The following is a 57671-nucleotide window of genomic DNA, read 5'->3' as shown; positions in this document are numbered from 1 at the left end:
CGCGAGTGCAGGCCGGCAACGGAATTTCAAAGCTGAAACAAAAAACCCGCCTCGGCAGGCGGGTCGTTGGAGCCAATTGACACCATACTCAAATTAGTAACATAGCTGCCGGCACAAAGCAAGAACAAAATGTGGTGCTGCGAGCAAAAAATGCGAATTCCCTTACCGCCGCGCCCGAGGTCGGCCCTCACGAGGGGGAGAATGCTGCCTTGACGTCGTCCTGACTGTCGCCATAGCGTAGTCCGACAGGAGACCCACCCATGGCAGTGGTCGAAGGCGAGAACATCGACATCGGCTTTTCGGGAAAACGTTGCATCCATTCGCGCAACTGCGTGCTGGGCGATCCTCGTGTCTTCGTGCCCAATGCGCCCGGCCAGTGGATCCACCCCGAGGCGGCCAGCGTCGAGAAGATCGTGGCGCTCGCCGAAGCCTGCCCGTCCGGCGCCATCACCTATGTCCGCAAGGATGGCGGGCCGCAGGAACAGCCGCCGGTGGTCAACATTGTGCGCATAAGGGAAAACGGTCCGCTTGCCATCCATGCCGAGATCGTGTTGGGCGGCGAAACGTTTTACCGCGCCACGCTCTGCCGCTGCGGCGCCTCGGAAAACAAGCCGTTCTGCGATGGCAGCCACACCAAATCGGGCTTCACCGCCACCGGCGAACCGCCGCTGAAGGATACGCCGGCGCTGGAAGTGCGGAATGGCTCGCTGACGGTGACGCCGACGACCAACGGCCCGCTCAAGCTCGAAGGCAATGTCGAAATCGTCACCGGCACAGGCCACACGGTCGACCGTACGCAACGCACCTTCCTCTGCCGCTGCGGCCACTCCGCCAACAAGCCGTTTTGTGACGGGTCGCATAAGCGCGTGGGGTTTGTCGGGTAGGCGCCGCCGCTATCTCCCTCCTTGAGGGGGAGATGTCGCCGAAGGCGACAGAGGGGGTCGGTGCGTCCTGACGCCAACGCCATCGCGGCCAGAGAATGCCGGCGCTCCACGCGAGACGACCCCCTCTGGCCTGCCGGCCATCTCCCCCTCGAGGGGGGAGATTACGCTGCCTTGGCCCAGCGCTCGTGCCTTTATCGCCCGGCCCGTATCGGCTAAGGGGCGGGGCAGCAATTCTCCGGACCCAAATATGACCGCCAAGCCCAAACCCTCACCCCTGTTCCTCGGCATCGACACTGGCGGCACCTATACCGACGCGGTGCTGTGGTCGGAAGCCGGCGGCCCCGGCGGAAAAGTGCTGGCCAAGGCCAAGGCGCTGACCACCCGCCACGACCTGGCGGTCGGCATATCGGGCGCAGTCGATGCGGTGCTGCAAAAGGCCGGCACCGACCCGACTGCGATAAAACTGGTGTCGATGTCGACGACGCTTGCCACCAATGCGCTGGTCGAGGGCCAGGGCGGCCGCGTGGCGCTGGTGATGATCGGCTTTGCCGAGGGCGACCTTGCCCGCGACGGGCTGAAGGCGGCGCTCGGCACCGACCCGGTGGTGTTCTGCCCCGGCGGCCACGATGTCCATGGCAATGCGGCAAAGCTCGATCTTTCCGGGCTGGAGGCAGCTTTGCCGGAACTGGAAAAGTCGGTGTCCGGCTTTGCCGTCTGCGCCTATTTCGCCACCCGCAACCCGGCGCATGAGCTAAGCGCGCGGAACCTGATCCGCGACAGGACCGGCCTGCCGGTCACCGCCAGCCACGAACTGTCGGCCAAGCTCGGCGGCCCGCGCCGGGCGCTGACGACATTGCTCAACGCCAGGCTGATCTCGATGATCGACCGGCTGGTCGCGGCAACCGAAGGTTTTTTGGCCGCGCGCAACATCGCCGCCCCGCTGATGGTGGTGCGCGGCGACGGCGCTTTGGTCTCGGCCGCCTTTGCCCGCCAGCGGCCGATCGAGACCATCCTGTCCGGCCCGGCTGCCAGCCTCGTCGGTGCCCGCCACATGACCGGCCTCGACGATGCTGTGGTCTCCGATATCGGCGGCACCACCACCGACGTCGCCGTGCTCGACAAGGGCCGGCCGCGGCTCGATCCGGAAGGCGCCACCGTCGGCGGTTTCCGCACCATGGTCGAGGCCGTCGCCATGCGCACTTTTGGGCTCGGCGGCGATTCCGAAGTGGCGCTGGAGGATGGCGCGCTCAGCCCGAAGATCCTGCTCGGCCCGCGCCGCCTGGTGCCGCTGGCGCTGGCCGGCTTGATGCATGGCGAGGCCGTCACATCAGAACTGGAACGCCAGCTGCGCGCGCCTAATCCCGGCCGCATGGATGGCCGCCTCGCGGTGCGCACCGGCGTGCCGGAGCGGCTTGCGGCCGGACTGACCGGCGCCGAAGCCAAGCTTTACGAGCTGATTGGTGCCGTGCCGCAGGCTCTCGACAGATTGCTGACCTCGAACGCCCAGAACGCCACCTTGAACCGGCTGGTGTCGCGCGGGCTGGTGCATGTCGCCGGCTTCACGCCGTCGGACGCCGCGCATGTGCTGGGCAGGCAGGCCAATTGGGATGCGGCCGCGGCGCGTCTGGGTGCCGAGCTGTTCGCGCGCAGGCGCGACGGCCGCGGCCAGTTCATCGCCGCCTCGCCGGAGGCGATCTCGGAACGGGTGCTGACCGCGCTGACCCGCCTGTCGGCCGAAGTCATCCTCGAGACCGCCTTCGCCGAGGACGGGCTGGATGGCGCGGCGACCGTCGCCCATGCCCTGGTCCAGCGCGCCGTCGACGCGCATCCCGGCATCGCCCGCTTGAGCGTCGCCCTCGACCGTCCGGTCATCGGCCTCGGCGCCTCGGCGCCGCTGCATTATGCCGGCCTGGCCGAGCTGGTCGGCAATGAATGCGTGGTGCCGCAGGATACCGACGTCGCCAACGCGCTTGGCGCCGTCGTCGGCCAGGTCCGGGTGTCGGCGGAGGCGCGGGTCAGCCAGCCCAAGGAAGGGCTGTTCCGCGTTGCCTCAGGTGAAAGCGTGCGCGATTTCAACGACGAAGCAGCGGCGATCGCCGCGGCGGAGAAAGATGTGCGCGCGATTGCCGCCGGGCGGGCTAAGGACGCCGGCACCGACAGCGCCGAGATCGAAATCGCCAGCGAGTTCCGCGTCTCCACCGTAGAGGGCCAGCGCATGTTCATCGAGGCGCATGTCGTGGCGGTGGCGTCGGGACGGCCAAGGATTGCGGTGTGAGCGCGTAATCTCCCCCCCGAGGGGGAGATGTCGCCGAAGGCGACAGAGGGGGTCGCCTCGCATGAAGCGCGACGCGATTTGGTGCAAAGAAGAGGTTGCACTCCACGCGAGGCGACCCCCTCTGGCCTGCCGGCCATCTCCCCCTCAAGGGGGGAGATCGGCAGCGAAAACGCCCTACCTTCACCTTAGGCCGAGTTGACCCTACAACCTTGCCATGTCAAAGGCCCGAGGCCGGCAAGCCGGCCAAGCCTTGGAGAAGCCCTGATGACCGATCGCGTCGAGATCGCCGGATTGCGGATTGCCCGCGCGCTTCATGAATTTGTCGTGAACGAGGCGCTGCCGGGCACCGGCATTGAAGCGGAGGCATTCTGGAGCGGTTTTTCGGCGATCGTCCATGATCTCTCGCCAAAAAACCGGGCGCTGCTCGAAAAGCGCGATGCCATGCAGGACAAGCTCGACCGCTGGTATCGCGACAATGGCGCGCCCGTCGACATGGAGGCCTACAAGACGTTCCTCCGCGAGATCGGCTATCTCCTGCCCGAGGGGCCGGCGTTCAGCGTGACCACCGAAAATGTCGACCCGGAAATCGCTTTGGTTGCCGGGCCGCAGCTGGTGGTGCCGGTGATGAACGCGCGTTATGCGCTGAATGCCGCCAATGCGCGCTGGGGCTCGCTGTACGATGCGCTCTACGGAACCGACGCCATCCCGGAGACGGACGGCGCCGAGCGAGGCAACAAATTCAATCCGGCGCGCGGCGCCAAGGTCGTCGCCTGGGTGAAAAGCTTCTTCGACGAGGCGGTGCCGCTCACGACAGGCAAATGGGCCGGCGTCAACGGGCTTTCGGTCGCCAATGGCATGTTGCGGCTGGGCGAGGGTGCCGGCGCCACCACGCTTGCCGACCTCAGACAGTTTGCCGGCTATCGCGGCGATGCCGCCGACCCCGAAGCCGTCCTGCTGGTCAAGAACGGCCTGCACATTGAAATCGTCATCGACCGCAACAACCAGATCGGCCGCACCGATCCGGCCGGCATTGCCGATGTCCTGCTGGAATCGGCGCTGACCACCATCCAGGACTGCGAGGATTCGGTGGCGGCCGTCGATGCCGAGGATAAGGTGCTGGTCTACCGCAACTGGCTCGGCCTGATGAAGGGCGACTTGGCGGAGGAGATCACCAAGGCCGGCAAGAGCTTTGTCCGGAGGCTCAACCCCGACCGCACCTATACCGCGCCGGATGGCGGCACGCTGACCTTGCCCGGCCGCTCGCTGATGCTGGTCAGGAATGTCGGCCACCTTATGACCAATCCGGCGATATCGGATCGCGACGGCAACGAGGTGCCGGAAGGCATTATGGATGCGGCGCTGACGGCGCTGATCGCGCTGCATGACATCGGCGTGAACGGGCGCCGCGCCAATTCTCGCGCCGGCTCGATGTACATCGTAAAGCCCAAGATGCACGGGCCCGACGAAGTTGCCTTCGCCGTCGAGATTTTCGACCGTGTCGAGGCGCTGCTCGGCGTGCCCAAAAACACCCTCAAGATGGGCATCATGGACGAGGAGCGGCGCACCACCGTCAACCTCAAGGAGGCGATCCGCGCCGCGAAAGAACGCGTCGTCTTCATCAACACCGGCTTCCTCGATCGCACCGGCGACGAGATCCACACCTCGATGGAGGCCGGCCCGATGATCCGCAAGGGCGACATGAAGCAGGCCGCCTGGATTGCCGCCTACGAAGCCTGGAACGTCGACATCGGGCTGGAATGTGGGTTGGCCGGCCACGCCCAGATCGGCAAGGGCATGTGGGCGATGCCCGACCTGATGGCGGCGATGCTGGCCGAGAAGATCGCCCATCCCAAGGCTGGCGCCAACACCGCCTGGGTGCCGTCGCCGACGGCGGCGACGCTGCACGCCACCCACTATCACAAGGTCGACGTCCATGCCGTGCAGGCGGCACTGAAGAGCCGGCCCAAGGCAAAACTCGACGACATCCTGTCGGTGCCGGTCGCGGTGCGGCCGAACTGGTCTCAGGCGGACATCCAGAAGGAACTCGACAACAACGCGCAAGGCATTCTGGGCTATGTCGTGCGCTGGATCGACCAGGGCGTCGGCTGTTCGAAAGTGCCGGACATAAACGACGTCGGCCTGATGGAGGACCGCGCCACGCTGCGCATCTCCTCGCAGCACATCGCCAACTGGCTGCATCACGGCGTCTGCACGCCCGAGCAGGTCATGGAGACGATGAAACGCATGGCGGCGATCGTCGACCGCCAGAACCAAGGCGATCCGCTCTACCGGCCGATGGCGCCGGATTTCGACAAGTCCATCGCCTTCCTCGCCGCCTGCGACCTGGTCTTCAAAGGCCGCGTGCAACCCAACGGCTACACCGAGCCAGTGCTGCACGCGCGGCGGCTGGAGCTGAAGGCGCGGGATAACGGCTGAACCGAAAGCACGATGCACGCAGGCCAAGGGTAAGCGCCGGCGTCCCCCTCCCCCTTGAGGGGAGGGTGGCCCGAAGGGCCGGGTGGGGTCGCCAATGCAGTGCGCCAACCCAATTCTGACGGTGCGCCCTAGGAGGAGCATCGCAACGCTCCGCACCTCGGCCGGTTTCGAAATGCGACAGGCCGAGCGTCTCACCGGCGACCCCAACCGGCCGCTTCGCGGCCACCCTCCCCTCGAGGGGGAGGGAAAAACGCTACGCCGCTTGTGCCATCCGTTCCGAGCTCATGCGGTAGGAAATCGCTTCGGCCAGATGGATGCGGCCGACCGTCTCGCTGGCCTCGAGATCGGCCAGGGTCCGCGCCACCTTCAGGACGCGGTGATAGGCCCGCGCGGAAAAGCCAAGCTTTTCGCTGGCGTCCCTGAGCAGAGACAGGCCGGCGGCATCGGGCATGGCGATCTCCTCGATGACTGACGGCGAGCAATGGGCGTTGGTGGTGGCGGTCGCGCCGAGCCGCTCGAAGCGCTCGCGCTGGATCGTACGGGCGCGGGCAACACGTAGTGCGACGGCGGCACTTTTCTCCGCCCGGTCCGGCCGGATCAGATCGCTGGCCGAGACCGCCGGCACCTCGATCCTGAGATCGATGCGATCGAGCAGCGGGCCGGAAATGCGCGCCTGGTAGTCGGTGCGGCAGCGATCGCCGCGTAGACAGCGATAGCCCGGCTCGCCGGCCATGCCGCAACGGCACGGGTTCATCGCCGCGACCAGTTGGATACGCGCCGGATAGGTGACGCGATGATTGGCGCGCGCGATCATGCAGTCGCCGGTCTCGAGCGGCTGGCGCAGTGCATCGAGCGCCTGCGGCGAGAATTCGGGGAACTCGTCGAGGAACAGCACGCCGTGATGGGCAAGCGAGGCCTCGCCCGGCCGCACGCGCAGACCGCCGCCGACCATCGCCGCCATCGAGGCCGAATGATGTGGCGCGCGGAACGGCCGCCGGTCGGTGAGTTTTCCTTCGCCGAGTTCGCCGGCCACCGAGGCGATCATCGAGACTTCGAGCAATTCCCTGGGCGCCAGCGGCGGCAGGATCGACGGCAGCCGCTGCGCCAGCATCGACTTTCCCGACCCCGGCGGTCCGACCATCAGAAGATTGTGGCCGCCGGCCGCCGCCACCTCCAGCGCCCGCTTGGCGGTCTCCTGGCCCTTGATGTCGGCAAGGTCGGGCAGGTCGCGCGCCGAGGCATGGATGCCGGCTTCCGGCCGCGACAGAACCTGCGTGCCGCGAAAATGATTGGCGATGGCGATCAGGCTGCGCGGCGCCAATATGTCGAAATCCTTGCCGGCCCAGGCCGCTTCCGGCCCGAAGGCGAACGGGCAGATCAAGCCCTTGCCTTCGGCATTGGCACCGATTGCCGCCGGCAGCGCGCCAGCCACCGCGGCGATGGTGCCGTCGAGCGACAATTCGCCAAGCACGACATAGCCGGCCAGCATGTCGCCCGGAATGGCGCCGAGCGCCGCCATCAGCCCGAGCGCGATCGGCAAATCGTAGTGGCTGCCTTCCTTGGGCAGGTCGGCGGGCGCCAGATTGACGGTGACCTTCTTCGACGGCATCGACAGGCCGGATGCATGAAGTGCTGCCTGCACCCGCTCGCGGCTTTCGGCTACGGCCTTGTCGGCCAGCCCGACGATGTGCATGTTGACCTTGCCCGGCGCGATCATCACCTGCACGTCGACCGGCACGGCCTCGATGCCCTGGAAAGCAACCGTGCGAACCCGCGCCACCATGTCTTCACCCCGGATGCAGGCTTTTGCCCCAAGCCTTTGCGATCATGCCGCGAACGGCGTCACCCGAGACAACCACAGATTTCCGGCGAAGGCAAGAACATTTGGGGAACAGCTGAGCGCAACGGCGGCAATGGTTTGCAACGCGGCCGCTCGCGAAGCGAGGCTAGTTGCGCTTCTCCTCCACGGCATCCCAGAACAGGCTGGCGATGTCGGCGCCGCCGAAGCGCTGCACTTCGCGTATGCCGGTCGGTGAGGTCACGTTGATCTCGGTCATGTAGTCGCCGATCACGTCGATGCCGACAAGGATGAAGCCGCGCTCCTTCAGCGCGGGGCCGATGCGGGCACAGATCTCGCGTTCGCGCACCGTCAGCTCGGTTTTTTCAGCGCGGCCGCCGACATGCATGTTGGAGCGCGAATCATGCTCGGCCGGTACCCGGTTGATGGCGCCGACCGGCTCGCCGTCGATCAGGATGATGCGCTTGTCCCCGGCCCGCACCTCTTTCAGATAGCGTTGCACGATGTAGGGTTCGCGGAACATCTGGCCGAACATTTCGAGCAGCGAGGCGAGATTGCGGTCGGCCTCGTGCAGGTGGAAGATGCCGGCGCCGCCATTGCCATAGAGCGGCTTGACGATGATGTCGCCGAACTCCTTGCGGAAGGCGGCGACCTCGAGCGGATCCTTGGTGATCAGCGTCGCCGGCATCAGGTCGGAAAATTCGGTGACGAAGATCTTTTCCGGGCTGTTGCGCACCCAGGCCGGGTCGTTGACCACCAGGGTCTTCGGATGGATGCGCTCGAGAATATGCGTGGTGGTGATGTAGTTCATGTCGAAGGGCGGATCCTGCCGCAAAAGGATGACGTCCATCTCCGAAAGATCGGTGCGGACTTCTTCGCCCAGCGAATAATGATTGCCCTTCTCGTCGCGAACCTGCATCGCCTCGATACGGGCAAACACCTTGCCGTCGCGCAGCGACAGCCGGTCGGGCGTGTAGTGGAACAGCCGGTGGCCGCGCCGCTGCGCTTCCAGCGACAGCGCAAACGACGTGTCGCCGGCTACCGACACGCTGGAGATGTGGTCCATCTGGACGGCGACTTTCAGGGGCATGGCAGCTCTCCGGCGCACTTGGAGCGATCCACTTGGACGCACAAAGTACGCTCCAACATTTTTTGAATCCATGCATCGTGCTTTCCGAAAATCGATTCCGATTTTTCGGGCCGATGCATCGACGACAGCGATATAAGGAAATCGGCGGCCTCTGCCAATCGGCCAAGGTCATGATGAGGCTGCGCTTCGCTTGGCGCAGATCCCAACGCGATGTGCCTTCAGCGGTCGAAGACCAGCTTGGAATAGCCGAGGAAGGACAGCGCCATGGCGACCAGCGAGGCGACCGCAAGGGCTATGAGCGGCGACACCATCGGCAGCGCGAACAGCATGGCGCAATAGACGAGATAATTGACGAGGCTGGTGGCAATGCCGACGCCGCCATAGCGTGCGCCCTCTTGCGCGACGCCGCGGCTGGAAGGCGAGAAGGTCAGATGGCGGTTGATCAGCCAGGTGACGGACAGGGCAAAACCGATCGAGATGATGCGGGCCGCCAAGGGCCCAAGCGGCGTTGTCGCCAGCACCAGCCAAAGCGCACCCGCGTCGGCGACGAAGCCGATGCCGCCGGCGACAATGAAGCGGGCGAGGCGTCCCATTTAGGCTCTAGGCCGCCCGCGGCGTCTTGCGCGGTCCGGCCTTCAAAGTCGCGAGCGCGCTTGCACGTTCGCGCTCGACGCGACCGGAAGGCATCGACAGATAGAAGATGCGCTTCTGCTCGGCGCGGCCGCGCGACACCGAATCGAGGATCACCCCGGTCACCGCCGCCAGCATCGACAGCAGCAGCAGCCCGACCGACAGAACCCAGGTCGGCATGCGCGGCACAAGCCCGGTTTCGGCGAACTCGATCAGCACCGGCGCCATCAGAAACAGGCTTGATGCCAGGAAGAACACCGAAAAAGCGCCGAAGAAACGCAGCGGCTGCGTCTCCTTCATCAGCATGGCGAACATCCACAGGATCTTCGCGCCGTCGCGAAAGGTCGATAGCTTCGACGAGGAGCCTTCCGGCCGGCGGCCATAGTCGAGTCCGATCTCGCTGACCGGCAATTTGAGCTGCGAGGCGTGCACCGACATTTCGGTCTCGATCTCGAAACCGCCGGAAACGGCGGGAAAACTCTTGACGAAGCGCCTGGTGAAGGCGCGGTAACCCGAGAAGATATCGGTAAAGTCCGAGCCGAACAAACGTTTGTAGAGGCTGTTGAAGATGCGGTTGCCGAAGGCGTGGCCTGTCCTGCCGGCGTCGTTGGCGACGCCGCGCCTGGTGCCCACCACCATGTCGGAGCGCTCGGTCAGCAGCGTGTTGATCAGTTGCGGCGCGTCCTCCGGCGCATAGGTGCCGTCGCCGTCGGCCATCAGGTAGATGTCAGCCTCGATGTCGGCGAACATGCGGCGTACGACATTGCCTTTGCCCTGGCGCGGCTCGCGCACCACGATGGCGCCGGCGGCGCGGGCTCGGAGCGCCGTCAGATCGCGCGAATTGTTGTCGTAGACATAGATCGCGGCGGCAGGCAGCGTTTCGCGAAAGCGCCGCACCACTTCGCCGATCGTCAGCTCCTCATTGTAGCAAGGCAGGAGCACGGCGATGCTCGGCTCATGGCGCACTTCTTGTGGCATTTTCGTCTCCAGATGCCCTGTGAGGCCCCTGACCGCTCAAGCGCCGGCCTCGCTCGGGCGGCTTTACTATTTATTGAAGCTGTTAAGGCTAGGTTTAAACCGCACCCTATTCCTTCCAAAGGTCCTGATATGAGCACAGCCGACGATGGCGCCTCCATTTGGAGGTCCGATATCGCGCTGGCGCTGCTTGCCACGTTGCTGGCACTTGCCGTCAATGCCCTTGCCGGCTTCCCGGAATTGACCAATGCCGGCGGCGACAACGACAATCTGCTGCGCCTTGTCGAAGTTCGCGACATGCTGGCCAGCCAGGGCTGGTTCGATCTGCACCAGTACAGGATGGGCCTGGAAGGCGGTTTCGTCATGCATTGGTCGCGGCTGGTCGATGCGCCGATCGCCGCCATCATCATCGCCGTATCGGCCCTGACGGGCAGCGCGGCCTTTGCCGAGAATGTTGCGCAAGTGCTGTGGCCGGCGCTGCTCTTCTGCCTGACCGCATTTTTCACGGCTCGCGCCGCGCGCAGCTTTGCCGGTGACGGCGCCGTGCTGCCGGCTGTCATCGTCGGCGCCGCCGCACTGCATTTCCTCGGCATTTTTTCGCCTGGCGCGCTCGATCACCACAATGTCCAGCTGATGCTGAGCATGGCCAGCCTGAGCCTGTTGCTTGAAGCGCCAATGCGCAGGCCGGCGGCATTGCTCTCCGGCCTGTGCGCCGGATTGATGCTGGCCGTCGGCATGGAGACCGCGCCTTATCTTGCCACCATCGGCGCCTCTGTTGCCATGCTGTTCGCCGTCGGCGCCAATGGCGAGAGGTCGATTGCCAGGGATTTCGGCCTCGGCTTTGCCGGCGTATCCGCTCTCGTCTTTGTCGCCACCATTGCGCCGTCCGCCTGGGGTCAGGCGCAATGCGACGCCTTCTCGACCGTGCAGTTCGTCGTCGCGGCGATCGCCGGAACCGGCTTTGCGGCGATAGCGTCGATCGAGCCCGCCGGCCGCACGCGCCAATGGCGTATCGCCTCGCTTGGCCTGCTTGCCCTTCTATTGGCCGCTGCAATCGTCTTTTTGTTCCCACAATGCCTGGCAGCGCCCTATGCCAACCTCGATCCGCGCCTCAAGGAGCTATGGCTTGATCACATCGACGAGGCGCAATCGCTGTTCAAGCTGCTCGCTGAAGATCCGGCCGGGGTGGTGGCGCGCTATGCCACGCCGCTCATCGCGCTCGTGCTGATGGCGCTTCGCCTTGGCCGTGGCGGCTGGCGGCGGCAGGACAGCCTTGTCGGCGCGCTGCTTGCCGTGGCCTTCATCGTCAGCGCTTGGCAGGTGCGCGGTTCGACATTCTCGATCGCCTTCGCTGTCATCCCGCTTGCCGCCTGGATTGCCAAATGGCGTCAACGGGCCGAGGCCAGCGCGTCGCGCGGTGTGGCGCTGCGCATGGCTGCCGTCTGGCTGGTTTCGGTGAATGCGGTCTGGACTGGGGCTGCCGCGGCAACCTCGGTCGCCTTCGAGGACAGCAACACCACGGCGGATAATGGCGACGGCACCGATGTCGCTTGCCAGCGCATGGCCTCCTTTGCGGCACTCGGCCGCCTGCCCGGCACCACCGTGCTGGCAATTTCCAATCTCGGATCGCCTATCCTGGCCTATTCCGGACATCACGTCTTCGCCGGGCCCTACCATCGCAACGTCGCCGGCAACCTGCTGGCGCTCGATGCCTTCCTTGGGTCCAATGCCGATGCCAGGACGGTCGTGGCGGATCATCACGTCGGCCTCGTCGCGCTGTGCCCCGGCAGCGCCGAAAGCAAGCTCCTCGCCGCCAAGGCGCCGGCAGGTTTTCTTGCCGGGTTGATGCGCGGCAGCGTGCCGGAATGGCTTGAGCCGGTTGCCGGGACCAGTGGAGCCGCCGTTGAATTGTACCGCGTCCGGCTGGGCAGCTGATCGATCGGCGGCCCGTGCGGCCTTTTGTCGGACATAAGTCCTGACAATCCACTCTTTCGCCCTTGCCCGCCCGACACGGCTGGATAGGATGCGCGCCGGCCGACCGAGATCATTGGACCGGGAGAGAATTTCATGATGCCATCGGCACGCTTTGCCGACCTCGAAGGCGCTTCGGTGCTGATCACCGGCGGCGGCTCCGGCATTGGTGCTGCCTTGACCGAAGGTTTTGTCCGCCAGGGGGCAAAGGTCGCCTTCATCGATATCGCCGACCGTCCGAGCCTGGCGCTGGCCGATCGGTTAGACAAGGAGCTCGGCCGGCGGCCGTTCTATCTCAAGACCGACATACGCGACATCGAGGCATTGCGGGTATCAATCGCCAAAGCCGCCGAGGCGCATGGCAACGTGACCGTGCTGGTCAACAATGCCGCGCAGGATGACCGTCATGCCGTCGAAGACGTCACGGTGGAGTTCTGGGACAACAACCATGCCATCAACCTGCGCCCGCATTTCTTCAGCGCACAGGCGGTGGCGCCGGGCATGAAGCGGGCCGGCGGCGGCTCGATCATCAACTTCACCTCGACGTCGTTTCTCATCAACCATCCCGATATGCCGGCCTACACCGCCGCCAAGGCCGGCATCGTCGGTCTCACCAAGGGTCTTGCCGGCAAGCTCGGCGTCGACGGCATCCGTGTCAACGCGATCGCGCCCGGCTGGGTGATCACCGAGCGGCAGAGAAAGCTCTGGGTCACCGAAGAAGCGCTCGCCGCTCATGTCGCCAAACAGTGCATCAAAGAGGTGATGCAGCCGGAAGACATTGTCGGCACCGTGCTGTTCCTGGCGTCGGATGCCTCACGCATGCTGACCGCGCAGATGCTGATCGTCGATGGGGGGTTCCTGTGATCTCATCGAGCAAGGCAGCTTCCGTCGCGGCCGTCGACTGGGGCACCACCCGTATGAGGGTCTGGCTGCTCGACGGCGCCGGCAAGGTTCTCGCCGAGCGGCGCGGCGATGACGGGCTGATCACCGCCCAGGCTAAAGGATTTTCGTCCATTCTTGAAGGGCATCTGGGTGCCCTGGGCGCAGCCGAGGCGCTGCCGGTCATCATTTGCGGCATGGCCGGTTCGCGCCAGGGCTGGCTGGAGGCGCCCTATGTCAGCGTGCCGGCGCCGATCGGCGCTATTCTCGCCGGCGCTGCCCGCATCCCCGGCCAGCGCCGCGACATCCGCATCGTGCCCGGCCTTGCCCAGCGTCTGGCCGACGCCCCGGACGTCATGCGCGGCGAGGAAACCCAGCTTGCCGGCGCCGGTTTGCCGGCAAAGGGACGCCACCTCGTCTGCATGCCCGGCACGCATTCGAAATGGGTGCTGGTCGAGGACGGCTCTGTTGCCGGTTTCGGCACCTGGCCGACCGGCGAGCTGTTTTCGGTGCTGGCCGCGCACTCGATCCTGCGCCATTCGCTGGGCGAGCCGCCGAAGCCGGTTGCCGCCGAAAATCCATTTTTCCGGGAGTGGTGCCTGAAGGCGTTGGCCGAAGGTGGTGACATCGGTTCAAGACTGTTCTCGATCCGCGCCGCCAGCCTGCTGCAGGATCTGAAGCCCGAGGATGCCGCCGCGTGCCTGTCCGGCCTGCTGATCGGCGGCGAGATCGCTTCGGCAAATCGCCGTTATGGGGCGAGTGCCGTGCCCGTCGTGCTGATCGCGTCGGGCGCACTCGGCAAGCTCTATGCCGACGCGCTCGGCCTTGCCGGGCTCGCGGTCAGGGTGGTCGACGCCGACGAGGCGGTGCGTGCCGGTCTTGCCGAAGCCGCGCGCGAAAATGGCATGATCGCCGGAAATGGAGTTGCCGCATGACCGAAACCGCACCTTTTCCAAAGCTCGAGCGGGGTCTGGTCGCCATCCTGCGTGGCCTCAAGCCAAGCGAGGCGGTGGCGATCGGCCAGGCGATCTTCGGCGCCGGTATCGAAGCGATCGAGGTGCCGCTCAACTCGCCCGATCCTTACGCCTCCATCGCCAGCATTGTCGGAGCGCTTCCTCCAACAGCCTTGGTCGGTGCCGGCACGGTGCTCAGCGCCGCCGATGTCGACGGCCTGCACAAGGCCGGCGGGCGGCTGCTGGTCAGCCCCAATATCGACGCCGACGTCATGGGCCGTGCCATGCATTACGGCATGGTGACGATGCCCGGCGTGTTCACGCCGACCGAGGCATTCCGGGCAATCCGGCTCGGCGCCTCGGCATTGAAATTCTTCCCGGCGAGCGTGCTTGGCGCGGCAGGCATTTCGGCGATGCGCGCGGTGCTGCCGGCCAGTGTGCTGGTCGGCGCGGTCGGCGGCGTTTCGGATAAGGATTTTGCCGGCTACAAGGCAGCCGGCGTCAGCGTCTTCGGTCTTGGCTCCAGCCTGTTCAAGCCGGGCATGAGCGTCGACGAAGTGGCGGCACGGGCGAAGGCTGCGGTCGTGGCCTGGGACGCGGCGTTTGGAGCGGCATGATGAGCGAGACCATCGTTTCGGTTTTTTCCGACCATGTCTGCCAACTCGGCGAGGGACCAAGCTATGACCCTGCCACCGACACGCTCTACTGGTTCGACATCGTCAACGGCCAGCTCCTCGAACAGCGCCTGTCGGGCGGTGCCGTCAAAATCCACGAGCTCGGTCAGATGGCCAGCGCCATCTGCATCATCGACGACCAACGCCAGCTGATCGCCACCGAGACCGGTCTGCATGTCCGCGACGTCGCGACCGGCAAGCTGACGCTGCACACGCCGATCGAGGCCGACAATACGGTCACCCGCTCGAACGATTCACGCGTTCACCCTTGCGGCGCCCTCTGGGTCGGCACCATGGGCAAGGGCGAGGAGAAGGCCGCCGGTTCGATCTACTGGTTCTTCAAAGGCGAGCTGCGCCGGCTCTATGCCGACGTCACGGTGCCCAACTCGATCTGCTTTTCCGAGGATGGGACGATCGCCTATTACACCGACACCAGCACCGGGCTGTTGATGCGCGTCGGCTGCGATCCGGCGACCGGCCTGCCGGTTGGCGAACCGAAGGTCTTCGTCGACCACCGTTCGGCCAAGGGCTATATCGATGGTTCGGTGCTCGACCGTGACGGCATATTGTGGAACGCCTGCTGGGGCGGCAGCGTCGTCGAAGCCTATGGACCCGACGGCAAGCTCGTCCGTTCGGTGGCGATGCCGGCGACGCAGCCTTCCTGTCCGGCTTTCGTCGGCAGGAATGCCGACCGGCTGGCGGTCACCTCCGCCTGGTCGGGCAAGAGCGAGAAGCAGCGCCTGCTCGACCCGCAAGCCGGCATGACATTTATGCTCGACATTCCAGTCAATGGTCGCTTCGAGCCGCGTGTGCTGATTGGCTGACCATGATCCCGAAAAGTGGGAACCGGTTTTCGGAAAAGATCATGGTCAAACAGGAAGATGGCGCCGTTGCTGTCGTGCAGGCGTCCGGCTGACGTCGATTCCGCGAAAGCCGAATGCGCTCGCCGTGCGATGCTAGAATGGTTCATCGTTTCGCGGAACGCTGAACCGCTCTATCTCTTTGTTTTGACGCAATTCCGGACGGAAAACCGTTTCACACTTTTCCTGGAATTGCTCTAGCAATCGTGCTGCCGGGAAATCGTTTCGATCATGTCAAGCCGCGAGCCGAAGCTGATCCTTGTCTACGAGCCAGAAAAGGCTTGCTTCGATCGGCTGGTTGCCGATAACCACGTGCCGGAGCGTGCCGCCGAAATTGCCTCCTATCTGGCGCAATCGACCGATATCGCTGCTGAATTCGACGCACTTGCCGCCGCTTGCCAGAAGCGCGGCTTGTCATTTGCGCCGGTGACGCTCGACGACGCCTCAAGCGTTCTCGCCGGCGAGGACCCGAAGACCACGCTAGTCTGGACGCTGACCGACGGCATCGCCTATTTCCGCGGCGGCGCGGCACCAGCTCTGGCACGGCTGAACGGCCTGGAGGCGATCGGCGCCGACGATGCGCTTTTCGCGCTCTGCCAGGACAAGTTCTGTTCAGGCGCCGTGCTCGGCGCGTTCGGCTTGCCGGTGCCGCAGGCGGGCCTTGCCCGTGACGGCGCCTGGCTGGTCGCGCCGCCGGCCTCGCCCGCCGGCTGGTTCGTCAAGCCGAACCGGCTCGGCGCCAAGATCGGTATCTGGCCGGATTCGCGCTGCCGCGATCTCGGCCATGCGCTGGAGCTTAGCCGGCGCGTCTTCGCCGCCTATCGCGACGATGTCGTCGTCCAGCCCTATGTCGCCGGCCGCAACGCGCGCGCCAGTTTTCTCGGATTGAGGCCGGATACCGGCGTCGAGGCGCTGGGCATCGCCTTTGTCGGTTCGGGCGGCGATTTCCAGACCATGCAGGACAGCCTGGCGCTTTACGGCGATACCGGCGCAGCGGCGAAAGCTGCGGGAAAATATACCGAGCCGGTGCTGCTGCCGGTCGCCGGCAGCCAGCCTGAAGCCGATGCAAGAATCCGTCGCATCGCCGAACGCCTGATGGTCGGGCTTGGCCTGCGGGATGTGTTTTCCATCGATTTCCGGGTCGAAGCCGACGACAGCGTCCACCTCATCGAGTTCGAGGTCTGCCCCGGCTTGCCCTGCTTCGATTTCCGCGATTACTGTCGCCAGCAATGGGGCTTGAGCCTCGCCGATGCGATGGCGCAGGCAGCGGCGAACCGGCTTCTCGCCTAAATCCCCTCGACCAGCACGATTTCGCCCTCGGCCACCTTCTGGCGGATCGCGACGGCGCGCTGGTATTCGGGCGAGTGGTAGCAGTCATGCGCCGCCGCAAGCGACGGAAACTCGATGATCACGTTGCGGTCGCGGCCCGGCCCCTCGGCCTTCTCATGCGCGCCGCCGCGCGCCAGGAACTTGGCGCCGAAGCGGTCGAAGGCCGGTTTGGCAGCTGCGACATAGTCCTTGTAGCCTTCCGCATCGCGCACGTCGACGCGAGCGATCCAGTATCCTTTGGGCATGGCTTTTCTCCGGGTTAATTCCTGGCGTCAGGCCGAGCGCATTTCATCGAGGATCGCTTCCGCCGCCGCCCGCCTGTCGGCCGCGCCGACGATCGGCCGGCCGACGACGAGATGGCTGGAGCCGTTGCGGATCGCCTGCGCCGGCGTCACCACCCGCTTCTGGTCGCCATGGTCGCTGCCCTTCGGCCGGATTCCCGGCGTCACGACCGCCAGGTCGGGGCCGACGATGCGGCGCACCGCCTCGGCTTCCTCGGCCGAGCAGACGATGCCGCCCATGCCGGCATGCAGCGCCTGCTCGGAGCGCCTCAGCACCAGTGTATGCGGATCATACTCATAGCCGGCGTCGATCACGTCCTGCTCGTCCATCGAGGTCAGCACGGTGACCCCGAGCAGGCAAAGGTCGCTGCCCCTCGCGGCCTCGACCGCCGCCTTCATCGTCTTCGGATAGGCGTGGATGGTCAGCATGCTCATGCCCATCCTGGCGATGTTTTCGACGCCCCTGGCCACCGTGTTGTCGATGTCGAGCAGCTTCATGTCAAGAAAGATCCTGGTGCCGCCGCTGGCCAGCTCGCGGGCGAAGTCGAGCCCGCCGGCAAAGGCGAGCTGGTAACCGATCTTGTAGAAGGAGACGATCCCGTCGAGCTCGCGCACCGCTTTCTCGGCTTCCTTCAGCGTCGGCAGGTCGAGGCCGACGATCAGCCTTTCCTGCATCGTGTCGGCATGCGCGGCGTCCGGGATCATGCCTCGATCCGCGTCGACAGCATGCGCGAGGTTTCGATCAGCGTTCGGCATAGGTGCTCCATCGATTGGCGTAGTCTCTCGTCCCGGAAGTTGCCCTCGTCGTCGAAGGCGTAGCCGCCCTCCGGCACCGAACACTCCGGTGTCACCACCTCCATCCGGCAGCGCACCAGCACGGCGCGCAGATGGTTGATGCAGCGTATCCCGCCGAAGGGTCCGTTGGAAGACGAGCAGAGGGCGGCGACCTTGCCGGCAAGCGGCCTGAACGTCCGGCCGCCATCCTTGCGCAGCTGGCTCACCCAGTCGATGCTGTTCTTGAGCAGCGGCGGAATGGAGCCGTTATATTCGGGCGTCGCGATCAGCAGCCCGTCATGGGCGGCGATCATCCGGCCGAGCTTGACGGCGTTTTCGGGAATGCCTTCGTCCTTTTCCAAATCCTGGTCGAGGATCGGCAGCGGATAGTCGGCGAGCGAGATGCGGGTCACCTCGGCGCCCTGCATGGCAAGTTCCTTCTGTGCCACGTCGGCGGTCCTGCCGCTATAGGCGCCGCTGCGCACCGAACCGGCGACGACGAGAATTTTCGGGATCACAGCCATGGGTCTGCCTTGTCACCCGATGGGTATAAGACAAGTGCTATTCAAACCCAACGCTTCAATTCATGCGGCCCCGCGCCGGTAGATCCAAAGCTGCGTCGGCGGAATGTTGCGGATGACGAAATGGAAATGCTCGACCGTATAGTCGCCGCGGCCCGGCGGTATCGGCGACAGCGGCCCGTAAGTTAGCTGCACGATCGGCCGGCCCGCCGGGATACGGTCGAGCAGGCTCTCGACATAGGCGATGCGCTGGGCGACAGGGAAATTGAGCAGCGGCACGCCCGATATCACAGAATCGAAGATCAGGTCGCGCTTGTCGCCAAGCGTCGCGTCGAGATTGAAGGCGTCGCCCTCGATGACGTTGACGCCTGGATAAAGCTGGCGCAGATGGCGCACGAAATCAGTGGAATATTCGACCGCGTAGAGATTCTCAGGCTTTATGCCCTGGGCGAGGATGGCGCGTGTGATGACGCCTGTACCGGGCCCGACCTCGAGCACCGGCAGGCCGGATGTCGGATCGACGATCGAGGCCATCTTGCCTGCGGTGATGGAACTGGTCGGGACGATCGAACCGACCGCCTTCGGCTTGTCGATCCAGCCCTTGAAGAACTTCAGCTCGTCGTCGAACTTTTCCGCCAGCGTCTTTCGCAGTCCGGGACTACGCGTCATCGAAAGTCCTCCTCAACGCTCCCTCGCATGCTACTTAGCAGTTACGAGGTGCAAGACAAGGCGAATCCCCGGATAAGGTGTTGATGACGCTCGGGAAGCGTTTTCCAGGGATCAGATTCAGTGCTCGCCGAACGTTTCGAAAAAGTCTTTCATGCGGGCGAAAAATCCGCTCGACTGAGGCGAATTGTCCTTTGAGGAAAGCTGCTCGAATTCCTCCAGCAATTCGCGCTGATGGCGCGAAAGGTTCTGCGGCGTCTCAACCACGGTCTGGATGTAGAGGTCGCCGATATTGGGCTGGCGCAGCACAGGCATGCCCTTGCCCTTGAGGCGGAACTGGCGACCGTTCTGGGTGCCTTCCGGCACCTTCACCTTCGTCTGGGTACCGTCCAGTGTCGTCACCTCGAACGAGCCGCCAAGCGCTGCCGTCGTCATCGAGATCGGCACCTTGCAATAAAGATCGGCCCCGTCGCGCTGGAAGAATTCGTGCGGCTTGACCGCGAGGAAGATGTAGAGATCGCCCGACGGGCCGCCGCGCAGGCCGGCCTCGCCCTCATTGGCCAGCCGGATGCGGGTGCCATCCTCGATGCCGGCAGGGATGTTTACCGACAGCGAGCGCTCCTCGGTGACACGGCCCTGGCCGGCGCATTTCGGGCACGGATCCTTGATGGTCTGGCCGCGCCCCTGGCATTGCGGGCAGGTGCGCTCGATCGAGAAGAAGCCTTGCGTGGCGCGCACCTTGCCGTGGCCGTTGCACATCGAGCAGGTGACGGGCTGGGTGCCAGGCCTGGCGCCGCTGCCCGAGCATTCCGAGCAGGAAATCGAGGCTGGCACCCGAATCTGCGCGGTCTTGCCGGAAAATGCCTCTTCCAGCGTAATTTCCATATTGTAGCGCAGGTCGGCGCCGCGCTCGCGGCCGCCGGACGAGCGGCGCTGGCGCCCGCCCATCATGTCGCCGAAAATGTCTTCGAAAATGTCGGCGAAGCCGCCGGCGCCAAAGCCTTGCGCCCCGCCATTCATACCGCCGTGCTCGAAGGCGGCGTGGCCGAAGCGATCATAGGCGGCGCGCTTCTGCGGGTCCTTCAGTGTCTCGTAGGCTTCGTTGATTTCCTTGAACTTGTGCTCGCAGGCATGGTCGCCTGGGTTGCGGTCGGGATGGAACTGCATGGCGAGCTTGCGAAAAGCGCTCTTGAGCTCCTTCTCGTCGGCGCCCTTTTGCACGCCTAGCGTTTCGTAAAAATCAGCTTTCATGTTTTCCCGCAGTCCGGATAGTCAACGTCTTGAAGCATCGTTGCGTCGTTTGCCGGCACGCTGTTCCGATTTAGGTGTGATGGAGCCGCGATGCCAGTGTCTACGAGGCTTTGTCCGCATTTTTTCGGGCAGCTCAGCGTTTTTCCGGCAAAGGGTTGCAAAAAAGCCCGGCTGTGCGCCGGGCTTTTTCCCTTACCTGTACCGTCAGGCGGTTCAGGCCGACTTCTTCTTCTCGTCGTCTTCGTCGATTTCCTCGAAGTCGGCATCGACGACGTCACTGTCCTTGGCGGCATCAGCCTTGGCGTCGGCCTCGGCGGCTTCCTTCTGCGAAGCCTCGTACATGGCCTGGCCGAGCTTCATCGAGACTTCGGCGAGCGTCTGCGTCTTGGCCTCGATCTCGGTCACATCGTCGCCTTCGGCAGCGGTCTTCAGCGCCGCGATCGCATCGGCAATCGCCGTGCGGTCGGCCTCGGAAACCTTCTCGCCGTATTCCTTCAGAGATTTCTCCGAGGAATGCACCAGCGCCTCGGCCTGGTTGCGGGCCTCGACCAGCGCGCGCCGCTTCTTGTCGGCTTCGGCATTGGCCTCGGCGTCCTTGACCATCTTCTCGATGTCGGCGTCCGAAAGGCCGCCGGACGCCTGGATGCGGATCTGGTGCTCCTTGCCGGTGCCCTTGTCCTTGGCCGAGACGTTGACGATGCCGTTGGCGTCGATGTCGAAGGTGACCTCGATCTGCGGCACGCCGCGCGGCGCAGGCGGGATGCCGACCAGATCGAACTGGCCGAGCGCCTTGTTGTCGGCGGCCATTTCACGCTCGCCCTGGAAGACGCGGATGGTCACCGCCGACTGCGAATCCTCGGCCGTGGAGAACACCTGGCTCTTCTTTGTCGGAATCGTCGTGTTGCGTTCGATCAGCCGCGTGAACACGCCGCCCAGCGTCTCGATGCCGAGCGACAACGGCGTCACGTCGAGCAGCAGCACGTCCTTGACGTCGCCCTGCAGCACGCCGGCCTGGATAGCGGCGCCTAACGCGACGACCTCATCCGGGTTGACGCCCTTGTGCGGCTCCTTGCCGAAGAACTGCTTCACGATCTCCTGGATCTTGGGCATACGGGTCATGCCGCCGACCAGGACGACTTCGTCGATTTCGCCGGCCTTCAGGCCGGCATCCTTGAGCGCCGCCTTGCAAGGATCGATCGTGCGCTGGACGAGATCCTCGACCAGGCTCTCGAACTTCGCCCGCGTCAGCTTCAGCGTCAGGTGCTTGGGGCCGGTGGCATCGGCGGTGATGAAGGGCAGGTTGATCTCGGTCTGCGTGGTGGACGACAGCTCGATCTTGGCCTTTTCAGCCGCTTCCTTGAGGCGCTGAAGGGCGAGCTTGTCGTTCCGCAGGTCGATGCCCTGTTCCTTCTTGAACTCAGCCGCCAGATATTCGACCAGACGCATGTCGAAATCCTCGCCGCCGAGGAAGGTGTCGCCATTGGTCGACTTCACCTCGAACACGCCGTCGCCGATTTCGAGCACCGAAATATCGAACGTGCCGCCGCCAAGGTCATAGACGGCAATCGTCTTGCCTTCCTTCTTGTCCAGTCCATAGGCAAGCGCGGCCGCCGTCGGCTCGTTGATGATGCGCAGCACTTCGAGGCCGGCGATCTTGCCGGCATCCTTGGTCGCCTGGCGCTGGGCGTCGTTGAAATAGGCCGGAACGGTGATGACCGCCTTCTCGACCTTCTCGCCGAGATAAGCCTCCGCCGTTTCCTTCATCTTCTGCAGGATCATCGCCGAGATCTGGCTAGGCGACTGCTTCTTGCCGCCGGCCTCGACCCAGGCGTCGCCATTGTCGCCCTTGACGATCTTATAGGGGACAAGCTTCTTGTCCTTCTCCGTCACCGGATCGTCATAGCGGCGGCCGATCAGGCGCTTGACCGCGAAAATGGTGTTCTCAGGATTGGTAACCGCCTGGCGCTTGGCCGGCTGGCCGACGAGGCGCTCGCCGTCGCTGTTGATTGCTACAATGGAAGGAGTCGTGCGCGCGCCTTCCGCATTCTCGATGACCTTGGATTCCTTGCCGTCCATGATGGCGACACAGGAATTGGTTGTTCCCAGATCGATACCGATTACTTTTGCCATTTCTTTAATCTCTCCGCTAAGCAGGCTCTCAGGACCCGTACAGGCGTTCCGACGAAAGCCCCTGTTCACAAGAAATTCCGCTCCGGCAACCGGCATTCGGCGCTGGACGGCTTGGCGCGTATATAAGAACAGGCTGCGTGGCGCGCAAGCATTCTGCGCAAGGCGTTCACCATTCATCGCGGTTGATCGGATTCGGAACCGGCAGGCCCGTATTTTCCGGCCGTGATCCAGCCCGGCCCGGCCCGGCCCATGAACCTTTCCGCCTCACCTCGCGACTGACGCTCAGGTGCCGCGTGGTGCGGCCCCGGAAAGGAAAGCCCCATGACCACAGATCCAGAGACTCCACGGTCTCCGGGAACAGCAGGAGCTCAGCGCGACCATCGCCTTCGGGACTGGGTCGATGCGCTGGGCTCTTCGCTGGTTCCGTTGACCCTGCGCGGACGCAGGCGTATCGTGACGTTGAGGAAAGCAGACAATTCGATCAGGGATGAACGTGCCGGAACGCCGCGCCTTGCCCTGATTTGCGCGCCGGGACCGGATGTTTCTCCCATGACCTGTGGGGGGAGATCCATGTCTTGCGACCACGGCGCGTTCGTGCGCTCTCGTGCCGGCCGTTTGCGCCGCGCCATCCAGGCTGCCAGCGGATTGTCGATCTTGGCGCTCGCCGCTGGGCTCTGGCTCGGTGGCTCGGCCCAGGCTCAGGAAACCCAGATCATCTATCCCGGCTCGATGGCAGTGACCGGATTCTCCGGCACCGTCATTCCCAATTTCGAGGAAGGCCTGCCGCCGGGCGTCGATCCCGTCGACGAAACCTTCATCGACACGGCGCGCGCGACCTTGCGCGTCTTCGACGTCTCAAGGCTGGGCGGGCCGGCGTCTGGCCAATTGGTCTTCACCCCGCCACCGTTCGAGGTCACGGCCGGGCAAATCGGCCAGGTGTTCGGCATCACCTACGACGACGGCGTGCGCGACGGCGTTCCATCGGCCATTCCAAACCTCTATGCCGGCGCCACGTCGCTGCACGGCATCCGCATAGTCACGCCAGACGGCGACGCCGACGGCCGGCCGGAGCGGCAGCGCCGCGGCACGGCTGACGCGGTCTTCATGGACGGCCAGTTCGGCACCGAAAACGGCGGCGGCCCCGGAACGATCTGGAAGATCGACGGCATCACCGGCGCCGTCTCGAAATTCGCCGATATCGACGCCAATAGCGGTCCCGGCATCGGCGACGTCACTTTCGACAATATCCACCGCCAGTTCTTCGCCAGCGATCTCGACACCGGCCTCATCCACCGCATCGACGCCAATGGCGCGCTGCTCGACACGTTCGACCACGGCATAGCCGGCCGCCCGGCGCACGGGCTTGCCGCCCTTGCCGACGACGGCTCGGTGATTGACATCCAGGGTGCTGCCTTCGACAGCGAGGACCCCGACAGCTGGGGCTACACGCAGGACGAGCGCCGCGTCTGGTCGGTCGTCTATCGTGGCGGCCGGCTCTATTATTCGGTCGGTGATAAGGCGGAGATCTGGTCGGTGGGCGTTGCCGGCGACGGCAGTTTCGCCGGCGACCCGCGCTGGGAACTGACGGTCAAGGCCGACAAGGATTACGCGGTCACCGACATCGCCTTCGACAACGAGGGCTTCATGTACCTGGCCCAGCGCGGCCCGGTGGAGAACCGCTACGACTACAGCCAGTTCGCCGATTCCGGCAAGGGTGAGGTCATCCGCTACTGGCGCGAAAATCCGGACGATCCGGCGACGGAATCGGCCTGGGTGGAAGTGCCGCAGGAATATGCGGTCGGCTTCCCGCAAGACAACCGACAGCCGGCCGGCGGCCTCGACCTGCAATATGGCTACGATGCCGAAGGCAATCTCGATACCGGCGTCTGCACCGACACGCTGGTCGATACCGGCGACAAGTTGCGCGACAACCCGGAGCTTGCCGAACAACTCGCAGCCGGCGGGCCGCTCGCCGTGCACGGCGTGCAAATCACGCCGACGGCACTGGTCAAGCCGGCCAACATGCCGCCTTTCGGCTCGTGGTTCGTCGACTTCGACAATTATTTCGAAGACCCCGAAGTCGAAGGCCATGTCGGCGACGTCGAGGTCTGGCGCCCCTGCGAAGGCCGTGCCGGCTATTACGAGCAGGTGCCGGGCGGCTATCTGCCACCGTTCTATCCGCCGGACTTTCCGCCCCCCGGCAATCTGCCTCCTTGCCTCGATGTCGAGGATGTCAGGTATCTCTGCACGCCCTCCGGCCTCGAGGCCGATCTCTATCTCCATGACCATGCCGGCTTTGGCGGCGATTCGATCAAGGCTCTGTCCAGGACGCCTGGCGTTGGGGTGACTTCACCTCTGTCGCATGCGCCCGGTGCGCCATACACGATCGGCATCACCGGCCATTACCCTGGCGATACGGTCGATGTCGGGCTCTGCTTCTACAGGCAGTCCGATAGCGACAAGGGTGGCTACTACCCTTGCTGCAAGATGACCTTGCGGCTCAGAACCCCAGCCGTCAGCTGCGAACCGTGAGGAGGGGAAGATGAGCAATCTCGCATTTTTCCCGCCTGCGACAAGCAGCCAAACAACCGGCAAACAATCATTCGTCATGGAGACCATCATGAAACCCCTGTCACTCGCCAGGCGCGGCGCGCGCTGGCTGATGGCGGCCGGTATCGCGGTCGCCATGCTGAGCCCGCTGCAAGGCTTCGCTGAAGACCTTGCTCCGGCCAAGACCAAGCCTGCCGATGCGGTCACTGTCATTCCCGATACCAAGCTCGATTTCGACAATCCTCGTATCGTCAATCCGGAGCCGGGCCGGATCGTGCCCTTCTTCACCAAGAAAGGCACCCAGAGAGGCTGCGACTATGTCGTATATTCGCTGAGCTTTGGCTTGCGCGGCAATCCGCAGGGTTTTGCCAGCCCGGGCCTCGCCGCCATGCTGAAAAAGGTCAGGCTCGATTTCAGGGACCAGCTCCCGCACGGCCTGCGCGTCGTCGGCGTGCATGTGACCGGCGACGGCACCGATGCGTCCGGCGGACCGCTGCCCGGTGCTGCGATCAGCAGTTCGGCTGGCCCGGACGATACCGCGACGGTGTCCGATTTCCGGATTTCCGCCAGCGATCTCGACGGCATCGGCGCTGCGAACGAGCGCGTCATCACGTTCCAGATCACCGCCAAGATCGACCATGCGGCGTTTCCGTCGCCGACGATCGTTCACAACCAGGGCGTGGTCAACGTGAGCCGCGAACGCGGCGCCGGCATCGAAATCCCGTCGCAGGATCCGGGCAAGCCGGACGACGGCAATTATCTCACGGGTGCAAAGACCTCGATCAAGATCGACGTCACCAGGTGCAACCCGCCGCCTCCACCTCCCGGCAAGGAATGCTTCAAGGTGGAGCGCGGCACGGTCGATTGCTTGCCCGGCGGCGGCGCCTTCATCTACCACATGCCGGTCGGCCCAGAGATGGCCGGCAAATGGGTGCAGCTTTCGACGACGACACCCGGCATCACCATCATTCCCGACACGCAATTGGTGCCGGCCGGCGGCGGTGTGCTCAATTGGAAGATCGTCGGCGCTTCACCCGGCGACGTCATCCACATCATCGTCACCGGTATCGAAACCTATGCCGGCCCGAGGGAGGGCTGGGGCCTGTGCTGTACGCACACCATCGATATCGTCATCCCGCGTGATCAGCGCTGCCCACCGAAGGACCAGGAACCGGATCTGAAAGTCGAAAAGCGCGCCGACGTGCAACGTTGCACGATGGGCGGCGGCTGCGACTTCACCATCAGGGTCACCAATGTCGGCGATGCACCCTACCACGGCAAGATCGTGCTCGACGAAGTCACCCTGCCGGCCGGCTCCACCCTCGATTCAGGGCCGAACCCGCCTTGGGTCTGCGCGCCTGGAACCACCCCGATGATTTGCACTCATCCGGTGACCACGCTCAATCCGGGTGCCTCTGTCGACCTCAAGCTCGGCTTCAAGCCGGCCGCAGGCTGGCGAGGCAGCGTCTTGCGCAACTGCGCCACTTACAATTACGGCGCCAGCGGCAAGCCGCTTTTCGGCAGCCAGCAAAACGATCGCCGCTGTGCTTCGATCCCGGTCTGCCGGCGTGGCGATCGTGACCGCGACTGCCGGCCGCCGGTGGAGAAGAAGGTCGACCTGATCCTGAAGAAGCGCGCCCGCACCGAATTCTGTTCGGCCGATGGCGTCTGCACCTTCGTGGTCGACATAATCAACAATGGCAGCGTCCCCTATAATGGGCCGCTGACGGTCGTCGATACCTATCCGGGCGGCGCGCCGGCATCCTCGACCTTCGGCCCGACGCCGCCATGGACATGCGGACCGAACGGCCCCGGCCAGTTCCGCTGCGACAACGCCGGAATCGTGCTGTTGCCTGGCGCCTCGACGCCGATCTTCGTCAGGGCGGTGATGCCGGCCAACTACCGGCCCGACAGTGTCGAGAACTGCGCCGAGGTGAAGGCTATTCCCGGTGAGAACGACATCACCAACAACAGGGCCTGCGCCAAGGAACGCATCCGTCATCCGAATGGCGGCCAGCCGGCCCTGCGCATCACCAAGGTATGCAATGCCTCGCTGGCCGGTGCTGCGGTCGTTTCCTGCCGCATTACCGTCATCAGCCTCGGCACCATTGCCCCGACCGGTCCGGTACGGGTCAACGATGCCGCGACGCTGATAGCCGGCGGAGCGCCGGTCCAGATCCAGACCGTCACCCCAGACGGCGCGGAATGGGCTTGCGGACCGCTTCCGGCCAACACACTGTCCTGCCAGATTCCCGGCGCTGTTATGACGCCTGGAACCAGCCGCCATTTCGACCTGACGGTTGCCGCGAACGGCGAATTCGAGAACTGCGCACGCGGCTCCTACGGCCCGGCTCCGGGAGATGACATCGTCTATCCCATCGGCCAGGCCTGCGCCAAGGGCGGCGGCGCCTCGACCATTCGCGTCGAGAAGACCGGCGACGCCGAGTGCAAGCCCGGCCAGCCCTGCTCGTTCGAGATCACCATCACGAACGATGGGGCGAGCGCCTTCTCCGGCCCGGTTCGCATCGGCGATGCCATCGGCGTCGAAGGCCTCGGCCGGCTGGAGGGCGTTGCGATCACCTCGATCGATCCGCCCTTCGGCTGCTCGCCGGCGCCGGCAATCTTGCCTGCCTCCTGCATTGCCAATTTGACGATCGGCGCCGGGGAAAGCCACGTTCACAACGTGACCGTGGTGCTTCCCGACGACGGTCGCCTGGCAAATCTGCAGGGCACGGTCAATGGTCAGAACTGCGTCGGCGTGCTCTCTCCCGACACGCCGGTGCAAGGCGGTGGCGACGTGTTGTCCCGCGGTGCGGCCAACGTGCAGGGCGATCGCGGCAAGGCCTATGCCTGTCATCCCTTCACCATCAGGAATGAGGTGAAGAAGGAATGCTCGGCAGGCTTCGTCATGAATGACGCCGGCAACTGCGTCTGCCCGCCCGGCACGACCTTCCGCAACGGCCAATGCTCGTCCGGCGGCGGCACGGTCATCGTGCCGAAGCCAAAACCTTGCGTTCTGCTCAAAGGCCAGATCCGTACCGAAGACGGACGCTGCGTCTGCCCGCACGGAACCGAACTGGAGAACGGCGCTTGCGTGGGGAAAGAGCCGAAGCCCGAGCAGTGCACCATCCGTGGCCAGATCCACGACGCTGCTGGCGATTGCGTCTGCCCGCGGGGCACCGAAGTCAGAGGCAATGCCTGCCGGCCAATCCAGCCGAAACCCGAGCAGTGCACCATTCGTGGCCAGATCCACGACGGCGGTGGTGATTGTGTCTGCCCGAAAGGTACGGAAGTCAGAGGCAATGCCTGCCGGCCAATCCAGCCAAAACCCGAGCAGTGCACCATTCGGGGCCAGATCCATAACGCCGCTGGCGATTGCGTCTGCCCGCGGGGTACGGAAGTCAGGGGCAATGTCTGCCGGCCGATCCAGCCGAAGCCGGAGCAGTGCACCATCCGCGGCCAGATCCACGACGCCGAGGGCGATTGTGTCTGCCCGCGGGGTACGGAAGTGCAAGGCAATGCCTGCAGGCGCAAGAAGCCTGTTGTGGTGGAGTGCTCGATACCTGGTCAGATCCACAACAAGCGTGGCGTCTGCGTCTGCCCGCGTGGGACAGAGCTGCGCGACGGCGCCTGCCGCAAACGGCGGCTGGAGTGCGCACCGGGCGCGCGGCCGATTAATGGCCAGTGCCAGCCGATCCGCAAACCGAGCCTGCTGCTGAATCCAGATGTTCTTCAGCAGCTGCCAAGGCGCAAGCCGCAGCTCGAGCAATAGGATCGCGCGCGAACTTCAAACGGTGATCATTCGATCAAGAAAACCCCGCCGGAGCGATCCGGCGGGTTTTTCTTTGGCTGGCAGATGAAAGAGCAGCGAAAACCTGAAGCCGTGGCATCAGCGGAAGGACAAACCGGCTTCCACTTTCCGGACTCGACTCATGGTCTAGGCAGGCGATACAGAGGGGCCGTAAACCGAGGTGTTCGGGAAGACCGCGTCATGAGCAAAAAAACCCTGATCGCGCCATCGGTGCTGGCTTCCGATTTCTCGAAGCTCGGCGACGAGGTCGAGGCGGTGGCGGCCGCCGGCGCCGACTGGATCCATCTCGACGTCATGGACGGGCATTTCGTCCCCAACATCACCTTCGGGCCACCGGTGATCAAGGCGATCCGCAACCGCACCAAGGCTTTCTTCGACTGCCATCTGATGATCGCCCCGGCCGACCCCTATCTGGCCGCCTTCGCCGAGGCCGGCTGCGACGGCATCACGGTGCACGCCGAAGCCGGGCCGCATCTCGACCGGTCGCTGCAGACGATCAAAAACCTTGGCAAGAAGGCCGGTGTGTCGCTCAACCCGGCGACACCGGAGACGATGATCGAATACGTGCTCGACCGGCTCGATCTTATCCTGATCATGACGGTCAATCCGGGCTTCGGCGGTCAGGCCTTCATTCCGGCGATCGTAGACAAGGTGAAGCGGGTGAAGGCGCTGATCGGTGACAGGCCGATCCGGATCGAGATCGACGGCGGCATTTCGCCGGAAACTGCGCCCCTGGTCACCGCCGCCGGCGCCAGCGTGCTGGTCGCCGGTGCGGCCATTTTCAAGGGCGGCAGCGTCGCAGCCTATCGGGCAAACATCGAGGCAATCAGGGCAGCGGCGGACAAGGCGGCCGGCTGACCGCCGCCGTTCGGCCGGAGACAGCCGCTCGGGGGGACTTTTGAGCAACCATCTGTTCGATGCTTTCCGTGCCCGGATGCCCACGCCCGGACGCCTTTTGATGGAGGCAGAGGACGGGCGCTCGATCAGCTATGGCGAAATGCTGGCGCGCTCCGCTCAACTGGCACATGTGCTGTCGCAGCTGGGCATCGAAGCCGGCGCCCGCGTCGCCGTTCAGGTCGAGAAGAGCCCGGAGGCCATTTTCCTCTATCTCGCCTGCCTGCGTGCCGGCGCGATCTTCCTGCCGCTCAACACCGCCTATACGCTGACCGAGCTCGACTATTTCTTCAGGGATGCCGAGCCGCGACTGATCGTCTGCGACCCGGCGCGAGTGACCGAGATCGGCGCTTTGGCGCAGGCCTCGGGCGCTGCGGTCGCGACACTCGGCAGCAAGGGCGAGGGTTCGTTGACCGATCGTGCCTCTGAGGCGGCCGTGGACTTCCACGACGTGGCGCGCGGACCGGACGACCTTGCTGCGATCCTCTACACCTCCGGCACCACCGGCCGTTCGAAAGGCGCCATGCTCAGCCACGAAAACCTCGCCTCCAATGCGCGGGTGCTGGTCGACCTCTGGCGCTTCACTGCCGCAGACGTGCTGATTCACGCGCTGCCGGTTTTCCACACGCATGGCCTTTTCGTCGCCACCAATGTCGTCCTGATGGCCGGCGCCTCGATGCTGTTCGAAACCAAATTCGACCCGGCCCGCATCGTCTCGCTGCTGCCGCGCGCCACCGTGCTGATGGGCGTGCCGACATTCTACGTCCGCCTGCTGCAGCAGGACGGTTTGAACCGGCAAGCGGCGAAAAACATCCGCCTGTTCATTTCCGGCTCGGCGCCGCTGTTGGCCGAGACGCACAGAGCCTGGCGAGAGCGCACCGGCCACGCCATCCTCGAGCGCTACGGCATGACCGAGACCAACATGAACACGTCGAATCCATACGAGGAAGAGCGGCGAGCCGGCACGGTTGGCTTCCCCTTGCCCGGCGTCTCCCTGCGCATCGCCGATCCCGATGGCGGCGAAACACTTGCCCGGGGCGAGGTCGGCATGATCGAGGTCAAGGGCCCGAACGTCTTTTGCGGCTACTGGCGCATGCCGGAAAAGACAAGGGCCGAATTCCGTGACGATGGTTTCTTCATCACCGGCGATCTCGGGCTGATCGATGCCGACGGCTATGTCCACATCGTTGGCCGCGGCAAGGACCTGATCATTTCCGGCGGCTACAATATCTATCCAAAGGAAGTCGAGAGCGAGATCGACGCGCTGCCTGGCGTCGCCGAAAGCGCTGTCATCGGCGTTGCCCATCCGGATTTCGGCGAAGGCGTCACCGCTGTCGTGGTGAGGGCGCCGGGCTCGACCATCAGCGCCGCAGGGATCGTCGAGGCCATCGCCGGGCGCCTCGCCAGGTACAAGCATCCGAAACGGGTGATCTTCGTCGACGAACTGCCGCGCAACACGATGGGCAAGGTGCCGAAGAACCTGCTGCGCGAAGCCTACAAGGACCTCTATACGTCCAAAGCCGGCTAACCCTAACGAGCAGGGCTGCCTGCAAAAACCTTGGCACCATCGATCCAGACGCTTTTAATGTCCAGATCGTCCGACAGCGAAACGATGTTGGCCGCGGTACCGTTGGCGAAGCGCCCGAACCGGTGCGACTGGCCGACCGCTTGCGCCGGATAGAGCGAGGCCATGCGCAAGGCTTCGTCGAGGTCGAGGCCGACGACGCGGTGCATGAAGCGCACCGCGGAAATCATGTCGAGATCCGCGCCCGCCAGCGTGCCGTCGGCAAGTGTCAGCCTGCCATCCTTGCGGTGGATGGTGCGGCCGTTCAGCGTGAACGAGGTCATGTCGGTGCCGATCGTCGCCATGGCATCGGTAACGAGCAGGATCTTGCCCGGCCCCTGCTTGGCGCGCAAGGCGATGGCCATGGTGGCCGGATCGACATGGATACCGTCGGCGATGATCCCGGCATAGAATGTGCCGGTATCGATTGCGGCGCCCGCTAGCCCTGGCTCGCGATTGCCGATCTGGCTCATCGCATTGAACAGATGGGTGACCACCGTTGCGCCGGCCTCGGCAAAGGCGCGAGCCGTGGCATAGCCGGTATCGGAATGGCCGATGCTGACGACAATGCCGGCCTTGCTAAGCGCCGACACCTGGCTGGGCTCGACGGATTCGGGCGCCACCGTCGTCAGCAGCACGGGCAGGTTTTTCCGTGCGGCGATCAGCATCGTCTGGTCGGAGTCTAGCATCGGCCGGACCAAAGCCGGGTCATGTGCGCCCTTGCGGGCGATCGACAGATGCGGCCCTTCGAGGTGCAGGCCCAGGAACCCCGGCACCTTCCTCCGTGCCGCCTCGGCTCCGGCCGCAACCGCCGCGGCGGTGATCTCGGACGTGTCGGTGATCAGCGTCGGCAACAGCGCCGCCGTGCCGAAGGGTGCGTGCGCCCGGCAGATGGTCTCGATCGAGGCGACGTCGGGATGGTCGTTGAGCATGACGCCGCCGCCGCCATTGACCTGCAGATCGACGAAGCCAGGCGCCAGCATGCCGCCGCCGGTCTCGATACGCGCAACATTGGATGGAATGGCGCCGGCGGCAACAATGGCCTCGACGAGGCCGTCGCGCACGAGAAGCGCCGCATTGTCGTGCCAGTCGTCGCCATCGAAAATCCGGGCGCCAGTCAGGGCAAAACGGTCGCTCATAGGGTTTCCGTTACCTTGCGCAGATTGGGCGGCGTGTCGGGGTCGAGGCCGCGATGGCGGGCAAAAGCCTCGACGAAACCATAGAACGACACGATCAGCGTCAGCGGGTCGGTCAGCGGATGACCGGTTGCGACATGCGGCAGGCGCTGAGCGCTCTTTGCCTTGTTCGACGTCACAAAGACGGCAGCGCCCTTGCCGGCCAGGCTGTCGGCGGCATCGGCCACCGATGGCTCGGACGCATCGCGAGCAGCCAGAGCCAGCACCGGGAAACCGGGACCGACCAGCGCCAGCGGGCCGTGCATGACCTCGGCGGCACTATAGGCTTCCGCATGCATGGCGCAGGTTTCCTTGAATTTCAGCGCCGCCTCGTTGGCGATCGCCGCCGACGGGCCACGGCCGAGAATGAACAGCGATTTCGGCGTCTCGAGTGCCCCAGCCAGCGCCATCCAGTCGCAGGCGATCGCCTTGCGAAAATGCTCCGGCAAGCGCGCGAGCGCCACCAGGAGTTTCTCGTCGCCGGTGCAATGCGCCATCAAGGCGAGTCCTGCGACGGCTGAATTGACGAAGGTCTTCGTCGCCGCGACGCTGCGCTCCGGTCCGGCCAGGATGTCGATCGCGTAGTCCGAAGCCCGCGCCAGCGGCGAATCGGCGGTGTTGGTGATGGCGACGGTCAGCGAACCGCCGGTCCTCGCCGCTTGCGCCATTGCAACGATGTCCGGGCTCTTGCCGGACTGCGAGATCGCCAGGCAGGCCGAGCCGCCCAGCTTCAGCTTGGCGCCATAGATCGAGGCGATCGACGGGCCGACCGATGCAACCGCCAGCCCGGCGGTCAACTCCACGGCATATTTCATGAAGGTTGCGGCATGGTCGGACGAGCCGCGCGCCACGGTGACGACGAAATTCGGATCGCGCTCGCGAATGCCGCGTCCAGCTTCCGTCAGCACCGCGGCCGAGCCATCGAGCAGGCGGGCGGTGGCCTCCGGGATCTCCTCGATCTCGCGCCGCATATGGGTCGTTGTTGCGGTCACGGCCGGCCCTCTTCGCCCGGCCCGCTCAGCCGGAGTTCGGCGACAAAATCATAGGCGTCGCCCCTGTAGATGGAGCGGGTAAACTCGATCACCTTGCCGCTCGCCAGATAGGAGATACGCTCGATGTGCAGGCCGGCAATACCCGGCGGTACTTCCAGCAGATGTGCGTCGCCATCGCCGAGATTGGTGGCGGAAATGCGCTGCACCGCCCGCACCGGCCTGTTGCCGGTCTTTTCCAACGCGGCGTAGAGCGACGAACCAATCGCCGCCGGATCGGGCAGCACGCTTGTCGATAGCGAGGCGCGCTCGATCGCCAGCGGCGTGTCGTTGGCGATACGAAGGCGCGCCACGCGCGCAACCAATTCGTTCGACGCCAGGCCGAGCACCATCATCTCGTCGGGCGACGGCGGATAGAGGCCGCGGTCGAGCCAAGCCGAACGCACCGCCATGCCGCGCCGCGCCATGTCTTCGGTAAACGAGGTCAGCATCGACAGCGACTGCTCGACGCGCTCCATACGTGGCGCAACGAAGGTACCGGAACCATGGCGCTGGACGAGGATGCCGCCCTTGACCAGGTCCTGCACCGCCTTGCGCACGGTGACGCGCGAAATGTCGGCCTTGCTAGCGATGTCGCGCTCGGAAGGCAGCGCATCGCCAGGTCCGATCAGCCCGCGTTTGACCGCATCCTCGATGCTCTTCCTGAGCTGCAGATAGAGCGGCGCGCCACTCTGCGACGATTGTTTCAGCGCCGCAAATATCTGGTCGGCGGCCTCACTCATCGAGCTGCCTCCGCCGTGTTTGCGAAAATCCGAACCGCCATCTGAACCGCGCCGCCCAGCGCGTCGTCGAGCGGCGGTTTCAGCAGCGCCCGGTAGCGGGCCGACAGGCGCGGCGCATAAAGCGGCGCCAGCCCGCCGAGCAGGCAGAGCGGATCGTCGCCGCCGAGGTCGAGCACGCCAAGCGCTGCCTCGACATCGGCGATCGCCTTGTCGAGGATCCAGATAGCGACGGCGTCGCCTTTTTCGGCATGTTCGAACACCTTGGGCGCGAAGCCGCCGAAATCGCCGGGCTTGGCGTTGGTGGTGAATTCGACCACATCCTCGGGATTGTTGCGGAAAATGGCGAGCATGGTCTCCGTCAGCGGCGATCCCTGGCGGATGCCGTCATAGGCGAGCAGCGTCTGCTCGAGCAGGTCGCGGCCGATGCGGGCGCCGCTGCCCTGGTCGCCGACCTGAAAACCCCAGCCACCGATGGCGCGCGACTTGCCTCGTCTGCGCGCCATATAAGCGGTGCCGGTGCCGAGTATGGCCATGGCGCCGTCGCCTGAGCCAACCGCGCCTTCCAGCGCGATCTCGGCATCGGTCTCGACGCGGCTGATGCGGAACGGCAGGATCGCTTCGAGCTGCTGCCGGTAGGTGCCGACATTGGCGCCGGCAAGACCGAGAACGGCCGGAGTTTGCGGGATCAGTGCGGGATCCCTGCCCGCGGCGACAAAGGCCTGCTGCGCTGCGTCGACGATGTTCGTCCTGGCGCCGGTGAGATCGGTTCGGATGTTGGCGGCACCGCTTTTGGCGCGGCCGAGGACGCTGCCGTCGGCCGTTGCAAGGGCCGCCCTGCAGCTGGTGCCGCCGCCATCGATGCCGAGCACGAATTTCACGCGAGTTCTCCTCCGGGCGGATAATACCAATAAAATACCAATAGCCAAGGCTTAATTTCCGTTTCAAAAAAGTTAAGGCGTAGTTTGTTGGAAAATCGCCCAATTTCGTTCGCAAGCCTGCACCGCCGCAAGGATTTCATTAATGCGTGTGGACAAGTGGTATTTTTTTGGTATGGTTTTCTCGATTGGAGGAAAGCGGATGGCCGAAACGCGCACCGAAGCGCTTCACCAGAATGCCGAGGGACTGGATATCCAGGCCCCGGAAGCCGTCCTTTCCTCGTTGGCCAACGCACAGATCGAGGCCGCCAAGGCTGTGCACGGCGCCATTCCTGCCATTGCCGCGGCAGCCGAAATCATCGCAAGCAGACTGAAAAGCGGCGGCAAGCTCGCCTATGCGGCTGCCGGCAGTTCGGGCCTGATGGCACTGGCCGATGCGCTTGAGCTGCCGGGCACTTTCGGCATCCAACGCGACCGCATCGCCATCCTGATCGCCGGCGGCGACGAGGCCTTCAAGACACTGGCCGGCGGGCCGGAGGACGACACCGAGAAAGCTTCAGCAGCAGTTGCCGCCGCCCGCATCGGCAAGGGCGACTGCCTGATCGCCGTCTCGGCCAGCGGCTCGACACCTTATGCAGTCAGGGCGATCGAGGACGCCAGGCGCCGCGGTGCGGCGACCATTGCCATCGCCAACAACAGGGATGCGCCGCTGTTGCGGCTGGCCGACATCGCCATCCTGCTCGAAACGCCGCCGGAGCTGATTGCCGGCTCAACGCGCATGGGCGCAGGCACCGCCCAGAAGATCGCGCTCAACATGCTGTCGACGCTCGCCGCCATCCATCTCGGCCATGTCCATGACGGCTACATGGTCAACCTCATGGCCGACAACATCAAGCTGCGCGACCGCGCCGCACGCATCGTTGCCGCTGTCAGCGGGCGCGACAAGGACGAGGCGGCGCGCCTGCTCGAAAGGAGCGGCGGCGTCGTCAAGACCGCTATTCTGCTCGCCGCCGGCGCCGCCAGCGCCGATGCAGCCGAGAAGATATTGGAAGGGACCGGCCACAAGCTGCGGCCGGCCCTTTCCGCGATCGAGGGGAGCAAGGGGCGCAATGCCTCTGTTCTCATCAAAACCGAACCTGAAAAAGGTCAACAGGGAGACTGAGCATGACAACGAAGCTACTGACGGCACTTCTTCTCGGCACCAGCATTCTCGGCTCCGCCGGGGTGGCTTATGCCGACGACGTAACGCTCAACATCGAAAGCTGGCGCGGCGACGACCTTGCCATCTGGAAGGACAAACTGATCCCGGCCTTCGAAGCCAAGAACCCGGGCATCAAGGTGGTGTTCGCGCCGTCGGCGCCAACCGAATATGACGCCGCCCTCGGCGCCAAGCTCGCCGCCGGCTCGGCGGGCGACCTGATCACCTGCCGCCCGTTCGACAAGTCGCTGGAACTCTTCAAGAAGGGCAACCTCGCCGATCTGTCGGCGCTGCCGGGCATGGAGAACTTCTCCCCGGTGGCCAAGTCGGCCTGGCAGACCGACGACGGCAAGGCGACATTCTGCGTGCCGATGGCCTCGGTCATCCATGGCTTCATCTACAACAAGGACGCCTTCGACAAGCTCGGCATCAAGGTGCCGGAGACGCGCGACGAATTCTTCGCCGCGCTCGACAAGATCAAGGCCGACGGCACCTACATCCCGATGGCGATGGGCACCAAGGACCTCTGGGAAGCCGCGACCATGGGCTACCAGAACATCGGCCCGAACTACTGGAAGGGCGAGGAAGGCCGCGCCGCACTGATCAAGGGCGAGCAGAAGCTGACCGACCCTCAGTGGGTCGCACCTTATGCCGAGCTTGCCAAGTGGAAGCCCTATCTTGGCGACGGTTTCGAGGCGCAGACCTATCCGGACAGCCAGAACCTGTTCACGCTCGGCCGCGCCGCCATCTACCCGGCCGGCTCGTGGGAGATCGGCCTGTTCAACACGCAGGCGCAGTTCAAGATGGGCGCCTTCCCGCCGCCGGTGCAGAAGGCCGGCGACACCTGTTACATCTCCGACCACACCGACATCGGCATGGGCCTCAATGCGGCGTCCAAGAACGCCGACGCGGCCAAGACCTTCCTGTCCTGGGTGGCCTCGCCTGATTTTGCCACCATCTATGCCAACGCGCTGCCGGGCTTCTTCAGCCTGAACAACACGCCGGTGAAGATGGAAGACCCGCTGGCGCAGGAATTCGTCTCCTGGCGCGACAAGTGCAAGTCGACGATCCGCTCGACTTACCAGATCCTGGGCCGCGGTACGCCGAACCTCGAAAACGAGACATGGGTTGAATCGGCTAACGTCATCAACGGCACCGACACGCCGGAAGCTGCCGCCAAGAAGCTGCAGGACGGCCTCGACAGCTGGTACAAGCCGGCGAAGTAAGAGTGCGGCGAAGCGTTGTCTCCCCCCTCGAGGGGGAGATGTCGCCGAAGGCGACAGAGGGAGTCGGTCGAGGCAGGCTGCGGCTTGATCGCTGCTGGAAAGCACGGTCGAACGACGATGGCGCGCTGCCTCTGCCGACCCCACCCGCCTCGCTTTGCGAGGCACCCTCCCCTCGAGGGGAGGGAGGCGCCGCGCCCTTTGACGGCAATTGCAAGAACCTGATCGGCGGGACCGAACTCATGGCCGCAACACCGAAAAGACCGTTCCGCTGGCACATCGGCGTCTTTCTGGCGCCGGCAGTGCTGGTCTATACGGCAATCATGATCCTGCCGCTGGCCGGCACGCTGCAGCTCTCCTTGTTCCGCAACATAGACCAGTCCCAAGTCTTCGTGGGACTGGCAAACTTCCGCACGCTGTTCGGCGATCCTAACTGGTCGGTGGGCTTCTGGAATGCTCTCCGGAACAATGTCTGGTTCTTCATCATCCACATGCTGGTGCAGAATCCGATCGGCGTCCTTTTGGCGGCGCTGCTGTCGAGCCCGCGGCTGAGATTCTCCGCCTTCTACCGAACGGCGATCTTCGTGCCGACGATCCTGTCCTTCGTCATTGTCGGCTTCGCCTGGAAGCTGATCCTGTCGCCGCTGTGGGGCGTGGCGCCGCATCTGCTCGATCTGGTCGGCCTCAAGAGCCTGTTCACGCCCTGGTTGGGCAAGGAGCAGTACGCGCTGACCACACTCAGCCTGATCTCGGTCTGGCAGTTCGTCGGCATCCCGATGATGCTGATCTATGCGGCATTGCTGTCCATCCCCGAAGAGGTGATCGAGGCCGCTGAATGCGACGGCATCACCGGCATGTCGCAGTTCTGGAAGATCAAGCTGCCGCTGATCCTGCCGTCGATAGGCATCATCTCGATCCTGACCTTCGTCGGTAATTTCAACGCGTTCGACCTGATCTACACCGCGCAAGGGGCGCTCGCCGGACCGAACTATTCAACCGATATCCTCGGCACCTTCCTCTACCGCGCCTTCTTCGGCTTCCAGTTGCAGATCGGTGATCCCAACATGGGCGCGGCAATCGCCACGATGATGTTCCTGATCATCCTGGGCGGCGTCTGCGTCTACCTGTTCCTCGTGCAGACGCGCCTGCGTCGCTACCAGTTCTGAGGCGTGACATGAGCACGGCAACCCGCTCGCTGCCCCGCACCATTGGCGCCCACGCGATCCTGTTGACCTACACCGCCATCGCGTTGTTTCCGGTCATCCTCGTCATCATGAATTCGTTCAAATCGCGCGCCGCCATCTTCGGTGCGCCGCTGGCGCCGCCGACGCCGAAAACCTTCGATCTAATCGGCTACACGACGGTGATCGGCCAGGGCGATTTCATCCACTATTTCCAGAACAGCCTTGTCGTCACCGTCGCCTCGCTGTTCTTCGTGCTTTTGTTCGGCGCCATGGCGGCTTTCTCGCTGTCGGAATACCGCTTCCGCGGCAATTCGCTGATGGGGCTCTATCTGGCGCTCGGCATCATGATCCCGATCCGCCTTGCCACCGTCGCCATCCTGCAATTGATGGTGGCGAGCGGGCTAGTCAACACGCTGACGGCGCTGATCCTGGTCTATACCGCGCAAGGCCTGCCGCTTGCCGTCTTCATCCTGTCGGAATTCATGAAGCAGGTCTCGGACGATCTGAAGAATGCGGGCAGGATCGACGGCCTGTCCGAATACACCATCTTTTTCCGGCTGGTGCTGCCGCTGGTGCGCCCATCGATGGCGACCGTCGCCGTCTTCACCATGATCCCGATCTGGAACGATCTGTGGTTCCCGCTGATCCTGGCGCCGTCGGAGGAGACCAAGACGGTGACGCTCGGCGCCCAGCTGTTTCTCGGCCAGTTCGTCACCAACTGGAACGCCATCCTGGCGGCGCTGTCGCTGGCAATCATGCCGGTACTGATCCTCTACGTCATCTTCTCACGGCAGCTGATCCGCGGCATCACCTCGGGAGCAGTCAAGTGAGTTCGCAACAACCTCTTCGCGTTGTCATCGCCGGCCTCGGCAACATGGGGCGCAGCCATGCGCTGGCGTATCACACCAATCCGGGATTCCAGATCGCCGCGCTGGTCAACCGCTCCGATGTGCCGCTGCCGGAAGGGCTTTCGACCTACGCCATCCGGCGTTCCTTCGACGAGGCGCTACGCGACGAAAAGCCCGACGTCGCCTGCATCGCCACCTATTCCGACAGCCATGCTGACTATGCCGTCAAGGCGTTCGAGGCCGGCTGCCACGTCTTCCTCGAAAAGCCGCTGGCAACCACCGTCGCGGATGCAGAGCGCGTCGTCGCCGCCGCCAAGGCCAACGGCAAAAAACTGGTGATCGGCTATATCCTGCGCCACCATCCGTCCTGGATCAGGCTGATTGCCGAGGCGCGGAAGCTCGGCGGCCCTTACGTGTTCCGCATGAATCTCAACCAGCAATCCTCCGGACATACCTGGGAGACGCACAAGCAGCTGATGCAGACGACGTCGCCGATCGTCGACTGCGGCGTGCATTATCTCGACGTGATGCTGCAGATCACCGACGCCAGACCAGTCGAGGTGCGCGGCATGGGGCTACGGCTGAGCGACGAGATCGCGCCGTCGATGTACAATTACGGTCATCTGCAGGTGCTGTTCGACGACGGTTCGGTCGGCTGGTACGAGGCCGGCTGGGGGCCGATGATTTCGGAGACGGCTTTTTTCGTGAAAGACGTGATCTCGCCCAATGGCTGCGTGTCGATCGTCATGAAGGAGGGTGTCAGGTCCGACGACATCGGCACCCACACCAAGACCTCGACCATCCGCCTGCACAGTGCGGCGACCGGAGCCGACGGCAAGTTCGCCAAACCGGACGAGATGCTGTCGATGCAAGGCGAGCCCGGCCATCAGGACCTCTGCGACCTGGAACAGGCGTTTGTGCTGAAGGCGGTCCGCGAGGATCTGGACTTGACCCGTCACATGGACGACGCGGTGAAGTCGCTCGCCGTCTGCCTTGCCGCAGACGAGAGCGTGCGCAGCGGCCTCGCCGTGAAACTCTAGAACAGGGACGACGCCGTGGGCTCGCTGAACATCGAGAATGTAAAAAAGGCCTTTGGACCGGTCGAGGTGCTGAAGGGCATCAACCTCGAGGTGACGGATGGCGAGTTCGTCGTCTTCGTCGGTCCATCCGGCTGCGGAAAGTCGACGCTGCTCAGGGTCATTGCCGGGCTGGAGGACTCGACCTCAGGCCGCGTGGTCATCGACGGGGCGGACGTTTCGGCCACCCCGCCGGCCAAGCGCGGCATCGCCATGGTGTTCCAGACCTATGCGCTCTACCCGCATCTGACGGTGAAGAACAATATGGGCCTCGGCCTCAAGCAGGCGGGCACGCCGGCGGCCGAGATCGACCGCCGCATCGGCATCGCCTCGTCGATGCTGTCGCTGGAGCCCTACCTCTCGAGGCGGCCGGCCGAGCTCTCCGGCGGCCAGCGCCAGCGCGTCGCCATCGGCCGCGCCGTGGTGCGTGAGCCCAAGCTTTTTCTGTTCGACGAGCCCCTCTCGAACCTCGACGCCGCACTGCGCGTCAACACCAGGCTGGAGATCGCGCAATTGCATCGCCGGCTGAAGGCCACGATGATCTATGTCACCCACGACCAGGTCGAGGCGATGACGCTGGCCGACAAGATCGTCGTGCTGAACGCGGGAAAGATCGAGCAGATCGGCGGACCGATGGAGCTATACAATTCGCCGGCAAATGAATTCGTCGCCGGCTTCATCGGCTCACCGAAGATGAATTTCGTCGACGGCGCCAGGCTTGGCGAGACGGCCAAGACCATCGGCGTCCGTCCCGAACATCTGACCGTCGATCCCAAATCCGGCGCCTGGAAAGGCACGGTCGTCCATGCCGAGCACCTTGGCGCCGACACCAACCTCTATCTCGACTGCGAGAAGGCCGGGTTGATCACAGTGCGCATCTTCGGCGTCTATAACGCTGAGCCGGGTGCCACGCTCTATGCGACGCCGGATCCGGCAAAGACATACCGGTTTGGAGCCGATGGGAAGGTGCTGAAGTAGCGCAGGCGCCGACTCCCCTTCTCCCCTTGTGGGAGAAGGTGGCCGAGCGAAGCTCGGTCGGATGAGGGGTGTTGGACGGATCGCTACGCTGAAGGCGTAAGCGACGGAAATCCTTCGATGTTTTCTCGTCGCGTTTCTTCCAGCACCCCTCATCCGTCTCGGCGCTGCGCGCCGATCCACCTTCTCCCACAAGGGGAGAAGGAAGAGCGCCTACAAATCCGCCTTGAACGTCTGCTTCTGGATGCCCAGCCCCTCGATACCGAGCTCGACCACGTCGCCGGGCTTCAGGAAGACCGGCGGCTTCATGCCGAGGCCGACACCGGGCGGCGTGCCGGTCGAGATGATGTCGCCGGGGTGCAGCGACATGAACTGACTGAGATAGGAGACGAGATAAGCGACGCCGAAGACCATGGTCTTGGTCGAGCCGTTCTGCATCGTCTTGCCGTTGACCGTCAGCCACATCGGGATGTTCTGCGGGTCCTTGACCTCGTCCTTGGTCACCAGCCACGGGCCGATCGGCCCGAACGTGTCGCAGGATTTGCCCTTGGTCCACTGGCCCTGGCGCTCGGCCTGGAAGGCGCGCTCGGAGACGTCATGCGCGACGCAGTAGCCGGCGACATAATCCAGCGCCTCGGCCTCGGTGACATATTTAGCGGTCTTGCCGATGACCACGCCGAGCTCGACTTCCCAATCGGTCTTGACCGAGCCGCGCGGGATCAGCACGTCGTCGTTCGGCCCGACAATGGCCGAGCTTGCCTTCATGAAGATGATCGGCTCCGGCGGAACGGTGGCGCCGGTTTCGGCGGCGTGGTCGGAATAGTTGAGACCGATGCAGATGAATTTGCCGGTGCCGGCGACGCAGGCGCCGATCCGCGGCTTGCCGGAAACCGCCGGCAGCGTCTTCGGGTCGAGCTTCGACAATGTCTCGAGCGATGCCGGGTCAAGTGCCTTGCCGGCAATGTCGGTGACATGGGCGGAGAGGTCGCGGATCGTTCCATCGGCATCGAGCAGGCCGGGGCGTTCGCTCCCCGCCTCGCCATAGCGCAGCAGTTTCATGCAGTTTTCTCCCAGTTGCGACCAGAGGCCGTTTGCAAACTCGCTCCGCTGCGGCGAATGGCGTGGGTTTCGAGAACCGGAGCGGAGCGTACTTAAAGTACGTGAGCACCGGAAGCGCAGAAAGCCGCGTCAGGCGCCCGGCGGAGTAGGGTTTTCAAATGGCCTCTTAGATCGACCAGCCACCGTCGATATTATAAGCCTGCCCCGACGTATAGGTGGCGCCGGCCAGATAGACGGCGAGATCGGCGATTTCCTCGGGCGTGCCGAGGCGGCCCATCGGCTGGCGGGCGATGAAGGCGGCGCGAGCTGCTTCGTAGTCGCCCTGCGCATGCATGCGGTCCTGCAGCGACGGGCTTTCGACCGTGCCCGGACAGATCGCATTGCAGCGTATGCCCTTGCCGACATAGTCGGCGGCGACCGATTTGGTCAGGCCGATGACGGCTGCCTTGGTCAGCCCGTAAACGAAGCGGTTCGGCACGCCCTTGGTCGAACTGGCCAGCGACGCCATGTTGATGATCGAGCCGTCGCCGCGCTCCAGCATGCCGGGCAGCACGGCGCGGATGGTGCGGATCATCGAGCGGACATTGAGATCATAGGCAAAGTCGAGATCGCCGTCCTTCATCTCGAGGATCGAGCCGGAATGGACGAAGCCGGCGCAATTGAACAGCACGTCGACGGCGCCGATCTCGGCAAAAGCGGCGTTCACCGCCTCGTCGTTCAGCACGTCGAGCTTGCGGGTCTTGATACCGGGCGTCTTGCCGAGGTCGGCGAGCACCACCTCGTTAATGTCGGTGGCATGGACGACGGCGCCGACCTTGGCGAACGCCAGCGCGCTCGCCCGGCCGATGCCTTGCGCCGCCGCCGTGACGACAACGATTTTGCCTGTCAGATCCGCCATGCTTTTCTCCTCGCCCGTCTGTGGTCGTCCGGCTTTTACCGGCGCAAGGCCGGGGCGCAATGTGCCAGCCGGGCACTACCATCCCGCCTGTTTCGATATTCGCCTGCCAGCCAAATGTTTTTTCTCGGTAAAGAACATCTTTTGGCCCGTCAAGCCCGGACGTCTCTCCGGGGCACTCAGTCGCCGTAGGGCACCCAGACGTTCTTGACCTCGATCGCACGGCGCAGCAGGGCATCGCCGGCTGCTTCGTTCGAGGGCCAGTCGAGGCTGTGGCCGTTGCCGGTCCAGACGCGCTTGAGATTGCCGATGGACTCGGCCTCGGCCTTGGCGCAAGTCTCGGCATCGGCGAACACCCAGAGCCCGTCGACATCGTCATGCTTGGCCAATACGCCGGCAAGCTCGGAGCTACGGCCGGTGACGATATTGATGGCGCCTGCCGGAACGTCGGAATATTCGATGACCTGGTAGAGGTCGGTGGCAAGCAGCGGGTATTTTTCGGACGGCACGGCGACCACGGTGTTGCCCATGGCGAGCGCCGGCGCCACCAGCGAGATCAAGCCAAGCAAAGGTGCGTTGTCCGACGCGACGATACCGACGACCCCGACCGGTTCGTGCAGTGCCAGCGTGACGGCGCGGGCCGGCGGCTGGTGGACGCGGCCCTCGAATTTGTCGGCCAAGCCGGCATAGAGGAACAGCCGCTCGATCGACAGCTCGACCTCGTCACGCGCCGCCTTGGCGGTCGCGCCGGCAAGTTGGGTGAGGCGCACAGCAAACTCGTCGGCGCGGCCGGAAAGGTTTTCGGCCAGGTAATAGAGCACCTGGCTGCGGTTGTAGGCGGTCGCTTCCGGCCAGGCCTTGCAGGCGCGCGCGGCCGCGACGGCGTCACGGATATCCTTGCGGTTGCCGAGACCGACCTCGCCGGCAAGCTTGCCCTTGGCGGTGGCGATGGCGAAGGAATAATTGCCGTCCGGCCGGACCTGCTTGCCGCCGATGAACAGCTTTGCCGTGCGGTCGATGGCGCCACCTTCCGCCTGCTCGACAGGTTGGGCCGAAGACGTTGCCGGTTTGATGATCGGGCCGAGCGGTAGTTTTGCCGAGAGATATTCGAACATGCCTTCGCGCCCGCCTTCGCGGCCAAAGCCGCTCTCGCGGTAGCCGCCGAAGCCGCAGGAGGCGTCGAACATATTGGTGCCGTTGACCCAGACGACGCCGGCCTTCAATTGCGGCGCGACGTGCAGGGCAAGATTGATGTTCTCGCTCCACACCGAAGCGGCCAGGCCATAGCGTGTGTTGTTGGCGAGCTCGATCGCTTCCTCGGTGTTGCGGAAGGTCATAGTGGCGAGCACCGGCCCGAACACCTCTTCCTGTGCCAAGATGTTAGCCGGCGAAACACCGGTCGCCAGCGTTGGCAGATGGTAATAGCCCGAGGAGGGCAGCGCCGAGTCCGGCTGCCAGCAGATTGCGCCCTGCTTGGCGCCCTCGGCGATCAGGCCCTTGACGCGATCGAGCTGGGTCAAATCGACCAGCGGGCCGATATCGGTGTTCTTGTCGAGCGGGCTGCCGACGCGCAGCCGGCTCATCCGCGTCTTGACCTTGGCGATGAAGGCGTCGGCGATGCCTTCCTGCACCAGAAGGCGCGAGCCGGCACAGCACACCTGGCCCTGGTTGAACCAGATGCCGTCGACCAGACCCTCGACGGCGCTGTCGAGGTCGGCATCCTCGAAAACGACGAATGCCGATTTGCCGCCAAGCTCCAGCGACAGTTTCTTGCCCGAGCCGGCAGTGGCCTTGCGGATGATCTTGCCGACCTCGGACGAACCGGTGAAGGCAATCTTCTGGATCCCGGGATGATTGACGATTGCCCCACCCGCCTCCGGCCCGCCCTGGACGATGTTGACGACGCCCTTCGGCACGCCGGCGCGTCCGCAGATCTCGGCAAACAGGATCGCGGTGAGCGGCGTGAATTCCGCTGGCTTCAGCACCACGGTGCAGCCCGCGGCGAGCGCCGGCGCGATCTTCCAGGCCAGCATCAAGAGCGGGAAGTTCCACGGGATGATCTGGCCGACGACGCCGACCCCCTTATGGCCTGGAAAATCCCTGTCCAGCGCCTGCGCCCAGCCGGCATGATGGATGAAATGGCGGATGGCCAGCGGCACGTCGATGTCGCGGCTTTCGCGGATCGGCTTGCCGTTGTCGATCGATTCCAATACCGCGAACAGCCGTTGGTGGCGCTGCATGGCGCGGCCGATGGCGTAGAGCACTTTGGCGCGTTGATAACCGGTGCTGGCGCTCCATTTCGGCAGCGCTTTTGTGGCGGCCGAAACCGCCGCGTCGATATCGGCGGCACCGGCATCCGACACCTTGGCCAGCAGCTTTCTCGAGGACGGATCGCTGGTGTCGAAGGTTTTGCCTCCGCTGGCTGCCTTCCAGTCGCCTCCGATAAACAGCGCTTTACCGAAATCCCGCGCGGCAAGCCACGCATCGGCCTCGTTGCGCGCCTCCGGCGCCGGGCCGTATTCCATGGCGTGATAGCGTTCGAGAATGTTCATGAAGCGCTCCGAATCACGCCATCGCGTGGCGATGATTGGCCGAGTAGTGGCCGGTCAGATGATGCTCGAGCTGGCGCTCTATATCGGTCAAAAGACTCGATGCTCCGAAGCGGAACAGCTCCGGCTCCAGCCACGGCCGGCCCAGTTCTTCTTTCATCAGCACCAGCCAATCGAGCGAGGCTTTTGCCGTGGAAATGCCACCGGCCGGCTTGAAGCCGATGAGATAGCCGGTTTCCTCGAAATAGGCGCGGATCGCGCGCACCATGGCAAGGCCGACCGGCAGCGTCGCGTTGACGCTTTCCTTGCCGGTCGAGGTCTTGATGAAATCTGCACCCGCCATCATCGCCACCATCGAGGCGAGCATGACGTTGCGCAGCGTCGCGAGGTCGCCGGTGCCGAGGATCACCTTCAGATGGGCCTCGCCGCAAGCGGCGCGCATCGAGACAATCTCGTTATAGAACTCCTGCCATTTCGCCCCGAATACCAAGCCGCGCGGGATGACGACGTCGATCTCGTCGGCGCCGTCCCTTACCGATGCTTCGATCTCCTGCAGACGTGTCGAAAGCGGTGCAAGGCCATGCGGGAAGGCGGTCGAAACGGCGGCGACGTGGACGCCGCTGCCGCGCAGCGCTTCGACGGCAGTGGCGACGAAGGGCTGATAGACGCAGACCGCCGCCGGGCGGATCTTTTCACCAGTAATGCCCAGCCCCTCGGCAATGTCGCGACGGAACGGGTTGACCGCCTTGGCACAAAGCCGGCGCACGCGCTCTTCCGTGTCGTTCGAGTTCAGCGTCGTCAGGTCCATGCAGGCGACGGCGCGCAGCAGCCAGGCGGCCTGGTTATCGGCCTTGATCGAGCGTCTTTTGGTCAGGCTGGCGACGCGGCGTTCCAGCGCCGAGCGGTTGACACCGCGCATCGATTCCATGAAGCCGAGATCGAGCCTCATGCCGGGATTGCGAGCAATGCCATGGGCTTGCGGCATCGGCGCATTGGCGGCGGCGCGCGCCGGCAGCGGCGTGACCTTCGATGTGCCGACGTCGGTTTCGCGGATTGTGCTGCTCATCTCCTGCCCCTTGTTCAGCGACTTATGCCGAAGATAGACCGTGAAGCGGCGCTTCACGAGTCCTTCAAGCGGTCATAGCGGAAAAAGACAGTCAAGGCAGCCGATTTTTGACCGCATGATCAAAATCAGGGTCTCGAACCAGTGGACGCTGAACTGCGCGTCTCAGCCGACGAAGGCGCGCTCGACGACGAAGCTTGCCGGATGGTGCAGCGAGCCTTCCTGGAAGCCGAGGCTTTCGGCCAGTTCCTTGACGTCCTTGAGCATATGCATCGAGCCGCAGATCATGATGCGGTCGGTCTCGGGATTGAGCTTGTCGATGCCGAGATCGCTGTAGAATTTGCCCGAGCCGATCAGCGCGGTGATGCGGCCCATGCGCTCGGAGGTCTCACGCGTCGTTGAATTGTAGAGCGTGACGCGGCCGCCGGTCAGTTCGCCGATCAGCGGATCGTTCTCCAGTGCGGCCACCAGCGCCTGGCCGTAGGTGAGCTCGGCATTGTCGCGGCAGGTATGGGTCAGGACCACCTGCTCGAACTTCTCATAGGTGTCGGGATCGCGCAGCAGGCTGGCGAAGGGAGCAATGCCGGTGCCGGTCGAGATCATGAACAGGCGCTTGGCCGGCGTCAGCGCGTCGACCACCAGCGTGCCGGTCGACTTCTGCCGCATGATGACGGTGTCGCCGATCTCGATCTTCTGCAGCTCCGAAGTGAGCGGGCCGTCCGGCACTTTGATCGAGAAGAATTCGAGTTCGTCGTCCCAGGCTGGGCTGGCGATCGAATAGGCGCGGAACACCGGCTTCTCGGCATTGGGCAGGCCGATCATGACGAACTCGCCGGAGCGGAAGCGCAGCGACTGCGGCCGGGTGATGCGGAACGAAAACAGCCGGTCGGTATAGTGCTTCACCGAGACGACGGTTTCGGCATAGACATTGGCCGGTATCGGGAACTGCAACGGCCGGGCGCCGGCAGTGTTGAACGCGGATGTGGTGTTCATCAAACCTAACCTTCCGGGCCAGTTCAGCGCCCGCGCCAAATCTTCACCTGCGCGCCCGAACCGGTCAGGTTCCAGCGTGCCGTTTGCACACTCCGAAGCGGTAAGCTCTTGTGTCCGGAATTTATTAGTATACAAACGATATTTGCGTCAAGACGCCGCCGTAAAACAGCTTTCCAAACTGAGGCATGTAAGCAGTTCGGGCATTTCGGGTTTCGACAATGGAACAGAATTTTTCGGCGCAAGCTCTGGATTCGACGGGCAGCGTCGTCGCCGGTATCGATGTCGGCGGCACCTTTACCGACCTGCTTCTGATCGACGGCCGTGACGGTGGCCGGGTGCACATCGCCAAGACCCCGACGACAGTCGACAACCAGGCGTTCGGCGTCGTTTCGGCACTTGGCGCCACCGGATTTCCGGTCGACGGCATCGACCTCATCGTGCACGGCACGACGACCACCACCAACGCGGTGCTGGAGCGCCGGCTGGCCAAGACCGGCATGATCACCACGCGCGGCTTTCGCGACGTGATCGAGCTTGGCCGGCGGACACGGCCGCAGGCCTATGGCATGACAGGCACGTTCGTGCCGATCATCCCGCGCAATCTGCGGCTCGAAGTGTCGGAGCGGGTCGAAGCCTCGGGCGCGGTGCGCATCCCGCTCGACGAGGCCGAGATGCGGGCAGCGATTTCACAACTGATCGCGGCCGGCTGCGAATCCCTCGTCATCCATTTCCTGCATTCCTACGCCAACCCGGCGCATGAGCGGCGTGCCGCCGAGATCGCGGCCGAGCTTTGGCCGAACGGCTACATCACGACAGGCCATGCGCTGCTTTCGGAGGCGCGTGAATTCGAGCGCGGCGTGACCGCTTCGGTCAACGCTTCGGTGCAACCGATCCTCGAACGCTATGTCGAGCGGCTGCGCAAGGAGCTGGCGTCAAAAGGCTACGCCCGCGACTTCCTGATCATGAACGGCAATGGCGGCATGATCTCGGCCCGCTTTGTCACACGTGAGTCGGCCAAGACTGTCATGTCCGGCCCCGCTTCCGGCGTCATTGCTGCCGCCTATACGGGAAAACGCGCCGGCTTCGAAAACCTGGTCACCTATGACATGGGCGGCACCTCGACCGACGTGGCGCTGATCCGCAACGCCGAGCCGGCGGTGTCGAACGAGATCGAGATCGAGTATGCGATGCCGATCCACGTGCCGATGGTGGCGGTGCATACGGTCGGCGCCGGCGGCGGCTCGATCGCCCACGTCGATGCGGCAGGCCTGATCCAGATCGGCCCGGAAAGCGCCGGCGCCAATCCCGGCCCGATATGCTACGGACGCGGCGGCTTGGAGCCGACCATCACCGACGCCAATCTGGTGCTCGGCAGGCTGGCGCCGAAGAAGCTGCTCGCGGTGGAAAACCCGGTCACCGTCGAACGGGTCACCGGCATATTCGAGGACAGGATCGGCCGCGCCACAGGCTTGTCCGGCGTCGAGGCGGCGGGTGCGGTGCTGCGGCTCGGCAACGTGAAGATGGCCGGCGCCATCCGCATGGTCTCGGTGTCGCGCGGCCACGACCCGCGCGATTTCGCGCTGTTCGCCTTCGGCGGCGCCGGGCCGCTGCATGCGACGGCACTGGCGCGCGAGCTGGGCCTGCCCAAGGTGCTGGTGCCGGCGCGGCCGGGCATCACCAATGCGCTCGGCTGCGTCGTCGCCGATCTGCGCCATGATTTCGTTAATACGGTCAACCAGCCGGTAGCCAGTCTCGAGAAAATCCAACTCCACGAGACATTGGAACGGCACCGAAACGAAGGCAAAGAGCTGATCGGCAAGGAGGCGGTGAAGCCGGAAATGATCCGCGTCACGCATTCCGCCGACATGCAGTTCGTCGGCCAGACGCATATCATCAACGTGCCGCTGCCGTCGTCTGCGGTGACACGCGAGGGACTGCAGCAACTGTTCGAGAAGGCCTATTTCGCCCGCTTCAAGGTCCAGTTGCCGGAAATCCGCGCCAATCTGGTCAACCTCAACACCTCGGTCACCGGCGTGCGGCCGGCAATCGATCTGTCCCGGCTGATCGACCCGGCTGGGCGCGCCAAAACGCTCGAAGAGGCGCGGCGCGAGATCCGGCCTGTCTGGTATGGCGGGCGCTGGTACGACACGCCGGTCTACAGCAGAGAGAAGTTGCCGCTCGACGCAACAATCGAAGGTCCGGCGATCCTCGAACAGATGGACGCGACGACTGTGCTGGAGCCCGGCGACCGGGCGCGATCGGATGCCGACGGCAACATCATCATCGATATCGGCGAGGCCTGAGATGGAAAAACTCGACGCCATCACCCTTTCGGTCATCCAGGCGGCGCTACAGCAAGTCTGCGACGAAATGGACCTGACATTTTCGCGCGCCGCGTTCTCGCCTGTCATCGCCGAGGCCAATGACCGTTCGGATGGCATCTATTCGGCGCTCGATGGTTCGCTGATCGCGCAAGGCAGCCAGGGCCTGCCGGTGTTCGTCGGCGTCATGCAGTATTCGACCAAAACCGTGATCGAGATGATCGCCGACGGACGCTGCCTGCCGCCCGAGCCGGGCGATATCTACATCGTCAACGATCCCTATCTCGGCGGCACCCATCTGATGGATGTGCGCTTCGCCATGCCGGTCTACCGCGACGGCAAGATATTCTGCTGGCTGTCGAACACCGGCCACTGGCCCGACATCGGTGGTTCGGTGCCGGGCGGCTTTTCCGCCTCGGCAACGGCGGTCGAGCAGGAAGGCTTGCGACTGCCGCCGGTGAAATTATTCAAGAAGGGCGTGCTCGACCCTGAGATCTACGCCATCATCTGCTCGAACATCAGGGTTGCCGACCAGCGCATCGGCGACATCCGCGCGCAGGCGGCGGCACTGCTGATCGGTCAAGACCGACTGAACGGAATCCTGGATCGTTACGGAGACGAAACGGTCGTCGAAGCGATCGCCGAACTGCGCCGCCGCGCCGCCGAACAGATGCGCGCGAACATATCAGCCATTCCCGACGGCATTTACCGGTCGCAGGCTTTTGTTGATTCCGACGGCGTGGTCAACGAACCGCTGACTATCGCGCTGGCGGTCGAAAAACAGGGCGACACGCTCAGCTTCGACTTCTCCGGTTCGTCAAAGCCCTGCGCTGGGCCGATGAACAGCGTGCTGGCGACGACCTTGTCCTCGGTCTATCTCGCCATGCGGCACATTTTCCCCGACGTGCCGATCAGCGCCGGTGCCTTCGAGCCGCTGATCGTCAGGCGGCCGGAAGGCACCTTCCTCGACGCCAAATATCCGCGCCCGGTATCGGGCTGCGCGGCCGAGGTTTCGCAGCGCATTGCCGAGGCGGTGTTCGCTGCGATGGTGCAGGCGCTGCCGGACAAGGTGACGGCGGCTCCGGCCGGCTCCAGCGGCAATTTCGCGCTCGGCGGCAACGATCCGGCCCGCGGCCGCGATTATGTCATGTACCAGATCTCCGGCGGCGGCTATGGCGGCAATGCCGGTCACGACGGCCTGACCAATGGCTGCTCGACCATCGGCATTTCCAAGTCGCCACCAGTCGAAATCATGGAGCAGGCCTTCCCGGTGCTCTACCGCCACTACGCCCTGCGCGAAGGCTCGGGCGGCGCCGGCAAGCATCGCGGCGGTTTTGGCCTCGCCTATGAGGTCGAGATCCTGCGCGGCGACGCCCGTGCCTCCTTCGTCATGGACCATGGCCGCTTCGGCCCACAGGGCGCGCTCGGCGGCAAGGACGGCGCGGTCAACACGGTGACCGTGTTCCGCGACGGCAAGGAACATGTGCCGCGGCATCTATCCAAGGAGCAGGACATCGCGCTGAAGGCAGGCGATCGCGTGCGCGTCGGCACACCGGGCGGCGGCGGCTACGGCGATCCGTTGCAGCGGGACGCCGATCTGGTGTCGAGGGATGTCGCGCTGGGCTATTACACGCCCGCAGAAGCCGCCGAAAAGTTCGGCGTCGCTCTCTCGGCGGATGGATTGGGGATCGACCGGGCAGCCACGGAAAAGAGGCGCGCCGGCTGACGGCGCGGCCCCGGATTTCCCTTATTTGCGACCAACGATCAGTTGCGGTGATCCAGCCTCGCGACCAGCCGGTCGCCGGCCCACTGGATACCGCAGACCAGGACGATCAGCACAATGACAACGGCGATCATGACGGACGTCTCGAAGCGCTGGTATCCATAGCGGATGGCGAGGTCGCCGAGCCCGCCGGCGCCGATGGCGCCAGCCATGGCCGAGGCGCCGATAAGCGTCACCAGCGTCACCGTAAAGCCGGCGACGATGCCGGGCAACGCTTCCGGCACCAGCACCTCTCGAATGATCGTCCAGCGGTTGCCGCCCATGGCGCGTGCCGCCTCGATCAGCCCGTGGTCGACCTCGCGCAGCGACACTTCGGCGATCCGGGCATAGTAGGGCGTCGCCGCGATCGACAGCGGCACAATCGCTGCCCAGGTGCCGATCGAGGTGCCGACGATCAGCCGCGTCACCGGGATCAGCGCAACCAGCAGGATGATGAAAGGCACCGAGCGGAAGCCGTTGATGAGCGCTCCGAGCGCGCGGTTCACCCACAGGTTTTCGGCGATACCGCCGCGGTCGGTGGCGACCAGCGCCAGGCCGAGCGGCAGCCCGAAAACCAGCGAGATGAGGCCGGAGGCGGCCGTCATCAGGATCGTTTCCCAGATCGAACGGACGAGAAGCTCAAACAGGACCGGCGACATGGCCAAGCACCTCCACCCGCGCTTGGCGGGCTTTCAAGAACGCGATCACCTCTGCCAGGTGAGCTTCATTGCTGCCGGCGACCGCCACGAACAGTGTCCCGACAGGCTGCTGCTGGACGTGATCGATGCCGCCATGCACGAGGCGGAACGAGCCGGGAACTGCCGAGGCAAGATCGGACAAAAGCGGGCTTCGCGCGGCCTCACCGGCCACGTCGATCTTGAGGATCGCCTCCACGCCGGCGTTCTGCGTTAGCTGGCTTGCGATCTCCGCCGGCAATTGCGGCCGGATGCCGCCGAGCAGGCTTTGTGTGATCGCCGATTTCGGGTCGGCAAAGACCGACCACACCGGCCCTTGCTCGACGATCCGCCCAGCGTCGATCACCGCGACCCGGTCGGCGATCGAGCGGATCACCTCCATCTCATGCGTGATCAGCAGGATGGTCAGGCCGAGCTGCCGGTTGATGTCTCTGAGCAAGGCAAGGATGGAGCGCGTCGTCTCCGGGTCCAACGCCGAGGTCGCTTCGTCCGACAGCAGCAGCGCCGGGCGCGCCGCAAGCGCCCGGGCAATGCCGACGCGCTGCTTCTGCCCGCCCGACAGCGACGCCGGAAAGGCTTTCGCCTTCTCCGACAGGCCGACAAGCTCGAGCAGCTCGGCGGCGCGTGCCAGGCGTTCGACCCTGGGCCGGCCTTCGATCTTGAGCGGCAGCGCTACATTGTCTTCGACCGTCTTGGCGGACAGCAGGTTGAAATGCTGGAAGATCATGCCGATGCGCCGGCGCAGCGGCTGCAATTCGCGCTCGCCGAGCCGGCTGATGTCGCGGCCTTCGATGAAGACCTGTCCTGAATCCGGCCGCTCCAGGCCGTTCAAACAGCGTATCAGCGTCGACTTGCCGGCGCCGCTGCGGCCGATGATGCCGAGGATCTCGCCCTGGCGCACGCTGAGCGACACGCCGTCCAGCGCCGCTGTCGCGCCGAAGCGGCGCTTCAGCTCGATGAGGCGCACGACATCATTCGGTCCGGCGGAGCGGCCGCCGACGGGACGCATGACTTCGGTGACCGAGGCGAAATGCTGGTTCATAAAAGTTCCTGTATTGGTGTCCCGCAAACGCGATCGCGGTCCGCGTTGAAGCGCGGACCGTTTTATCATGCCGGGCTTCGGCGCCCAGTCGAGCTCGGCATCAATAGGCGCTGATGCCGGTTCCCTTGTAGACTCGGTCGAATTCGGCCTTCACCTTTTCGTTCTGGTAGGAGGCGACCAATGTCTTTACCCAGGGCTGGTTTTCATTGCCGGCCTTGACCGCGATGAAGTTGCGGTAGGGATTGTCGGCCACCGCCTCCTGGGCGATGCGGTTCTCCGGTGTGAGGCCGCTTTTAAGCGCCCAATCCGTGTTGACCACGGCCCCGTCGAGGTCTTCCACCGAGCGCCCGACAATCCCGGCGTCAAGCTCCTTGACGACTAATTTCTTCGGGTTTTCGGCAATGTCGGTCGTCGTAGCCAGAATGCCGGTGCCTTCCCTGAGCTTGATCAGACCTTCGCTCTGCAGAACGCGCAGTGCGCGGCCCTCATTGGACGGGTCGTTCGGCACGCCAATGACGGCGTCTTCGGGCAGGTCGGCAATCTTCGTGTACTTCTTGGAATAGAGGCCGATCGGCCAGACCCCGGTATAGCCGACCGGGACGATGTGATAGCCCTGCGTCTTGATCTGGTTGTCGAGATAGGGCTTGTGCTGGAAGGCGTTGGCGTCGATTTCGCCACGCTCGAGTGCTTCATTCGGCTGGGTGTAGTCGTTGAACACCACGGTCTCGATCGTCAGCCCCCTCTCCGCCGCCTGGGCGGTGACGACGCGCCACACATCCTCGTCCTCGCCGCTCATGATGCCGACCTTGACCGCCGTCTTGTCTTCGGCGAACGACGGCGCAGCAAGGCCGACAATCGCAACCGCCGACGCGAAAAGTACAGCCAGACCGGCGCGCCGGTTTATAGTTGCGGAGAGAAATGAGAGCAAAGTGTTGGTATTCCCAGACATGATCTATCCCGTCGGTTCTGAAGTCGTTGCGGCCAGGCGGAGTGCCAAGCCTTGCCGGCATCATCGGGAATGCTGACCGTCGGATCAAAGCACCGTATTTCCCGCGAAATGCGAAGCCAGGAATATTCTCTCAAAGTTTCGGGCCTGGCGAGCACAGGGCGTGCTGGGATCATGCGTTCTAACCCAATGCTGGTTCAGAAATTGTCCGGACGTCGTCTCCGCTATGAGGCCCGCCGTGCTTCGAAGCGGCGGGCCTTTCTGCGTCCGAATGCCCAACACGGGCAGCAGTGTGGGATGTCGACAATGCTGGACGCGCCGCATGTCCCTTCAAAGCGACGCGCTTGCTCACTCGATGACCTTTACAATCCTGCGCGTGCCAGGATCGACCAGGACGGTCCGATTGTCGACGACGACATAGCGGTATTTGACGTCGGGAACCTCATGAAGCTCGACGGTATCGGGCAGGGTCGAGCCGACATTGAGCTCCACGCCGGGAAGCTGCACGGACGCCAGAGGCTGCTTTTTCACATACTCGCGTACGATCGTCTCCTGCTGCGGTTCGATGACCACGTCCTGAGCGGCAGCGGCGCCAATACCCGCAAGCAGCAAGAACCCAGCCGCGGCTGCCGAAAGATGCATTCTCATGATCGTCTCCTTTCGTGGTGAGCCACCTCTGCGCTGCGCCGCGTCATGCTGTTCGCAGCGGGGTCGCTATAGGCCGGTAACGTCATCAGGTGGAGCTTGTTCCGCCACTCGGATCGCTTGCCGTTTCCCTCCATTAGTTTGGAACAAAGTTTTTTAGCCGCGGTTTTACGCGGTGAAGGGACGCGTTTTCCAAGGAGATCTCTCATGAAAGGCGTTCTGATCACCAGCATGCTAGCAATCAGCGTCAGTTGCGGGGCTGCACTTGCCCAGACGCAGCAGTCGACCGACGACCAGTCCGGCGCCAATTGTGCAGCCGGCACTGCCAATTGCCAGAACGGCGCCAAAATGGGCGAGCAGGCTCAGGGCAAGACCGGCGCTGCAACTGATCAACAGGCGCAAGGCAACAAGAAGCTGAAGACCGATGAGCAAGCCAAAGGCAAGGCCGGCGCAACGACTGACCAGCAAGCCCAGGGCAACACAAAGATGAAGACCGATCAGCACGCCCAGGGCAAGGCCGGAACCACCACCACCGAGCAGACTCAGGGCAATGCCTCGACGCAGACGCAGGACCAGAGTTCGACCGCTTCCATCAGCAATGTGACCGTTGAACAGAAAACCCAGATCACGCAGGTCATCAAGGAGACGAACGTCCAACCGGTTTCCAGCGTCGATTTCGACATCTCTGTCGGCATCGAGGTTCCGCGGAAGAAGGTCCGGCTGCATCGTCTGCCGGCGCGCATCGTCAAGATCGTTCCGGCTTACGAAGGCTATGAGTATTTCGTGCTCGCCGACGGCCGGATCGTCATCGTCGACCCGAATACCTACAAGATCGTGATTATCCTGACTTAGTTGTGGCCAGACGGTTTGATTGAACCAAAGGGTCCGTCGCGCAGGTCGCGTGGCGGGCCTTTCCGCATCTCCTCGCTCCGCGTCTGCAAATCGCAAATCAAGGTCCGTCCTCGGGGCGAGGAGTGAGCACGGTGTGATCGATGATGTCGGGCAGGCAGGGACTGGGCACGCAGCTTGTTCGGACTGACGCGGTGCTCATGGCATCGATATCCGTAACCAGCACCATTCTCGCGTAGTGCCGCGGCCACAGCGGCTCTCCAAACAGGACGAAGACGCCGCCAATCATCAAGGCCAGCAACATGAGTGCCGTAACATTTGCAAATATCTCGCCGTAGCGCATGAAGGCAGCCTGTCCCGTTCGGAAAGCGATTTCAGCCTGTGACAGCGGCGACCAGGACGGCGCCGAAAGCCGGCGCTACTATCCTTGAGGCCCCGCGAATGCCGCCTTCCATTGGATCCTCCCCGAACAAGCCGGATAAATAACGGCACTCTCGGTGCTTTGTTCCCGGCCGTGTGGCCGGACGACAGCTGCGTCACACAGGCCGTGTGTGGGGCGGCCTTTCGTTTGCAAAAGGCACTCTTCGCTCTCATTGATGCGCGGCAGCGAGGTCCTTGAGATGACGTTCGTGCATTTGCAGCACCGGCAGCGTCTTCTTGGCAAACTCCTTCATCGCCGGATCGTCGCCGGAATTCGCGTAAGCGGAAAACAGCGCCACCGCTTCCTTATGCGCCTGGGTCTGCATGTCGATATATTTCGATTGGAAGCTGTCCCCGCTGGCCTCCTTGAGTTGGTCGAGCAGCGCCTGGTGCTTGGTGTCCAGCGACGGGCCGGCTGGCGCGGTGGCCGAAGTCGTCTGACCCTTGCTGAGCGCCGCCTTGAAGTCCTCGCCGGCCTTGGTGTGGTCCGTGACCATTTGCGCCGCGAATGCCTTCACGTCGTCGGCAGTCGCCTGCGTCTGCGCAAGTCGGCTCGATTCGATTTCGAATGTATTGGCGATGGGCACGGTCTTGACGAACGTCGCGGTGTCAACCTTGCTCATGGTGTCGGTCGTTAGAGGCGTCAGCGTCGCCGATTGGGCAAAAGCAGCCAAAGGTGCGCCAGCCATCATCGCTGCCGCAGTGATGGATAGAAGGGTTTTCATGGGGGTTCTCCGAGGCTGATGTCATCCCTCCGATGGCTCAACGCGCAAGCTGCGGCGAGGTTGCCTGGTCGTGGGGGGGGGCGCCCCGCCCCCCCCCCCCCCAACAGGGGGTACCAAGAACCAACACACCCCCACCCCGCAGGGGCCCGGGCCGGGGAGGCCACACACACAGCCGGGGGCCGCGGG

At 64.2% G+C, this 57671-nt stretch carries 47 protein-coding genes; 22 read left to right on the top strand and 25 right to left on the bottom strand.

Annotation, left to right across the window (positions count from 1 at the left end; translation table 11 throughout):
- The first annotated feature begins 260 nt into the window (after positions 1 to 260).
- The 3 genes from NKK47_RS04715 to NKK47_RS04705 all read left to right on the top strand — a co-directional run bounded on the left by NKK47_RS04715 (position 261) and on the right by NKK47_RS04705 (position 5595).
- Positions 261 to 884 carry a CDGSH iron-sulfur domain-containing protein gene (locus tag NKK47_RS04715; RefSeq protein WP_352575284.1) on the top strand — a complete coding sequence of 208 codons (624 nt, stop codon included), beginning with the start codon at positions 261 to 263 and terminating at the stop codon, positions 882 to 884.
- Between the two features lie 247 nt (positions 885 to 1131).
- Complete coding sequence (locus NKK47_RS04710; RefSeq protein ID WP_352575282.1) at positions 1132 to 3159, top strand: hydantoinase/oxoprolinase N-terminal domain-containing protein; 2028 nt, start codon at positions 1132 to 1134, stop codon at positions 3157 to 3159.
- A gap of 264 nt (positions 3160 to 3423) precedes the next feature.
- A complete protein-coding gene (locus NKK47_RS04705) occupies positions 3424 to 5595 on the top strand; it encodes a malate synthase G (RefSeq protein WP_352575280.1) in 2172 nt (723 codons plus the stop codon).
- A gap of 253 nt (positions 5596 to 5848) precedes the next feature.
- On the opposite strand, the gene NKK47_RS04700 is transcribed toward NKK47_RS04705, so the two are convergent.
- The 4 genes from NKK47_RS04700 to NKK47_RS04685 all read right to left on the bottom strand — a co-directional run bounded on the left by NKK47_RS04700 (position 5849) and on the right by NKK47_RS04685 (position 10091).
- The gene (locus tag NKK47_RS04700; protein WP_352575278.1) at positions 5849 to 7378 is read right to left on the bottom strand and encodes a YifB family Mg chelatase-like AAA ATPase; all 1530 of its coding nucleotides are present in this window, start codon (positions 7376 to 7378) and stop codon (positions 5849 to 5851) included.
- Positions 7379 to 7541: 163 nt separating this feature from the next.
- The gene (gshB, locus tag NKK47_RS04695; protein ID WP_352575276.1) at positions 7542 to 8483 is read right to left on the bottom strand and encodes a glutathione synthase; all 942 of its coding nucleotides are present in this window, start codon (positions 8481 to 8483) and stop codon (positions 7542 to 7544) included.
- Between the two features lie 218 nt (positions 8484 to 8701).
- Complete coding sequence (locus tag NKK47_RS04690) at positions 8702 to 9076, bottom strand: GtrA family protein (RefSeq protein WP_352575274.1); 375 nt, start codon at positions 9074 to 9076, stop codon at positions 8702 to 8704.
- 7 nt (positions 9077 to 9083) lie between these two features.
- A complete protein-coding gene (locus tag NKK47_RS04685) occupies positions 9084 to 10091 on the bottom strand; it encodes a glycosyltransferase (RefSeq protein ID WP_031212751.1) in 1008 nt (335 codons plus the stop codon).
- 129 nt (positions 10092 to 10220) lie between these two features.
- Here NKK47_RS04685 and NKK47_RS04680 point away from each other — a divergent pair, with 129 nt between their 5' ends.
- From NKK47_RS04680 to NKK47_RS04655, 6 genes are all read left to right on the top strand, one after another.
- Positions 10221 to 12023, top strand: a complete 1803-nt coding sequence (locus tag NKK47_RS04680) for a GtrA family protein (RefSeq protein WP_352575272.1) — start codon at positions 10221 to 10223, stop codon at positions 12021 to 12023.
- A 132-nt stretch (positions 12024 to 12155) separates the two neighbouring features.
- Positions 12156 to 12923, top strand: a complete 768-nt coding sequence (locus NKK47_RS04675) for an SDR family NAD(P)-dependent oxidoreductase (protein ID WP_023679862.1) — start codon at positions 12156 to 12158, stop codon at positions 12921 to 12923.
- Positions 12923 to 13873, top strand: coding sequence for a 2-dehydro-3-deoxygalactonokinase (locus NKK47_RS04670; RefSeq protein WP_502898926.1), 951 nt, complete (start codon positions 12923 to 12925; stop codon positions 13871 to 13873). Before NKK47_RS04675 ends, NKK47_RS04670 begins: the two co-directional genes overlap by 1 nt.
- Positions 13870 to 14508 carry a 2-dehydro-3-deoxy-6-phosphogalactonate aldolase gene (locus tag NKK47_RS04665; protein WP_352575268.1) on the top strand — a complete coding sequence of 213 codons (639 nt, stop codon included), beginning with the start codon at positions 13870 to 13872 and terminating at the stop codon, positions 14506 to 14508. Before NKK47_RS04670 ends, NKK47_RS04665 begins: the two co-directional genes overlap by 4 nt.
- The gene (locus NKK47_RS04660; protein WP_023679859.1) at positions 14508 to 15389 is read left to right on the top strand and encodes an SMP-30/gluconolactonase/LRE family protein; all 882 of its coding nucleotides are present in this window, start codon (positions 14508 to 14510) and stop codon (positions 15387 to 15389) included. The genes NKK47_RS04665 and NKK47_RS04660 overlap by 1 nt, the downstream gene beginning before the upstream one ends.
- Positions 15390 to 15656: 267 nt before the next feature.
- Complete coding sequence (locus NKK47_RS04655; protein WP_352575266.1) at positions 15657 to 16715, top strand: D-alanine--D-alanine ligase family protein; 1059 nt, start codon at positions 15657 to 15659, stop codon at positions 16713 to 16715.
- On the opposite strand, the gene NKK47_RS04650 is transcribed toward NKK47_RS04655, so the two are convergent.
- The 6 genes from NKK47_RS04650 to dnaK form a co-directional block, all read right to left on the bottom strand.
- Positions 16712 to 16999 carry a DUF1330 domain-containing protein gene (locus NKK47_RS04650; RefSeq protein ID WP_023679856.1) on the bottom strand — a complete coding sequence of 96 codons (288 nt, stop codon included), beginning with the start codon at positions 16997 to 16999 and terminating at the stop codon, positions 16712 to 16714. The two genes, NKK47_RS04655 and NKK47_RS04650, sit on opposite strands and share 4 nt — an antisense overlap.
- 27 nt (positions 17000 to 17026) lie before the next feature.
- The gene (pyrF, locus tag NKK47_RS04645; RefSeq protein ID WP_352575264.1) at positions 17027 to 17740 is read right to left on the bottom strand and encodes an orotidine-5'-phosphate decarboxylase; all 714 of its coding nucleotides are present in this window, start codon (positions 17738 to 17740) and stop codon (positions 17027 to 17029) included.
- Positions 17737 to 18333: an NADPH-dependent FMN reductase gene (locus tag NKK47_RS04640; protein ID WP_352575262.1), complete on the bottom strand. Its 597-nt coding sequence runs from the start codon at positions 18331 to 18333 to the stop codon at positions 17737 to 17739. The genes pyrF and NKK47_RS04640 overlap by 4 nt, the downstream gene beginning before the upstream one ends.
- 60 nt (positions 18334 to 18393) lie before the next feature.
- Positions 18394 to 18999 carry a phospholipid N-methyltransferase PmtA gene (gene pmtA / locus NKK47_RS04635; protein ID WP_023679853.1) on the bottom strand — a complete coding sequence of 202 codons (606 nt, stop codon included), beginning with the start codon at positions 18997 to 18999 and terminating at the stop codon, positions 18394 to 18396.
- A gap of 117 nt (positions 19000 to 19116) precedes the next feature.
- Positions 19117 to 20247, bottom strand: a complete 1131-nt coding sequence (gene dnaJ / locus NKK47_RS04630; protein WP_352575260.1) for a molecular chaperone DnaJ — start codon at positions 20245 to 20247, stop codon at positions 19117 to 19119.
- Between the two features lie 213 nt (positions 20248 to 20460).
- Positions 20461 to 22377, bottom strand: coding sequence for a molecular chaperone DnaK (gene dnaK, locus NKK47_RS04625; protein ID WP_023679851.1), 1917 nt, complete (start codon positions 22375 to 22377; stop codon positions 20461 to 20463).
- 570 nt (positions 22378 to 22947) lie between these two features.
- On the opposite strand from dnaK, the gene NKK47_RS04620 reads away from it, so the two are divergent.
- From NKK47_RS04620 to NKK47_RS04605, 4 genes are all read left to right on the top strand, one after another.
- Complete coding sequence (locus tag NKK47_RS04620; RefSeq protein ID WP_352575258.1) at positions 22948 to 24909, top strand: hypothetical protein; 1962 nt, start codon at positions 22948 to 22950, stop codon at positions 24907 to 24909.
- 10 nt (positions 24910 to 24919) lie between these two features.
- The gene (locus tag NKK47_RS04615; RefSeq protein ID WP_352575256.1) at positions 24920 to 28699 is read left to right on the top strand and encodes a DUF7929 domain-containing protein; all 3780 of its coding nucleotides are present in this window, start codon (positions 24920 to 24922) and stop codon (positions 28697 to 28699) included.
- 219 nt (positions 28700 to 28918) lie between these two features.
- The gene (rpe, locus tag NKK47_RS04610) at positions 28919 to 29596 is read left to right on the top strand and encodes a ribulose-phosphate 3-epimerase (protein ID WP_352449613.1); all 678 of its coding nucleotides are present in this window, start codon (positions 28919 to 28921) and stop codon (positions 29594 to 29596) included.
- Between the two features lie 40 nt (positions 29597 to 29636).
- Positions 29637 to 31160: a malonate--CoA ligase gene (locus tag NKK47_RS04605; protein ID WP_352575254.1), complete on the top strand. Its 1524-nt coding sequence runs from the start codon at positions 29637 to 29639 to the stop codon at positions 31158 to 31160.
- Positions 31161 to 31162: 2 nt separating this feature from the next.
- Here the strand turns inward: NKK47_RS04605 and nagA are convergent, their stop codons facing one another.
- The 4 genes from nagA to NKK47_RS04585 are packed head-to-tail and all read right to left on the bottom strand — an operon-like array spanning position 31163 to position 35020.
- Positions 31163 to 32335: an N-acetylglucosamine-6-phosphate deacetylase gene (gene nagA, locus NKK47_RS04600; RefSeq protein ID WP_352575252.1), complete on the bottom strand. Its 1173-nt coding sequence runs from the start codon at positions 32333 to 32335 to the stop codon at positions 31163 to 31165.
- Positions 32332 to 33363, bottom strand: coding sequence for an SIS domain-containing protein (locus NKK47_RS04595; RefSeq protein WP_036239401.1), 1032 nt, complete (start codon positions 33361 to 33363; stop codon positions 32332 to 32334). Before NKK47_RS04595 ends, nagA begins: the two co-directional genes overlap by 4 nt.
- The gene (locus NKK47_RS04590) at positions 33360 to 34142 is read right to left on the bottom strand and encodes a GntR family transcriptional regulator (RefSeq protein WP_023679844.1); all 783 of its coding nucleotides are present in this window, start codon (positions 34140 to 34142) and stop codon (positions 33360 to 33362) included. The genes NKK47_RS04595 and NKK47_RS04590 overlap by 4 nt, the downstream gene beginning before the upstream one ends.
- Complete coding sequence (locus NKK47_RS04585; RefSeq protein ID WP_023679843.1) at positions 34139 to 35020, bottom strand: glucosamine kinase nucleotide-binding domain-containing protein; 882 nt, start codon at positions 35018 to 35020, stop codon at positions 34139 to 34141. The genes NKK47_RS04590 and NKK47_RS04585 overlap by 4 nt, the downstream gene beginning before the upstream one ends.
- 199 nt (positions 35021 to 35219) lie before the next feature.
- On the opposite strand from NKK47_RS04585, the gene NKK47_RS04580 reads away from it, so the two are divergent.
- The 6 genes from NKK47_RS04580 (at position 35220) to NKK47_RS04555 (ending at position 41524) form a co-directional block, all read left to right on the top strand.
- Positions 35220 to 36179: an N-acetylmuramic acid 6-phosphate etherase gene (locus NKK47_RS04580; protein ID WP_352575250.1), complete on the top strand. Its 960-nt coding sequence runs from the start codon at positions 35220 to 35222 to the stop codon at positions 36177 to 36179.
- Between the two features lie 2 nt (positions 36180 to 36181).
- The gene (locus NKK47_RS04575) at positions 36182 to 37441 is read left to right on the top strand and encodes an ABC transporter substrate-binding protein (protein ID WP_023679841.1); all 1260 of its coding nucleotides are present in this window, start codon (positions 36182 to 36184) and stop codon (positions 37439 to 37441) included.
- Between the two features lie 239 nt (positions 37442 to 37680).
- Positions 37681 to 38604 (top strand): carbohydrate ABC transporter permease, encoded by a 924-nt coding sequence (locus tag NKK47_RS04570; protein ID WP_352575248.1) that lies wholly within the window; start codon positions 37681 to 37683, stop codon positions 38602 to 38604.
- 8 nt (positions 38605 to 38612) lie between these two features.
- On the top strand, positions 38613 to 39452 hold the full coding sequence (locus tag NKK47_RS04565) for a carbohydrate ABC transporter permease (protein ID WP_352575246.1): 840 nt from the start codon (positions 38613 to 38615) through the stop codon (positions 39450 to 39452).
- Complete coding sequence (locus NKK47_RS04560; protein WP_352575245.1) at positions 39449 to 40510, top strand: Gfo/Idh/MocA family protein; 1062 nt, start codon at positions 39449 to 39451, stop codon at positions 40508 to 40510. Before NKK47_RS04565 ends, NKK47_RS04560 begins: the two co-directional genes overlap by 4 nt.
- Positions 40511 to 40525: 15 nt before the next feature.
- On the top strand, positions 40526 to 41524 hold the full coding sequence (locus NKK47_RS04555) for an ABC transporter ATP-binding protein (RefSeq protein WP_352527632.1): 999 nt from the start codon (positions 40526 to 40528) through the stop codon (positions 41522 to 41524).
- A gap of 210 nt (positions 41525 to 41734) precedes the next feature.
- Here the strand turns inward: NKK47_RS04555 and NKK47_RS04550 are convergent, their stop codons facing one another.
- From NKK47_RS04550 to NKK47_RS04530, 5 genes are all read right to left on the bottom strand, one after another.
- Complete coding sequence (locus NKK47_RS04550; protein WP_352575243.1) at positions 41735 to 42580, bottom strand: fumarylacetoacetate hydrolase family protein; 846 nt, start codon at positions 42578 to 42580, stop codon at positions 41735 to 41737.
- A 166-nt stretch (positions 42581 to 42746) separates the two neighbouring features.
- Complete coding sequence (locus NKK47_RS04545) at positions 42747 to 43478, bottom strand: SDR family oxidoreductase (RefSeq protein ID WP_023677124.1); 732 nt, start codon at positions 43476 to 43478, stop codon at positions 42747 to 42749.
- A gap of 176 nt (positions 43479 to 43654) precedes the next feature.
- Entirely contained in the window at positions 43655 to 46027 is a 2373-nt protein-coding gene (locus NKK47_RS04540) for an aldehyde dehydrogenase family protein (protein WP_352575241.1), read from the bottom strand.
- A 13-nt stretch (positions 46028 to 46040) separates the two neighbouring features.
- Positions 46041 to 47090 carry a deoxyribose-phosphate aldolase gene (gene deoC, locus NKK47_RS04535; RefSeq protein ID WP_352575239.1) on the bottom strand — a complete coding sequence of 350 codons (1050 nt, stop codon included), beginning with the start codon at positions 47088 to 47090 and terminating at the stop codon, positions 46041 to 46043.
- A 162-nt stretch (positions 47091 to 47252) separates the two neighbouring features.
- The gene (locus tag NKK47_RS04530) at positions 47253 to 48080 is read right to left on the bottom strand and encodes a ferredoxin--NADP reductase (RefSeq protein WP_352575237.1); all 828 of its coding nucleotides are present in this window, start codon (positions 48078 to 48080) and stop codon (positions 47253 to 47255) included.
- A gap of 218 nt (positions 48081 to 48298) precedes the next feature.
- Between NKK47_RS04530 and NKK47_RS04525 the strand changes: the two genes are divergently transcribed.
- Positions 48299 to 50383, top strand: a complete 2085-nt coding sequence (locus NKK47_RS04525; RefSeq protein ID WP_352575235.1) for a hydantoinase/oxoprolinase family protein — start codon at positions 48299 to 48301, stop codon at positions 50381 to 50383.
- Position 50384: 1 nt separating this feature from the next.
- On the top strand, positions 50385 to 52127 hold the full coding sequence (locus NKK47_RS04520) for a hydantoinase B/oxoprolinase family protein (RefSeq protein WP_352575233.1): 1743 nt from the start codon (positions 50385 to 50387) through the stop codon (positions 52125 to 52127).
- Positions 52128 to 52165: 38 nt separating this feature from the next.
- Here NKK47_RS04520 and NKK47_RS04515 read toward each other — a convergent pair whose 3' ends face one another.
- The 4 genes from NKK47_RS04515 to NKK47_RS04500 form a co-directional block, all read right to left on the bottom strand.
- On the bottom strand, positions 52166 to 52822 hold the full coding sequence (locus NKK47_RS04515; protein ID WP_352575231.1) for a methionine ABC transporter permease: 657 nt from the start codon (positions 52820 to 52822) through the stop codon (positions 52166 to 52168).
- On the bottom strand, positions 52803 to 53900 hold the full coding sequence (locus NKK47_RS04510; protein WP_502904972.1) for a methionine ABC transporter ATP-binding protein: 1098 nt from the start codon (positions 53898 to 53900) through the stop codon (positions 52803 to 52805). Before NKK47_RS04510 ends, NKK47_RS04515 begins: the two co-directional genes overlap by 20 nt.
- A 100-nt stretch (positions 53901 to 54000) precedes the next feature.
- The gene (locus NKK47_RS04505; protein ID WP_352575230.1) at positions 54001 to 54849 is read right to left on the bottom strand and encodes a MetQ/NlpA family lipoprotein; all 849 of its coding nucleotides are present in this window, start codon (positions 54847 to 54849) and stop codon (positions 54001 to 54003) included.
- A 345-nt stretch (positions 54850 to 55194) separates the two neighbouring features.
- Entirely contained in the window at positions 55195 to 55494 is a 300-nt protein-coding gene (locus NKK47_RS04500) for a DUF1236 domain-containing protein (RefSeq protein WP_023677114.1), read from the bottom strand.
- A gap of 204 nt (positions 55495 to 55698) precedes the next feature.
- Between NKK47_RS04500 and NKK47_RS04495 the strand changes: the two genes are divergently transcribed.
- Entirely contained in the window at positions 55699 to 56343 is a 645-nt protein-coding gene (locus NKK47_RS04495; RefSeq protein ID WP_352575444.1) for a DUF1236 domain-containing protein, read from the top strand.
- A gap of 97 nt (positions 56344 to 56440) precedes the next feature.
- Here the strand turns inward: NKK47_RS04495 and NKK47_RS04490 are convergent, their stop codons facing one another.
- Positions 56441 to 56683, bottom strand: coding sequence for a polymerase (locus tag NKK47_RS04490; protein WP_352575228.1), 243 nt, complete (start codon positions 56681 to 56683; stop codon positions 56441 to 56443).
- A gap of 247 nt (positions 56684 to 56930) precedes the next feature.
- Positions 56931 to 57485, bottom strand: coding sequence for a DUF4142 domain-containing protein (locus NKK47_RS04485; RefSeq protein WP_352575226.1), 555 nt, complete (start codon positions 57483 to 57485; stop codon positions 56931 to 56933).
- Between the last annotated feature and the right edge of the window lie 186 nt (positions 57486 to 57671).

Origin of the sequence: Mesorhizobium sp. M0019 (genome assembly GCF_040323975.1) — a bacterium.
Lineage (GTDB): Bacteria > Pseudomonadota > Alphaproteobacteria > Rhizobiales > Rhizobiaceae > Mesorhizobium.
Note: the sequence above shows the minus strand (reverse complement) of the source record. Positions and strands in the feature narration are given on the sequence as shown.

What these genes read in the sequence shown, in the direction of transcription:
- NKK47_RS04715 (WP_352575284.1), top strand. Translation starts at nt 261, where the DNA reads ATGGCAGTGGTCGAAGGCGAGAACATCGACATCGGCTTTTCGGGAAAA.
- NKK47_RS04710 (WP_352575282.1), top strand. Translation starts at nt 1,132, where the DNA reads ATGACCGCCAAGCCCAAACCCTCACCCCTGTTCCTCGGCATCGACACT.
- NKK47_RS04705 (WP_352575280.1), top strand. Translation starts at nt 3,424, where the DNA reads ATGACCGATCGCGTCGAGATCGCCGGATTGCGGATTGCCCGCGCGCTT.
- NKK47_RS04700 (WP_352575278.1), bottom strand. Translation starts at nt 7,378, where the DNA reads ATGGTGGCGCGGGTTCGCACGGTTGCTTTCCAGGGCATCGAGGCCGTG.
- gshB (WP_352575276.1), bottom strand. Translation starts at nt 8,483, where the DNA reads ATGCCCCTGAAAGTCGCCGTCCAGATGGACCACATCTCCAGCGTGTCG.
- NKK47_RS04690 (WP_352575274.1), bottom strand. Translation starts at nt 9,076, where the DNA reads ATGGGACGCCTCGCCCGCTTCATTGTCGCCGGCGGCATCGGCTTCGTC.
- NKK47_RS04685 (WP_031212751.1), bottom strand. Translation starts at nt 10,091, where the DNA reads ATGCCACAAGAAGTGCGCCATGAGCCGAGCATCGCCGTGCTCCTGCCT.
- NKK47_RS04680 (WP_352575272.1), top strand. Translation starts at nt 10,221, where the DNA reads ATGAGCACAGCCGACGATGGCGCCTCCATTTGGAGGTCCGATATCGCG.
- NKK47_RS04675 (WP_023679862.1), top strand. Translation starts at nt 12,156, where the DNA reads ATGATGCCATCGGCACGCTTTGCCGACCTCGAAGGCGCTTCGGTGCTG.
- NKK47_RS04665 (WP_352575268.1), top strand. Translation starts at nt 13,870, where the DNA reads ATGACCGAAACCGCACCTTTTCCAAAGCTCGAGCGGGGTCTGGTCGCC.
- NKK47_RS04660 (WP_023679859.1), top strand. Translation starts at nt 14,508, where the DNA reads ATGAGCGAGACCATCGTTTCGGTTTTTTCCGACCATGTCTGCCAACTC.
- NKK47_RS04655 (WP_352575266.1), top strand. Translation starts at nt 15,657, where the DNA reads ATGTCAAGCCGCGAGCCGAAGCTGATCCTTGTCTACGAGCCAGAAAAG.
- NKK47_RS04650 (WP_023679856.1), bottom strand. Translation starts at nt 16,999, where the DNA reads ATGCCCAAAGGATACTGGATCGCTCGCGTCGACGTGCGCGATGCGGAA.
- pyrF (WP_352575264.1), bottom strand. Translation starts at nt 17,740, where the DNA reads ATGATCCCGGACGCCGCGCATGCCGACACGATGCAGGAAAGGCTGATC.
- NKK47_RS04640 (WP_352575262.1), bottom strand. Translation starts at nt 18,333, where the DNA reads ATGGCTGTGATCCCGAAAATTCTCGTCGTCGCCGGTTCGGTGCGCAGC.
- pmtA (WP_023679853.1), bottom strand. Translation starts at nt 18,999, where the DNA reads ATGACGCGTAGTCCCGGACTGCGAAAGACGCTGGCGGAAAAGTTCGAC.
- dnaJ (WP_352575260.1), bottom strand. Translation starts at nt 20,247, where the DNA reads ATGAAAGCTGATTTTTACGAAACGCTAGGCGTGCAAAAGGGCGCCGAC.
- dnaK (WP_023679851.1), bottom strand. Translation starts at nt 22,377, where the DNA reads ATGGCAAAAGTAATCGGTATCGATCTGGGAACAACCAATTCCTGTGTC.
- NKK47_RS04620 (WP_352575258.1), top strand. Translation starts at nt 22,948, where the DNA reads ATGTCTTGCGACCACGGCGCGTTCGTGCGCTCTCGTGCCGGCCGTTTG.
- NKK47_RS04615 (WP_352575256.1), top strand. Translation starts at nt 24,920, where the DNA reads ATGAGCAATCTCGCATTTTTCCCGCCTGCGACAAGCAGCCAAACAACC.
- rpe (WP_352449613.1), top strand. Translation starts at nt 28,919, where the DNA reads ATGAGCAAAAAAACCCTGATCGCGCCATCGGTGCTGGCTTCCGATTTC.
- nagA (WP_352575252.1), bottom strand. Translation starts at nt 32,335, where the DNA reads ATGAGCGACCGTTTTGCCCTGACTGGCGCCCGGATTTTCGATGGCGAC.
- NKK47_RS04590 (WP_023679844.1), bottom strand. Translation starts at nt 34,142, where the DNA reads ATGAGTGAGGCCGCCGACCAGATATTTGCGGCGCTGAAACAATCGTCG.
- NKK47_RS04580 (WP_352575250.1), top strand. Translation starts at nt 35,220, where the DNA reads ATGGCCGAAACGCGCACCGAAGCGCTTCACCAGAATGCCGAGGGACTG.
- NKK47_RS04575 (WP_023679841.1), top strand. Translation starts at nt 36,182, where the DNA reads ATGACAACGAAGCTACTGACGGCACTTCTTCTCGGCACCAGCATTCTC.
- NKK47_RS04570 (WP_352575248.1), top strand. Translation starts at nt 37,681, where the DNA reads ATGGCCGCAACACCGAAAAGACCGTTCCGCTGGCACATCGGCGTCTTT.
- NKK47_RS04565 (WP_352575246.1), top strand. Translation starts at nt 38,613, where the DNA reads ATGAGCACGGCAACCCGCTCGCTGCCCCGCACCATTGGCGCCCACGCG.
- NKK47_RS04550 (WP_352575243.1), bottom strand. Translation starts at nt 42,580, where the DNA reads ATGAAACTGCTGCGCTATGGCGAGGCGGGGAGCGAACGCCCCGGCCTG.
- NKK47_RS04545 (WP_023677124.1), bottom strand. Translation starts at nt 43,478, where the DNA reads ATGGCGGATCTGACAGGCAAAATCGTTGTCGTCACGGCGGCGGCGCAA.
- NKK47_RS04540 (WP_352575241.1), bottom strand. Translation starts at nt 46,027, where the DNA reads ATGAACATTCTCGAACGCTATCACGCCATGGAATACGGCCCGGCGCCG.
- deoC (WP_352575239.1), bottom strand. Translation starts at nt 47,090, where the DNA reads ATGAGCAGCACAATCCGCGAAACCGACGTCGGCACATCGAAGGTCACG.
- NKK47_RS04530 (WP_352575237.1), bottom strand. Translation starts at nt 48,080, where the DNA reads ATGAACACCACATCCGCGTTCAACACTGCCGGCGCCCGGCCGTTGCAG.
- NKK47_RS04525 (WP_352575235.1), top strand. Translation starts at nt 48,299, where the DNA reads ATGGAACAGAATTTTTCGGCGCAAGCTCTGGATTCGACGGGCAGCGTC.
- NKK47_RS04520 (WP_352575233.1), top strand. Translation starts at nt 50,385, where the DNA reads ATGGAAAAACTCGACGCCATCACCCTTTCGGTCATCCAGGCGGCGCTA.
- NKK47_RS04515 (WP_352575231.1), bottom strand. Translation starts at nt 52,822, where the DNA reads ATGTCGCCGGTCCTGTTTGAGCTTCTCGTCCGTTCGATCTGGGAAACG.
- NKK47_RS04510 (WP_502904972.1), bottom strand. Translation starts at nt 53,900, where the DNA reads ATGAACCAGCATTTCGCCTCGGTCACCGAAGTCATGCGTCCCGTCGGC.
- NKK47_RS04505 (WP_352575230.1), bottom strand. Translation starts at nt 54,849, where the DNA reads ATGTCTGGGAATACCAACACTTTGCTCTCATTTCTCTCCGCAACTATA.
- NKK47_RS04500 (WP_023677114.1), bottom strand. Translation starts at nt 55,494, where the DNA reads ATGAGAATGCATCTTTCGGCAGCCGCGGCTGGGTTCTTGCTGCTTGCG.
- NKK47_RS04495 (WP_352575444.1), top strand. Translation starts at nt 55,699, where the DNA reads ATGAAAGGCGTTCTGATCACCAGCATGCTAGCAATCAGCGTCAGTTGC.
- NKK47_RS04490 (WP_352575228.1), bottom strand. Translation starts at nt 56,683, where the DNA reads ATGCGCTACGGCGAGATATTTGCAAATGTTACGGCACTCATGTTGCTG.
- NKK47_RS04485 (WP_352575226.1), bottom strand. Translation starts at nt 57,485, where the DNA reads ATGAAAACCCTTCTATCCATCACTGCGGCAGCGATGATGGCTGGCGCA.